This is a genomic window from Nitrospirota bacterium (genome assembly GCA_016194305.1).
Taxonomy (GTDB): domain Bacteria; phylum Nitrospirota; class Nitrospiria; order JACQBW01; family JACQBW01; genus JACQBW01.
The window spans coordinates 114,829-172,313 of sequence record JACQBW010000008.1; the positions used below are offsets into that span (position 1 = coordinate 114,829).

Consider the following 57,485-nt stretch of genomic DNA (forward strand, 5'->3'; position numbering starts at 1 on the left):
GTGAATGAATTCAGTCGAAATCTTTTTTTTCATCTGATTTAAGTGGTTCTCCCGGTACGATTCGAGAGGTCTCTGTTTACGACTACTCTTCATCCACAACTCTAAGACAGGGTTGATCCAGGCGACGGCCTCTTGTTCCGGGATTAAGCGGAAGCGTGAGAATAAAGGTCGTGCCGCATTGAGGAGACGAGGCCACCTCAATACTCCCTTCGTGAGCCTGGACTGCATTATGAACGATAGAGAGCCCCAGACCTGTTCCTTTATTCTTGGTCGTGAAAAAGGGGTCAAAAATCCGTGGCTGAACCACCTCGGAGATCCCGGAGCCGGTATCGCAGATACGGACGCGGACTTCGCCTTCTGAAGAGTCTGAAGTCATATCGCCAAAAATGGTCAACCGGCCGCCATCCGGCATCGCCTCCACGGCGTTTAAGATTAGGTTGAGAAAGACTTGCTTTAATAGAGATTCGTCACAAAGAAGCGGTTCAGTTACCTTTTCCAGCTGGATCTCAAGTTGAATCTGATTTTGAATCAGGAGCGGGAGAGAAAAGATCCTGGCCTCCTCGATGATTCGGCTTAACTCCTGTTTATTAAATGAGGGACTGGGTTTCCCTGTAAACAAGAGCAGATTGGTCAAGGCATAATCCATCGCCGAGACCGCTGACGAAATGTGGACGGCCCATTGCTCCTTTTCAGGATCATCTTTCAGATTATTCTTCAATAGCCCTGCAAAGAGCTCGATACTCCCGAGCGGATTTCTTAATTCATGAGCCATTCGGGCTGCCATTTCACCTGCCGCGGCCAGACGGACATTTCTTTCCGCCTTCTCCCGAAGAATCTGATTTTCATTTGAACTTTTCTCCAGCGCCATTTTTAACTGCTGGACCTGGGCCTCCATCGATTTATAGGAGCGCTCCAGTTCGAGCGATGCGGAACTGAAACGATGGAAGGCTTCATGAAGAAGTTCTATTTTTTCATTTTCGGTCGGCATCATTTTTTGGCCTCGATTTTGGAAGATGTTTTTTCAATGGATAATGTCTTGATTATCGGATCTGCCGCGGTTTTTCCGAGTTCGGCCAGGAGCTCTTTTTCTTTGTTCGTTTGACCCATAGCGGCATAGGACTTGGCAATGCGATATCGGATCCAATCAGACAATCGGGAATCTCCCTTTTCCCGGAGTCCGTTTTCATAAGCGGTAATCGCTTTCTTGTACTGTTTTAACTGAAAATAATTGTCGCCCAGTTTTTGATAAAGAACCGGCTTGAGATGAGGCTCTTTCTGAAGAAGCTGTTGATAAATTGGGATCGCTTCGCGGAACTGCTGATTTTTGTCATACGTGGAGGCCAGCTTCAGACTCATATTTCTCGCGTTCGGTGCGGCGGCATAAAGAGAAAGCCACAGTTTGAATTTCTCAATCGCCAGATCGTATTTCTTGGCTTTCAGCAAGATATTTCCGAGCGCTTCGATGACATCCGGCTTGCGCCGGCTCTCCGGATATTTTTTCAGAAAAAACTCCAGCTTTTTCCGGGCGGTCACGTATTCGCCGGTTTCAGTCAGGGTATTGGCGTAAAGGTAAAGTGCTTCATCCATTTGAGGAAGCGTAGTACTGTTCATCGAGGTTTCAAGGATGGGGAGAGCTTGGCTGTAAAATCCGTTTCGAATCAGACTGGAGGCGATTTTAAATCCGGTAGGGCCGAAAATTAGTTTTCCGGAGAAGATGTCCGCGGAACCGAAATAAATCTCGACGACCCCCAAATCATTTCCGGCCTGATACTCTTTGTCGACCGCTTCGACCGCAGATTTGTTCAGCGCAATGAGGACATCTCTCTGAAGCGGGGAGCCTTCGAGATACGGATAGAGCTTCTTATTAATTTCGAATGTCATGAGCGGTTTGCCGAGACGCAAGAACTGTTCCCCTTCCTGAAAGACAAATTGCTGTACCGTAATGGAGGGAGGGGGTTCCTGAAGAAGGCTGTCAATCATATCGCCGATGACTTTGGCTCCGTCGCGAGGCACTTTAACCTGTTTCGGATCGCCTTCGGTACACTTTTGAATGATAAAGGACTCCAGCCCATGTTTTCTCGATTTTTTCAGACACTCCTGGGTTTTGATTTCTTCGATTTCATTAATGAGATCGGTGATTTTCGTACCCAGAGGTCCGGGATAAAGACTTTGAATGATATCGACCATGTTGGTCGATGCTTTTCCATCTTCTTCGAGATAAAAGATATTGACCAGTCTCGATAAGACCATCAACGTCAGCGGATCCCTCGGAAAGATGTTATAGAATTTCAGGAAGATCTCTTTGGCCTCTTTCCTCCGGCCGGTTTGATAGGCCGAATCGCCGAAATGATAGAGGGTGAGAGGCTGTTGAGATAAATACGTTTCGTACGATTTCAAACCGGTACTGTAAATCATGTAGGCATGTGCAAAATCATTGGAGTAATAAAGCGTTTCCGCAAGTCCCAGGACCGCCAGCGGCCGATCCTCGGGTGCAAGAGAGGACGGGGAGATCTTGCTGTAGGCATCCAGGGCCTCTTTCCATCTTTCCCACACCTGGTAAGTATGAGCGATACCGAGAAGCGCTTTGGAAGCATATGGAGAGTCCGGAAACTTCAAGAGAATTCTTTTATAGCTTGCGATCGATTCATATTGAAGTCCGAGCCGAGAGGAGATGGCACCGATCTTCCAGAGTCCCCGCGCACTGTTTACAGACTCAGGAAAAGCGATGTTGGCCTCCCGAAACGAATCAATTGCCATCTGAAGAAAATCCGTATCTCCATCACCGGCAAGTTTTAAATAAATATCCCCCTTCAAAAAAAGGGCGACCTCTCTTTCAGTCTCTTTGGAAGCCGTTTCTAGAAGCTTTTTGGTTTCCTGAAGCGCGCTTTCGTATTCTCCCTTTTCATAAGGGTCCAGAGCGGGTTTCAACCATCGTTTCAACTGCTCTTTCCCTTTTTCCGGGATGAGCGGGAGATCATCCTCTTTCGCCATGATTTTAGCAGGAAGTGTGTTGTTCGATTCAGAAGCCGATGCATTAACGGCAGCGGGAGCCGATTCGACCGGGGGAAGCGTGCTGGCCAGAGCGATAGAGAAGATAAAAGCAGGAACGAATAAAATAGCGACACCTCGAACAAGAAAATGGATAAGGAGATTTCACAAACGATCTCAATCGGGGTATAAGCAATTAGTATGCCAGCGACTGTTTATGCGGCTTTAAGGGGAAAAACGGGGCGAAAGGCAGCTATTTTCGCAAAAAGAGGGGATTATTCTCTAAAATTTTTTTTTAATCAAGATCGACAGTCAAATGTTTGACGATCCCATTTTAGACTCTTGAAGAAGTTAAGGCGTGATCTCTTCCGTCTGTTTCGAATGTTTGTCGAGCCGTTTCAAACGTTCAACCAGGGTGGTCCGATTCAGCTGAAGGAGTTGTGCGGCCCTGTTTTTCACCCCTTTTGATTTGACAAGGGCCTGATTCAGCAGATGGACTTCAAACTCGGTGACCACCTTGGTGAAATTAATCCCTTCATCCGGAAACTGAAAAAGTGAAGAGCCGGATGCAGGCTCAATTCTTTTGTATTTATCGGGAATATCTTCCGGTGAAATGGCACCTTCGTGCCGTAAGGTAATCATTCTTTCCATCAGATTTTCCAGTTCGCGGATATTGCCGGGCCAGCTGTAAGCCATCAGAATCTTGAGCGCCTCAGGCGTCAAGCCTTGAATGGTTCTCCCTTTTTTCGAGTTGAATTTGGAGAGAAAGTGATCGATTAAAAGAGGAATATCTTCTTTATGTTCTCGCAGGGCGGGGACATAGATCGGAATGACGTTTAACCGGTAGAAAAGATCTTTACGGAATTTTTTTTCAACCACCGCTTCTTCAAGATCCTGATTGGTTGCGGCAATAATCCGGACATCGACGTGGATCGAACGGTTCCCTCCTACCCGTTCAAACTCCCGTTCTTGCAATACCCGGAGGAGCTTTACCTGCAAGGGAAGCGGGAGTTCGCTAATCTCATCGAGAAAAAGCGTTCCGCCATGGGCAAGCTCAAACCGGCCGAGTCTCGAAGAGACCGCGCCGGTAAAGGCCCCCTTTTCATGTCCAAAAAGTTCGCTTTCCAGAAGCGCTTCCGGAATCGCGCCGCAATTGATCGGAATCAGCGGCTTGTCCTTCCGGGGGGAGTTAAAATGAATGGTCTTGGCGATGACCTCCTTCCCTGTACCGCTCTCTCCCTGAAGGAGGACGGTGCTGTCGCTGTCCGATACCTTTTCAATCATTTCAAATACTTTTTGCATCGGGGGAGAGTTTCCGATGATATTTTCAAATCGGTATTTTTCCTGGACGCTCTTCTGGAGAATCAGGTTTTCATGTTTGAGGCGATAATATTCCAGCGCCTTCTTGACGAGCGCCAGAACGAGATCAATTTGGAAGGGCTTGGGGAGATAATCGTAAGCTCCCGCTTTTAACGCATCCACCGCTGATTCAATCGTTCCAAAAGCCGTCATCATGATGACCACCGCTTCAGAATCGATCTTTCGAATCTCCTTTAACAGGTCAATTCCGGTCATTCCGGGGAGATGGTGGTCGATCAGGTATAGATGGAAGGGGGTCCGTTTCGCCATTTTTAGCGCTTCTTCGCCTTCGGCTAGCGAGACGGTTTGAAATCCGGAAGTATTGAGAAGCATCTCGAGCATCTTGCGAACCGATGCGTCATCTTCGACAATCATGATTTGAGAAGTCGGCATGGGCGTCTCCTTCCAAGAGGTAAAACGGTTATTAGTCAAGAATTTGACAAAATAATTCTTTATCTTTCAATAACAAGCCGGAATAATAGACGAAGTGTCAATTCATTGCAGAATAGTTTATAAATAACACCTTTTCCGGGATTAGTCAAATTAAAGCGTCAATATCATGGCGTTCTTTTGCCTGATTTCGGGCCAAATTTCTTCGCTTGTTCAACGAAACCGATTCTACTACAATCGGGAATAAGAGATCTGGTCGGCCCGTACCACTCACAGGAAGTTTGACATCCATGAAAAAATATTTGACTCTTTTTAGAATCAACTGGCAGAACTCGCTTCAGTACAGGGCCTCGACGGTGATTTATATCGTCGGATACGGCCTCTATATCTCGGTCATTCTTTATCTCTGGATGTCCGTATACCAGGCGGGGAACAAAATGGGGGACTACACCCTGACCGATCTTTTAACCTATTATCTCCTGCAGTTGATTGTGAATATCCTGATCCTTTCTTATATCAGCTGGGAACTGATCGACCAGATCCGGGAAGGTTTCTTTTCAAATTTCCTGATCAAACCGCTGAATCTTCTCGTCTATTGGTTTACTGTCAATCTCTCCGGAAAACTCCTGGAGACGATCTATCTCAGCATGATTGGCGCGGTGCTCTATTTTTTCATGAGGGATTATTTCTGGCTTCCGCATCATTTCTCAACCTTTATATATTTTGGGGGTTCTTTATTTCTGGCCATGACGCTCGCCTTTCTGATGGATTTTTGCATCGCGCTGATCGCTTTCTGGTTGATTCAGGTGAGGGTGTTCAAGTTCATGCTCCTCTACCTGGTCTTCTTCTTTTCCGGAGCGATTCTTCCGCTCGACCTTTTCCCGCAATGGCTCCAGAAAGGGGTTCACCTCCTTCCCTTTCAGTATCTCGCCTATGTGCCGATCCGGATTTTTCTGGAGAAACAAGAGAACCTCTCCTCGGTCTTTACGATTGAATTGTTCTGGCTCCTCTTCTTTTTTGCGTTGGCGAGCTGGATGGTCTCACGCGGGGTGAAGAGATATGAAGCGGTGGGGGGCTGACAATGATTGAAGCGATTCGACGCCACTTGAAACTTTACATCGCCTTTCTTGGCCACAATTTGAAAAATGAAATGATGTATCGTGCAAACTTTATCATTCTTTCCGCGATGGATATCTTTTTCATGGGGGTTAATGTCGTTTTTTTTACGATTATCTTTAACAATGTCCAGACCGTTGCCGGGTGGAGTTACTATCAGATGCTGATCCTGATCGGAAGTGTGGGAATCGTACGCGAAATGGCCTACCTGACATTCCGACAGGGGTTTTTAAATATCGGCGACTATATCCGAACCGGAGAATTCGACCTCCTATTGGTAAAACCGCTCTCCCCCCAGCTGCATCTCGGATTCCGCCATATTTCCATGACCGAGAGCCTGGGTGAAGGGATCATGGGGATCATCCTGGCTGCGATCGGCTATTATCATCTTCCTCCGGGAAGTGTCATGGCGGTTCCGCTTTATATTATTTTTCTTTTTGTCTCGCTGATCATCTATTATTCCTTTTGTCTGATCGTCAACAGTGCCGTTTTCTGGATTATTAAATCACAGGAGTTAAATACGATTGTTTACTATTTTATGGAGACCGCGCGCTATCCGAGAGACATTTACCGGGGAATCGGAAAGGCGCTGTTTACTTTTGTCATTCCGATTTCGCTGATTGCGACGACGCCGGCCTCGATTCTGGCAGGGCGCGTCAGTTATTCCTTACTTTTTTTGTCGCTTTCCGTCGCCGGAGGATTGTTGTTGATCGGATCTTTAATCTGGCAGGTGAGTATTCGGCATTACTCGTCAGCAAGCAGTTAGTGAAAAGTTGATGAAAATGCTTCCGTTGTTGAAATTGGACCGAATGTGGCCTTGCTCCCGGTCGCTTCATTCGCTCTCCGCGTCTGCGGAAATAGGCGGGGGTATCCATGCCCCCTCCCCACTTGTCCTTACACGTCAAAGGCCAGTGGGGTTTCCCCCTGCCCATTTTCTCGTCGTGTTCGTTCGCTCAATTCGCGAATGTTCGCTCGCCCGCATCCGGTCCATTTTCAGCGAGAGTTTTTTTTACGGTTTTTTACTTGAAATAACCTGTCGTGTTATATCCTTAACGGAGACTCGGCGAAATTTGAAAATGCTTCATCCAATTGTTTAATCGAGATGAGCATGAATTTCGGCGCCGTCGGAGGGAAGAATGTAGCTCAACCGGTCATAAATATTGTTTCGCTAGTAGTTATTTCATTTTTTCCCAATTTAACAACTTAACAATTCAACAGGTTTCTTAATACTATGTCCATAATAGAAGTAAAGAATCTCACCAAGAGTTTTGACTATTTTAATAAAGAGCCCGGTCTTATCGGCTCGATCAAATCCCTTTTTTGGCGAGAGACCCTTTACAAGTACGCCGTCAAGGATGTCTCCTTTCAGATTGAAGAGGGAGAACTCGTCGGATTTCTCGGTCCGAACGGGGCGGGCAAAACCACGACGCTCAAAATCCTTGCCGGAATTCTGCTTCCGACCGGAGGGAGCGCCAAGGTGTTGGGTTTCGACCCCTGGAAAAGAGATAAAAAATACCAGCGGCAATTTTCCATCGTGATGGGACAAAAACATCAGCTCTGGTGGGATCTTCCGGCAATGGAATCCTTTGCCTTGAATCGCGATATTTATGAATTGGATGCGACGGAATATAAAAAGAACCTGAACTTGTTGGTGGAACTCATGGGATTGGAAGAACTCCTCAATGTCCAGGTCCGAAAACTTTCGCTAGGCGAGCGGATGAAATGCGAGCTGGTGGCCGCGCTATTGCATCAGCCCAAAGTCCTCTTTCTCGACGAACCGACAATTGGTCTCGATGTCGTCTCCCAGGAAAAGATCCGCCAATTTGTCGAAGAGTTCAATCAGAAGAATAAGACGACGATTATCCTGACCAGCCATTACATGCGGGATGTCGAGCGATTGTGTAAAAGAGTCCTGGTGATCAATAGCGGCGGGATTATCTACGACGGGTCGCTCGAAGAGCTGATGAACAAATATATCGACCATAAAATCATCACCGTACAGTTTCTCAAGGCGGTTCCCGAACGTGATCTGAATCGGTTCGGACAGGTCGTTGAAAAAGAAGGACTCCGTGTGGTATTAAAAACCGGAAAGAAAGAGGTCCCTCATGCAGTACAGCAGATGTTGACGGAGTTTCCGGTTGAAGATCTGACGATTGAAGAGGTGAAAGTCGAAGAGGTCATTCGGACCATTTTTGAAAAGACTAATGAAGCCCCTTAGGTTTTTTCATCATCAGCAAAACAGGTAGAATCAAAAGACAAATCCACCCCACCGTCCAGAACGTATCGACAAACGCCTTCATATTCGCCTGCTTGAGGAGTTGACCGTAAAGCGAAGCGGTCGCCATCCCCTTAGCGGTAATCCGGTCGATCCCTTGCGCAATCAGATTTTCAAAAATCGACTGGGTTCTCTCCCGCGTGACGGGATCATAAACGTCAATATGGGATCCCAGCGTCATTTGATGAAATTGTGCGCGCCGGGCCAAAATCGTCGTCACGAGTGCAATGCCCAAACTCCCCCCTAGATTTCGGGCTAAATTCATAATCCCGGTCCCGTTTCCGATCTGATCTTTAGGAAGATAGGAGAGCGAAACCACATTGATCGGGATAAAAAGAAAAGCGAGGCCAAATCCCTGGATAATCCTCGGCCAGGTAATCGACCAGAACCCAAGGTCGAGATTGAAATGGGACATCTGAAAGAGCGAAATCGCAGAGATGATCAGACCGGTCCCGACCATCAGTCTGGCATCGACGACTCCGACAAATCTTCCCACAAAAGGCATCATAATCAGAACGGAGATCCCGCCCGGTGTCAGGACCAACCCGCTTTCCATCGCCGTGTAGCCCATCAAAGTCTGAACATATATCGGTAGAAGGGCCAGCGAACTGTAAAGCACAAATCCGAGTGAAAACATAAGCAGGACTCCGGCGGTGAGGTTCAGGTCTTTAAAAAGCCTCAACTGCAATACCGGATTCTTGTTTTTGAGTTCCCAGACCAAAAAGACAATCAGTGCAATCATCATTAAAATAAAGAGATTGACGATAAAAGCGGATTCAAACCAATCCTCCCGCTGTCCTTTATCGAGAACAATCTGCAGGGAACCCAGACCCACGACGAGGAGCCCAAGTCCGATATAGTCGATATTCTTAAAACTACTTTTTTCAAAATCGGGGGGATCTTTGACAAAAGTCTGAACGAGGAAAAATGAGAGCAGACCGATTGGAATATTGATAAAAAAGATCCATCGCCAGGTAAAATTGTCGGTAATCCATCCTCCAAGAGTCGGACCGATAATCGGGGCAAAGACCACCCCCATACCGTATATCGCCATTCCGATTCCCTGTTTCTCCCTGGGGAAGGCGTCAAACAAAATGGCCTGAGAGACCGGCTGTAAAGCACCGCCCCCTAATCCCTGAAGAATTCTGAAAAACACCAAGAACGTCAGGCTCGGCGCTAGGCCGCAGAGTGCCGAACTGAACGCAAAGAGAAAAATGCAGATCAGAAAGAATTTTTTCCTCCCGATCAGCCTCGAAAGCCACCCGGAGACGGGTAAGATGATGGCATTCGAGACCAGATACGAGGTCAAAATCCAGGTGCTTTCGTCGATACCGGCCGATAAATTCCCCGCGATATGGGGGAGAGAGACGTTCGCCACTGTCGTGTCGAGAACTTCCATGAAGGTTCCCAGCATGACGGAGAGGGCAATGATAAAAGGATTGGTCTTATTCTGCTCCAGAGCCGGATTCATGGTGATCAGGAACCGCTGAGGGCAACTGTTGCGACGACATTCAAACCGGATCGGAGAATGACCTCCGGATGCGATTTGAGTTCGGATTCATCCAAGACGATTTTGACCGGAACCCGTTGGACGACTTTGACATAATTTCCGGTGGCGTTTTCCGGAGGGAGAAGAGAGAAGCGTGCACCTGTCCCTGCGGCAATGCTATCGATTCGTCCATGAAATAGAAGACCAGGGTAAGAATCGACCCGAACCTCCGCTTTCTGGCCCGGCCTCATGCGGCCGGTCTGCGTCTCCTTGAAATTGGCGACGACCCAGAGGTCTGTGAGTGGGACAATTGCCATCAAAGACTGACCCATTTGAACCCATTGGCCAGGCTGAACCGATTTCTTGGAGACCTTCCCGGATGCAGGGGAGGTGATATGGGTGTAAGATAATTCCAGTTCGGCGTTATTTAGAGCCGCTTCGGCTTCGACCACTTTGGCTTCACCCAGTTTAACCTGCGCCCGGGTGACGGCGATCTGCTGTTCCAGCGCCCGGAACTTTGACGCATTGGAAGAGGCCGCCCGTTCGGCCTCTTCCAGCTGTTGGTGCGATATTTCATCGTTTGCCGCCAGAAGTTTATATCGCCTGAGATCACTCAGCGATTTCTGATAATCGGCATTGGCGGCTTCACTCTGCGAAATAATCTGGCCGACCTGTGCCTGGGTCGAAAGGAGCGTTTCCCGAGCCGCCTGCCGCAAAGCAACCGCCTGTTCAACATGGATTTGGTAATCCTTGCTCTCGATATTCATCAGCGGATCGCCTTTACGTACTTCCTGATTATCCCGGACGAACACTTCGGACACATATCCCGAGACCTTGGGAATAATCGGGAAGAGATCTCCCTCAATCTGGGCATCGTCGGTCGAAATAAAATTCTGGGATCGCTGGTAGTAATAGAGCCCCCAAAAGAGGCCTCCGAGAAGCAATAGAACAATAAGAGTCAGTTTGATTTTTTTATTCAAGAGGATTCCTTCCTGTTTAAGGTAAACGAGAAAAAAACTCGTCCATCTGGCCTGTCACATAAAAATATCTTAAAATTCCGGCTTGGAGCTCAAATTGCGCCTCCACCAGCGCTTCTCGCGCTTCAGTCAAGGTCGTCTGCGATTTAATTAATTCGATATGGGTCCCCACGCCGCTCTTGAACCGGTGTTCTGAAAGACTCAGCTCTTTTTCGGCGAGGGCAAGTCTTTCATTAGCCAGATCGAGCTCTTTCTTGACGGCGTTAAAATCATTGTAAATCTGCCTGACCTCCAGTTCAACTTGCAGGGCGGCATCGGTGCTCCGCACTTTTTCCTGCTGGAGCTGGCTCATGAGGCTCTGTTCATGGGAATGTCGGACCTCTCCGTCATAAAGCGGCCAGTTGAGCATGATGCCGACAGTTTGAGTGGGGAAACTGTCAGAAATGCCATTCCCGGTTTCCCCATAATCTGCAAAAAGATTGATGGAAGGATATTTCTCTTTGGATGCCGCCTTCAGCTGAATCTCTTTGACCTTTTCCTTTTGGGATTGAAAGGCCAGCTCCTTCCGCCGGCTTAATGCGATCTGAAGACTCTCCTGGATATTTGGAAAAGAGGTCTCCGGTAGAGGCCGGTTGTCGAGCGTCAACATTTCACCCAGCGGAATACCCAACTGATTCTGCAGGGTCAGAAAAGCGTCCTCTTTCTGAGTGACCGCTGAGACCAGTTTTTGACGGTCTTCCGACAGTTTCACCATGGCCCGGGTGACGTCCAGAATGGTACTGACGCCGCTCTCTTTTTCATGTTCGGCGAACTTAAGGAGCTCCTCCGAGAGCTGGACATTGGCCTGATCCGCACTGAGGGAGGACTCGGCTTTTTTGGAATTCAGATAAAGAATGGCGGTTTGATAAAGAAGTTCTGACTCGGTCTGACTCAGTTCTATTTCAGATGCACGGCTCTCTTCGTCCGCGGCATAAAGCTGATTGAGAGAATTCAGATTCAGCAACGTTTCGTTAAAAGACAATCGTGCGTCAAACGTGCTGAATGGCCCGATCTTGTCGGGCGCCCCCGGAAAAGTGATCCCCTGTGCCTTGAGATTGGTCTCGCCCCGACGTTCCAAAAGATTGAAAGAGAGTTTCGGGAGAAAGGCAGATCGCTTTTCCAGACGAAGAGCCTGTTTTTCGATAATCTTCTGCTTTCCGATCGCCCTTTTGGAGCTGTTTTTCAAATTAAGCTCCAGAGCGGCTCTGAGCGTGAGCGTATCGCTGGCAAAAAGAATCTCGGTTTGAAACAAAGAGACCCAGACTAAAAGAGATATGAAAAATAAACGGAGACTCATCTTTTAGGGCGATCTCCTTGAACAAGGTGTTCCCACTCAGCGCTTTCAAATAGGAGTCTGACCTTTCGAAGCATAGAAGCGCTCAGGTTCAGCTCTTTTGCCGGAAGAGAAATCTTGAGACGGGAAAGAAGTTCATCTTCCTGACGACTCATTGCTTTAAGCAGATCCTGTCCTTTCTGGTTCAATTTGACAAGAGGAGAGCGTTTGTGGGCCGGATTGTCAATATAGGTGACATAACCCCCTTCATGGAGCTGACTGACGATCGTCTGAATGTATTGCCGGGAAACCGGCCGGATTCGGGCCATTTGCGGGACGGTCTGCGGTCCTAACCGTTCCAGATTTTTTAAAAGGCCCCGTTTGGGTCCGGAAGTTTCGCCCTGCTGATGAATCTGTTCGGCAACCACCCTCAATCGGTAAAATAGGGCTACCGTTTCATTGATTAACGATTCCAGAGGAGACTCCTTTGGAGGAGCTACTGGACCGGGACTTTTTCTTATGGGCGTTCTTACCATACGAGAAGTTTCCAACAGGAAACATCATCATGTCAAGAAAATTGTCATTATGACAACTTTATTGCCTTACAGGCACTTTTAAAGGAAACTGTTTCAATCTGTCGGCATTTATATTAAAATACTTTTCTTTTTCTGGAGCTTCGTGCCCAGCTATTTTTATTTGTCATTCCCGAATGATTTAATCTGGGATCTAGTAAGAACGAACGCCGCCGAGACGGAGAGGCGGCAGGGAGAACAGCACTTTTTTTTAAATTATCTCGGTTTAGGTTCGAGCAGTTTATATTTCTTCTTGCGAAGTGTTTTTGAAGCCGAAGTGGTGGAATTGGTAGACACGCTAGGTTCAGGGTCTAGTGGGGGTGACCCCGTGGGGGTTCGAGTCCCCCCTTCGGCACCATCTTCTTTTCAATAAAATCAATAAGTTATTCTAAATCTGGTTTCCTATAAATAATTCTTCTCTTTAATTTTTCCAAAACTTGAACACTAGCACAGGAGACGATTTAATTCGCAATCAGAAGGTCAGGGGTTTGTTCCCGCTCATTTCCTTTAATAATTTGAAATCCAGAAATCCAAAACCCATGGATATCATACTTATTTAGTTAGTTTTGTTTTGAACTTGGCCAGTATTTCTGGTGACAAAATCCGGGGAGAGGAAAAATTGAAGAACGTAAATTAAGTATGGTTTGGACGACATACCAATAATAGCAGCACTTCATGTTTTTATAATTCTTTTGATTTATTAATTGAGTTTAGATGTCCCCCGTAGCTACTGCTATCCGGTTCTAGTTCCAGTCGTCGATCTTGATGTCGTGAGGTTCGGGGGAGCCTTTCCCGGTTTCGAGAAGTGATTTCAGGCTCAACATAAAAACTCCCCACTTGGTACTGCAGTGGTACATCATTTCGCTCTGCTCCTTCCAGCCTTGGTGTTTGAAGAAGACGATAGTGTAGTCGCCCTCCTGTCTAAGTTGAAAGCTTATTTTCGTATCGATCCATTCTTTGGGTCCGTCGACTACTTGCCACACCACGCTCTTGGCGGGATGAAGCTCAATAACCTTCATGTCAAAACCGCCGACCTCAAAACGGAATTGGAGGACTCCACCGACTTTGCCACTTTCCCCCTTGGTGTTTTTCGTCCACCACGCTGCAAGACCTTCGTGCGTGGTCAACGCTTTATAAACGGCGTCCAGAGACGACGACTTGATTCCTACTTTATGTAAGATATCTCCCATAGGTAATGTCTCCTCTTAGTTGTTGACTCTTGTACATGTTTCTAATTCGACCAACTTTTTCTCGTTATTTCGTTTTGGCCCATTTTTCTAACATACTCATACAACCCTCCCAACCCTCTGTATGGCCCTTTTTGTCCTCTTCGTTTCGTAACCCCTCATGAGTGAGTGTTAAGTCGGTCACATTTTCTGAAACTTTTTTGAAAATCAAGGTCACGGTTGTTTCGTAATCGGCCTCCTGTTTAGGATGCCAGGTAAATACCAGCTTATTCGGACGATCGATGACTTTATATTGACCGTTAGTAGGACAGGATATCTCTGTACCCATCTTCATTTCCACCCGCCAGGCACCACCCACCCGCAAATCCGCCTCAGCGGCCGAGGTCGTCATTTTCTCACTGGCTCGAAACCACTGTTTCATCAGTTCCGGCTTGGTCCAGGCGTCAAAAAGCCGCTCTGCCGAAGCGTTGATTGTTCGTCGAACCATTAACACCATATTGTCTTGCTTCATTTTTTCTCCTCCTGTTTTTGATCTCTATTTGAAGCCATAAATTGCTCCAACTCATCCAATTGGTTGTTCCAGAACTGCCGGTATTTTTCCAACCAATCCACCGCCTTTCCCATCGTCTTCGGCCTCAAGGTTAGACGAAAAACTCGTCCATCCGCTTCATCTGTTTTACGTTCAATTAAATGACCCTTTTCCAACACTTTCAGGTGTTTGGAGATGGCCGGAAGCGTCAATTGGGATTTGCCCGCCAAGTCACCTACCTTGGCTTCCCCTTTGGAAAGGGTCATCAAAATCTCCCGCCGGGTTGGGTCCGAAAGGGCGTAAAAGACGTGGTCCAAAAGGGCTGTTGCGTTTTTTGATCTCATGTATCCTCCAATATAGTTAACTATATAGCAAACTAAATTGCCAATTGCAAGTTAATTTTTAAGATATAGAAAACTGAACTACTTTTGGTGGCATAAGCTTTTAAAGGCCTTTTTAAAGAATAAAATAATGATCCAAGAGTAAAAGAGGTTCGGATTGGGAATTACAACTTGTTACAACTTTGTACATAGACGAAAAGACTTTGAAAACAACTCCAGCTATAACTGAACTCGTAAGATTATAAATGGATAGGGAGGAGATCATGAGCTGTATGAAATGTGGGGGATTGATGGTTCATGAACATTTCCGGGACTACCTCGGAACTCAAACTCACTGCGAAGTGATCGGATGGCGCTGTGTGATCTGTGGGTTAAGGCATGATCGTCTCATTCAGATCCGGCAGACGGAAAGAAAGGAGGCCTTCGAGATTAAAAACCAAAGTATCTGATCGGGGTAACCGACCCATACTGTAAAAGCCTTTTAAGAAAACTTATCAATTATTACTTTATTAAGGAGAGTATTCAATGAAAATCATTTTCAAGAGTCTATTGTTTATGTTCACTACAATATTGTCCGCATCCCCTCTAGCCATGGCTGAACCGATGGATTATGCCGGAACGCATGAAGAGATGGGAAGCCATTCGATGATGCACCACGGGATGGAACATCATTCGATACACGGTGAAGATTGCAAAATAAATGGTCACTGGATGAAGCCTCATAATGCCGCGAACCATTTTCTGGCGATGAAAGAGGCTTTAAAATTAAACGAGAAGCAGGTCAGCGAATTGAAGGTTTTGAGAGATAATTATCGAGCTGAAAATACCGTCAATGAAGCGAAGCTGAAAGTTGCTGAAGAAGAACTTAAAGATCTTCTCGTCGAAGATTCGGTCAACGTTGAAAAAACGGAGGCCAAAGTTAAGGAGATCGAGGCCTTAAAGGGAGGCCTTTGGAACAGCTATATTAGACAAATTGCCAAAATCAAGACCCTTATTCCAAAGGAGCAGATGAAATCCCTGCATGAATCAGGTCCCAAGCATCACGGGATGGAAAGGGACTGACGCTGAACGTCGGAGGGATGATCGAATCCTGCCGAATTGGCAGGATTCACTCCGAACTTTGATGGAAGATCTCTTTGAAGTAGAGAAGTCAGAACGATCAGTTTATGGTAACATATCTGAAAATGTGGTTAAATTGGGCGTTTTTTGTTTGAATGCGATCCACGAATGGCGTAGAACCCGGGTATATAACAGGACGGAATGATGAAAACTTCTATTCTTATTATAGACGATGACCAGAAATTAAATAAACTGGTGGTCGAATTGCTTCATGATTTTGGATTCGAAACTGAAACGGCCATTCATCCCGAAGATGGGTTAAAAAAGCTGAGGGAAAAATCACCGGATTTGATTATTCTCGATGTGATGCTTCCGGGGATGAACGGATTTGAGGTCTGCAAGAAGATTCGGCAGACCAGCCCGGTCCCGATTATCATGTTGACCGCCCGGGGGGAGGTCACGGATAAAATCGTAGGCCTGGAGCTTGGTGCGGATGATTACTTGCCCAAACCGTTTGAGCCGAGGGAACTCATTGCCCGCATTCACACGATTCTCCGCAGAACCAACGGGAACGTTCAAACGAAGATCCGGCAGTTCGGCCGGTTGAAGGTTGATTTTGCCAAACGGGAGGCGAAGCTGGAAGATGAAGTTTTGGAATTAACCACCGTCGAATTTGCGACGCTGGTCTTTCTCATTAAAAATAAGGGGAAAGTGCTGAATCGCGATGAGATCCTGGAAGAGTTGAGAGGGATCGAATGTGAAGCGTTCAACCGATCCGTAGACATTACCATCAGCCGTCTTCGTCATAAACTTCGCGATGATCCGAAAAAACCTACTTTTATTAAAACAGTCTTTGGCACCGGATATCTGTTCATCGGGGGCGAGAACGAAATTGAAAAATAGCCCGATTCATCCCTTTTTTAATTCTATTTTCACCAAGCTCATTCTGATTTTTATTTTGTCAGGCCTCTGCGTATTTCTCCTCTTGAAGAGTTTTAACCGGTACATGTTCAGGAGTACGGAAGACACCGCCTTGCGAAAGAGTGTGGTTCATTACCTGACCTATCTGGTTCAGGATCTGGGGAGCCCCCCGGATCTGGATCGTGCAAAGGAGATTGCCGGGCAATCTTCCCTCAAGATTCGATATGAAAGTCCGGAATTGACCTGGTCCACGCCGGATTTTCCCGTTTTAGTTTCTCAACCCGAGTTTCATGTCTGGAAGGAGTATACGAATATTCGGGCGGGAAAGGGGCCCGGTTGTGTCCTTGTCGAATTGACCCAGGGAAATGGCAGATATCTCTTTGAGTTTACGCCAGCTTTTACCCGAGAAATCGGAAATATGGAGCCTCTGGTGGTCCTGACCATTCTTTTGATGCTGGTCCTTCTTGCGACCTATTTTACGATTCGCGGGATCCTGAATCCGGTCAAAGGACTCACAATCGGTGTCGAGGAAGTGACCCGGGGTAATCTGGACTATCGGGTTCCCATCAAACGGTCTGACGAGCTGGGTCAACTGGCCAAGGCGTTTAACGCCATGACCGGCCGGATTCGAACAATGCTTCGCGCGAAGGAACAATTAATGCTGGATGTCAGCCATGAACTTCGATCTCCGCTGACCCGGATCAAGCTTTCTCTTCGATTGATACCTGAAAGCCGTATGAAGGAAAATATCCAGGAGGATGTCCTGGAAATGGAGAAAATGGTGACACAGTCTTTGGATGCCGCGAAAGAGAGCTTTATGCCGGGACAACTCAATCTTCAGCCGGTCGATCTCGCAGAGCTGATTGATCAGGTCATACCGCTATTCAAGAACCGGCATCCCGGAATTCAATGGGTTGAACGGCGCGACAAAATAGTGCTTCGGATTGACCCGGACAGGATCAAAAGCGTGATCAAAAATCTATTGGATAATGCGATCAAATATTCCGTGGAAGGGGGATCACCGATCAAGGTGTCGATTGAAAAAAGGGACTCTCGGGTGATCGTTCGTATTCAGGATCACGGGATCGGAATTCCCGCAGATGAGATTCCGCTGATTTTTGAGCCTTTTTACCGGGTGGACAAATCCAGGTCCAAGGATACAGGTGGATTCGGATTGGGTCTGAGTCTTTGCAAATCGGTCATGGAAGCGCATCAGGGAGAAATCAAGATCGAAAGCGCTCACGAAATGGGGACCACCGTCTCCCTCCATTTTCCGGATATGAACGTCTGACAAGAGGGTCAGGAATTTTTATTGCGAGTTGGATTCTTTCGTAATGCGGCGGAGCCTGGCAATCATTTTTTCTGTGGGTATCCGGTCCCCTTGCTGGTTTCCAACGTCAATCCCTTTTTTAAGAATAGCAATCAACTCGTCTCTTTTCCCCAGTTTATTTAAAACCTGAGTCAGAAGATAATAAGAGGCGGTATGATCCGGATTCAACTTCAAACCTTTTTTCAGGGTTTGCTCCGCTTCAATATCAAACCCTTCCGTAAAATAAGCCTGTCCCAAACCAAAACAGGTTGTAGAATCCGTTGGATCGATGGCAAGAATGTTTTCAAATTTTATGATCCGGTCTGACTTTTCCATGAATTTGTTTTACAACTATTCTAAATGGGTCTGGACCCCAAAAGCCGTTACCTATAACATCCTCCTGAAATGGCATATCATGTATATCGTTGGATTACGATCTGAAGAACCAGGGCAACCCGGATAAAATGATACCAATAATCACCATCTCATAAATATTGGATACTAAAAAAGGAAAAACGTTCAGGGCGACGCCTACCCACAATGGTGTCATTTTTCCTTGTCTCTTGCCATAGATAAAATATCCGACCCCGATCGTTCCAAATATCATTGAAAAGATTAACGTGGTTCCAAAATCCATTTGGCTCACTATCTGATTTCGTTTGATGACAACTATTGGAAGTTAAATCAATGACTGTTTGAGTGGATTCTAAGTAAGTTTTGAGAAAAAGACAAGAATTGCCATTCTTTTTTTTTGACATTGCCTGAGCGATCAGTTCAAACTGAGAGAACCGCTCAGATCAATTTCAATCGGATAAGGAGAATCGGGTTTTGGAAAACTTGTTTCTGGGGAAGGAAGCGTTTGGTTATCCTGGTATTGCTCCCAAGTGGACCCGGAGTGAAAAAGAAGGGGTAGGAACCGCATATAACACCTCCAGCCGCATCTGGTTTACGCTCTCTCATGGCATTGTCAATGAAGTCTATTTTCCCACGCTGGATTCTCCTCAAATCCGGGACATGGAGTTTTTGATTACGGATGGAGAGACTTTTTTTCATGAAGAAAAAAGGGATTTGATTTCCCAATTGGAATATCTGGATCAGGAATCGTTAGGCTATCGGATTATCAATTCAGATCCGCACGGACGATACCAGATCGTCAAAGAAATCATTGCAGATCCCCATCTTCCTTCTCTTTTAATTCATACTCGCCTGGAAGGATCCGAACCGTTTTTAAAGAAGCTCCAACTATTTGTCTTAATGGCCCCCCATTTGGGTAAAGGGGGATGGGGAAACAACGCCGGAAAAATGGATGTCGCCGGGCAATCCCTTCTGGTCAGTTTTAGAATTCCTTATTTCCTTGCCCTCGGAACGACCCTTTCTTTCAAACGTTCATCCTGCGGATTTGTCGGGACCAGCGATGGATGGACGGATCTCCATGACAACTTTCAAATGGATTGGGAATTTGACTACGCCCGGGATGGCAATGTTGCGGTGATGGGAGAGGTCGATCTTTCCAAAGGGAGGGAGTTTACCGTGGGGCTCAGTTTCGGATTCGGCCTGCATGATGTGACAACCACTCTGTTGCAATCGTTAGGAATCCCTTTCCATGAACAGAAACAGCGTTTTCAGGAACAATGGGAGCGTATTTGCTGCAATATTCTCCCTCTGGGAAAGGTTTCAGGCGATGGCGGCCGGCTTTACAATATCAGTCATAGCCTGCTGTTGGCGCATGAAGATAAAACCTTTCCGGGGGCCATGATTGCGTCGATGAGTATTCCCTGGGGAGAGATTCATGGAGATGCCGAAGGATTGGGTGGCTACCACCTCGTCTGGACCCGGGATTTATGTCAAAGCGCCACAAGCCTTCTTGCAGCCGGCAATAAAGACACCCCTTTCAGAGCGCTGGTATACCTTGCTGCGTCACAGCTCCCCGATGGGGGATTTTATCAGAATTTCTGGATCAATGGAGAGCCTTACTGGCAGGGAATTCAGCTGGATGAGGTCGCTTTTCCCGTTATTCTTGCCTGGCGGCTAAAAGAATTTAAAGCATTGAAGGATTTTGATCCTTACCCCATGGTTCTTAAAGCGGTGCGTTATTTGATCTGTCAGGGACCGGTAACGCCTCAAGAGCGCTGGGAAGAGAGCAGTGGGTATTCCCCTTCGACACTTGCGGCGAATATTTCCGCGTTGATCTGTGCAGCCGATTTTTCGCGTCAGCGAAAAGACGAAACAACCGCACGCTTTCTGGAAGAATATGCGGACTTTCTGGAGTCGCATATCGAAGCCTGGACCGTGACAAACCAGGGAACGATTGTTCCGGGAATTGCCCGGCATTATATTCGGATTCACCCGGTGGAAACCGATCAATCGGAACCGGATGAAGACCCGAATGGAGGAATCCTTTTTATTCCTAATCATGCCGCCGGCCACCGGGCTTATTATCCTGCCCGGGAGATTGTCGATGCGGGGTTTTTGGAATTGGTTCGTTACGGCATTCGGAAGGCGGACGATCCCTTGATCGAAGACTCTTTAAAGGTGATCGATACCGTGCTCAAGGTGGATACGCCGGCGGGACCCTGCTGGAGAAGATACAACCACGATGGTTACGGACAACGGCCTGATGGAGGTCCCTTTGATGGATGGGGAAAGGGGCGCGCCTGGCCTATTTTGACCGGAGAAAGAGGACATTATGAATTGGCCGCCGGCCGGGAAGTTCGCGATTTTGTCAAAGCAATGGAGGGCTTTTCATCCAGAGGTGGCATGCTGCCGGAACAGATCTGGGACGAGCCAGACCTTTCTCAGGTGGGCCTTTTTCTGGGGCGTCCGACAGGATCCGCCATGCCCCTCATGTGGTCCCATGCGGAATACATCAAGTTGCTTCGGTCGGTCTATGATGGTGCTGTTTTTGAATTGATTGCGCCCGTTGCCGGTCGATATCTGAGTGGAAAAGGGCGAAAAGATCTCGAGGTGTGGAAATTGAACCGGAGAGTGCGGTCAATCGCGCCTGGCCGCACCTTGCGGATTCAGGCTTCATTTCCGTTTCGGCTTCACTACACGCTGAATGATTGGGTGACGAAGGGGGAATCCATAGCCCATTCCACATCAATCGATATCTTCTTTGCCGATCTCCCTGTTCCGGAGAGACAGAAAAAGTCGATTCACTTCACCTTCTATCGGACAGAAGAGGACCGATGGGAAGGAAAGGATTTTGTGGTCGAGATTCAACAGAATTCCATAGGGGATTTGAAATGATCCATAAAAAAGCCGAAACGAAGTATGCCATTCATCCCATCCTTGCCGAACGATGGAGCCCCAGGGTCTTTGATCCCGATCGCCCGGTGGAGGACGATAAGATCCAGGCTTTGATGGAGGCGGTCCGCTGGGCCCCTTCTTCGAATAATGAACAGCCCTGGTCGTTTATACTTTTCAGTGAGAAAACAGCCTCTCTTCTTGTCCAGGCCAGGGAATGCCTTGCGAGAGGAAATAGCTGGGCCAAACAAGCACCCCTGCTGATTCTTTCCGTGGCAAGCACCCATTTCTCGGAAAATGGAAAGGAGAATCGGCATGCTTTCCATGATGTCGGTCTTGCCACCGAAAATTTGTTGCTTCAATCGGTCGATCTGGGCCTGATTGCCCATCCCATGGCGGGATTTGACCTTCAAAAGGCGGTCAAGTTTTTTTCCATTCCGGAAAAGCATATTCCAGTCGCGATGATCGCCGTCGGTTACCCCGGCAACCTCGATAGCGTCCCGATCGAGTTGAGGGCAAGGGAACTCGCTCCCCGGAACAGGAAGGGTCCGGGCGAGTTTGTGTATAATGGCGCGTGGGGGAAATCAGAATGAAGCGTTTGATCTCATTTAACAGGAAAGGAAGGTGGCATGTCTAAACCGCTCGAAACTTACAGGGGAACGGTTCACCCGTCAGAAATTGACCATATGGGGCATATGAATATGAAATATTATGCCGAGAAATTTGACCGGGCCACCTGGAATATTTTGATCGCCATCGGTGTGAACAATGATTATATTCAAAAAACCGGGAAGGGATGTGCCATTCTCGAAACGATTACGAAGTATCTTCAGGAGTTGTTTGCGGACACTTCAATCTATATTGAAACGGTCATTCTGGAGGTGACACCTAAAAAACTTCGTGTTCTTCACAAGATGAAAAAAAGCGAAACAGGAGAAATTGTCGCCACAAGTGAAATACTCGGCATTCATTTTGATCTCAAACTTCGAAAAAGCTGTGAGATGCCTAAACAGATCTATGAGAGCGCCTTGTCCTATAAAGCGGCCTGAAATCTTGGACGGTCTCGGCCGGTCATTAGAAATTGCCTTGTAAAAATGACTTAACTTCGATATGAATAATCGATCGTGGCAAGAAGGATGAAGACCTAGATCAGTCGGTTCATGGGATTATAGATGGTCGGACAGTTTCGTGAGGTCAAACGGCATGCATTGTGGGTGAGGGTCTCTCACTGGTTCAATGTCGTCGCTCTTATTGTTCTGGTCATGAGCGGTTTCCAGATCTTTAATGCCCATCCTCATCTTTATTGGGGAGATCGATCCGACCGCGACAAGTCCTTTTTTTCAATCCAATCCAAAATAACCGATGAAAATAAGGTGACAGGGGAATTGGTCTTCCTGGGACATTCTTTTGATACGACGGGTTTTTTAGGTGTATCGGCGGGGAGGGATGGCGAGGTCATCCGGATCGCCTTTCCAGGCTGGGCCACGATTCCGGGTGTTCAGTGGCTGGCAATGGCTCGCCGATGGCACTTCTTTTTTGCCTGGTTTTTTGCCGTGAACGGATTATTATTTTTTGTTTATAGTCTTTTTTTCGGACATTTCTTAAGAGATCTCTTTCCCCGGTTCAAGGAACTGGGTCAAATCAAGAGAAGCCTGATTGACCATCTCCTGTTCCGACATCCAAAGGGAGAAGAGGCCGCCCGGTACAATATTCTGCAGAAAGCGGCCTACCTGGGTGTTCTGTTTATTCTGGCCCCCCTGATCCTCCTAACCGGAATGGCGATGTCACCCCGAATCGATGCGATCTTTCCCTGGTTGCCCGACTTTTTTGGGGGACGACAGTCCGCCCGCTCGTTTCATTTTATGAGCTGTTTTCTTTTTGTCGGCTTCTTTTTGATTCATATTTTTATGGTATTGACCACCGGAGTTTTAAATAACCTAAGATCCATGATTACGGGCCGGTATCGGATTCAGGTCAAATAGAATCCTTTTCGCCCCACGTCAAAAAGGAATGGAAATATGGCAGACCAAAATAACTGGAACCGTCGTCATTTCATCCGGGGCGCCCTTCTGGGAATCGCAGCGCTTACACTGTCCGGATGCGATTATTTGAGCAGGAATAAGACCTTTAAAAAAATGTTAGGGCAGGCCGAAATACTCAACCGCAAACTGCAAAAAGCAATCAGACCGAGAGCCGCGATGGCGAAAGAATTTTCTGAGGCGGACCTTACTCCGATTTTTCCCGTCAACGGGAACAGTAATCCTGAAAATGCGACCTATCAACAACATTTGAGGGAGGGATTTAAAAACTGGAAATTACCGGTGACCGGGTTGGTCGAAAATCCCCTGATGTTTTCGCTGAACGAAATAAAGGAAATGCCCTCCCGGGTTCAAATCACCCGGCATGATTGCGTGGAAGGATGGAGCGCTATCGGAAAATGGAAAGGGGTGAAATTGGGAGATTTATTGGAGAAAGTGAGTCTGAAACCTAATGCGCACTATGTCATTTTCCGTTGTGCCGATGCAGACGAGGACAACGTGGATTATTACGAAAGTATTGATCTCGAAGATGCTTTTCATCCTCAAACAATTCTTGCCTATGAATTGAATGATAAATCTCTCCCGGTTGCCAATGGCGCACCGATTCGTTTGAGGGTGGAGAGACAACTGGGTTATAAAATGGCTAAATTTATCATGGCCATTGAGGTGTCAGATCGTCTCGATTTGATCGGAGAGGGTCGTGGGGGTTACTGGGAAGATCAGGGATATGAATGGTACGCTGGAATCTAGTCCGGTTTGTGTCAGTGAATTCGTGACTTTCAACTAAACTATTTTACGGGGAGGAATACCCATGGCAAAAAGAATCGGATTAGTGTTGTCCGGGTGTGGTGCTAAAGACGGATCAGAAATTCATGAATCGGTCATTGCGCTGCTGGCCATTGACCGAGGTGGCGCCACCCCAATGTTCATGGCTCCAAATATTAACCAAACCAGTGTAATCAATCACCTGAACGGGGAGCTCTCTGAAGGAGAACAACGGAATATCCTTGTCGAATCCGCCCGGATCGCCCGGGGAAATATCGTTGATTTGAAAAATGTGCATGCGACAGATTTCGAGGCACTAATTCTGCCCGGAGGGTTTGGCGCCGCATCCAATCTTAGCGATTTTGGAATAAAAGGTGAAAATTGTCATGTTCAGCCGGAGGTTGCACGAATCATGAGGGAAACGCTTAAAGCTAAAAAACCGATTGGTGTCATTTGTATTGCTCCTTCGATCATGGCCAAGATGGCTCAGGAGGCGGGTATCAAAATTAAGTTAACCATCGGCAATGATCCCGGAACCGCTACGAAACTCAAGTTAATGGGGATTGAACACGTTGAATGCCCTGTGACGGAGATTGTGATTGATAGGGAGCATAAAATCGTTTCGACCCCGGCCTACATGTTGGCCAACCGGATTTCAGAAACTGCTGAGGGAATTGAAAAACTTGTTTCCGCGGTTATCGGCATGGCCTAACTTGCGACAAAAGGCTATAAATTTTCCTCATAGCGTATTTGACTTAGAGATTGGAGCTCAATTCTCGTTTTGGCTTTAAAAGCGGGCATCAAATCCAGCTTGCGTACCCATCTAGGTCCTCAAATCCCTTATTTTTCAATCCTCCAATCCTTAATTTAAATTAGAGAAATGCGCTTCGATCTTGAACTGGTGTATTTCGAAATCGGGGTTATACTTAAAGTGAAAAGGTCTCGTGTTATGGTCATCTGAGCTCATCTCAAAAATGATATTTCCTTTGATAGACCCGGCAAGCTATTTTTTTAACCCATATGCCCTTCCTCCGTTGTGTCTGGCGATCGTGATTCTCTCGTTAGGCCAGCTTTTTATTCTTTTTGAGTCCAGGAATCCCGTCAACATTTCGTTTTCTCTTTTTACCGCAAATATAGGGGTCTGGTTCTTTTGCTATGCGATGGTCTATTTCTCCGCCGTGGAATCGGCTGCCATCGGATGGGCGCGTATTGCAGCTCTTAGCGTCGCCTTCTTGCCGGTTACTGTTTATGGCTTTACTTTGCGGTTTCTTCACATCAAGGAAATGGGAAAGAAAACGGTCTTGTTGAGCTGGATCTTCTCTTCCATCTTCGGCTTCTCTGCGTTAAAAGGTCATTATCTCGTCGAAGGGGTCCATCGCTATTTCTGGGGATTTTACGCCATTTATGGCTGGATGGGAATTTTATTGATGTTCTATTTAACAGCTTACTTTATGCTCGGATTTTGGCATTTACAATCGGAATACAAAAGATCCGAATTCGGCATTCAAAAAACGCGAATCAAACTTGTGATCATGGCTGTTTCTGTAACTTCCCTTGGAATGGTCGACTTCATTGCAAAATTCAAAATCTCGTTCTATCCGTTTGGATATCTTCCTATATCGATTTCCCTTTTTATTTTCTATTGGCTCATTCGCCGCTATAATCTTGTCGATCTGTCACCTGAATTTGCAGCAAAGGAGATCCTGAAGACCATGCAGGGTGCCGTTCTCGTTCTGGATATGAAAGGGAATATCCGGGTTGTGAATCAGGCTGCGTGTGAAATGCTCGGTTATGACATTGATGAAGCAAGAGAATTGTCGATCTTATCAGTGGTGAATGCCCGTCAGATTGATCCTCTCTCCAATCAATTTACGGGAACCAAGAATCTGCGAATGGTCTGGATGAAAAAGGATGGTCAAAAAGTCGAAGTCAGCGTGTCGACATCCCTCATTGACGATCAGAAAGGATTTCCGCTCGGAATCGTCTGTGTCGCTCTGGAAATTACCGAATTGGTCTGCATCCAGGAGGCACTCCGGGTACTCGTTGAAGTCACGACCAAAGTCGCTGATTCTGAAAACAGGGACCTCCTCATTACCCGGTGTCTGGAAACCATATGCCGGCTCAAGAACCTGGACCTGGGACAGGCATGGATTCCTGACGAAACGTCTGAATTCCTTTCCTGCTCTCCGAAATCCTATTGTTCGACCTATGATATGACTTCATTCAGGAAAGAGAGTTTAGAAGTGAAGTTCAGAAGAGGGGAGGGAATCCCAGGTCTGATCTGGCATTCAAATTATCCCCGCGGTTTTAGCGACCTTGCAAAGAGCGAAAATAGCCCGCGTGGTATTCACAGTTTTGACGTTCAGTTCCGGTCTGCTTTTGGCTTCCCAATTGTGATACAAGATAGACTTCTGGCGGTTTTTGAATTTTTTTCAACCGATCTGTGGTGCCCGGATCATCATTTTGTGGAGGCCGTACAGAAATTAAGTACCCATCTGGCAGTGGTATTGGAACGGATTCAGATGCAGGATACCATTGAACAGCAGGCTATCCGGGACAGTCTGACGGATCTGTATAATCGAAGGTATTTCGATCTTCAATTTGAACACGAACTGGAAAGGTCTCGCCGTAGCGGTAATTCTTTCGCCTTGATCATCTGCGATGTCGATAATTTTAAAGTCGTGAATGATATTTGCGGCCATCAGGTCGGGGACGTTTTGTTAAAAGCGATTGGCAATTCTGTTCTTTTGGCGGCGCGCGGTTCCGACTTGAGTTTCCGCTGGAGAGGAGATGAGTTTGCTGTCATTGTTACCGGAGTCTCAAGGGAAGGGGCTAGAATAGTCGGAGAGCGAATCAGAACAAACCTCCTGGCCTTGAATGAAAGGGCAGAATTCGGGAACAATATTGATCTTAGCGTCGGAATCGCACTGTTTCCTGAACATGGCAATACCTGCGAATCATTGATTCAATCGGCCGATCGCGCACTTTATATCGCTAAAAAGAGCGAAGAGAAGATTCAGATCGGGCAGGATAAATACCGTCTCGATTCGGGAACCATCAAGATCGTCTTCCAGCGGATCATCTCCATTCCGGATGGAGGAATTATCGGTTATGAGGCGCTCAGTCGCGACCCTAACGAACAGTATAGTGTTCATAGCCTTTTTAAAAAATATCAGGCCATTGGAAAACTGATGGAACTCAAACGGATCTGTTTTATGGAACAGATCAAAAAGAGTGAGAAAATTGGACTTTCAAGAGTTTTTGTCAATATCGATTTTATCCTCCTCGATCAGATGGAACCATTTGCAGTTCCTCCTCATACCGAAGTCATTTTAGAAATTTCCGAGTTAGACGCGCTTCATGATATAGCACGACATCTTTTGATTGCAGAAAAATGGCGTGGACGTGGTTTCAAATTTGCGATTGACGATTTTGGGGCCGGATTCATCTCTTTGCCTTTTATGGCCAAATTGATGCCAGATTACATTAAACTGGATCGTTCGACGATGCTCCAGGCGGTCTCTAATCCCGCCTTTAGAATCTTTGCGACAGATCTTGTAAGAACCCTGAAACATTTTGTGGTGTCCGGCATTGTTGTGGAAGGGGTGGAAACACCAGAGGAACTCCAGGTGGTCAAAGAGATGGGAATCGATATTGTCCAAGGATTTCTTTTTGGAGAGCCTGCGGAATTGGAAGAGACCCATACCGAAAACCTCAATCGTCCAATTTCCATTACCCATCATTTCTTTCAATCCCCAAAATGACAGCGCCAGCACCTGCCATGATGAAAGAAAGTCGCTTATTATCCCATTGCCATTTTTGTTGAGTCAAGATAGGCTGGGTCTTAAGGGATCCCATCTAGGGCATCCATTTCACATATCACACAGGGATGATACGGGGAGGGGTAAATGACTTCGAACAACAAAAGAGATAAGATGGTTTGGGCGGGCCGGGTCGTCACGGTACTGGTCGCGCTTCCGTTCTTTCTGAGCGCGTTTATGAAGTTTTCGGGCAATCCCAAAATGGTTCAAGGCTGGAACCACCTCGGCTGGCCCGAGTCGATGGTGACGGTGATCGCTATTCTCGAGATTACTTCCGTTCTGCTTTACCTTGTCCCGCAAACCTCTACCCTGGGAGCCATCCTCATGACGGGCTATCTCGGCGGTGCGATCGCCACCCACTTGCGAATTGGCGAGCCGGTTTTCATGCAGGTGCTCTTTGGCGTCCTGATCTGGGGAGGTCTTTACCTTCGCGAATCCTCACTGCGTCAGATCTTACCGATCCGAAAACTTTCAGATTAGATAAACAAAAGGTTGTCTGGGTCAGGACAATTTGTGCTTGACATTTCCCATAAACATGTATATACATATAATGACATGCCAAAAGTATTCAAAAGCACCCAAAATCCGCGTTTTGTCTTACCCTGCGCTTGCGCCAATTTAAGAAGGGCGGCAAGAATTGTCACGAAGCTTTATGACAGAGCGTTTTCGGATACCGGGATTGAGGTGACACAATTTTCCATTTTGATGGCGCTTTCAAAATCCGGAGAGATTACCCAGGGGAGGTTAGGAGAACTTTTGTCTCTCGATTCGACCACTTTGACACGGACGCTGAAGCCGCTGATGAAGAGCGGATGGCTCCAGGTCCGGTCTGGAACGGACCGTCGGGAACGTTGGGTGGGTCTCACCCCGGCCGGTCAGAAAAAATATGATTCGGCAATACCCCGGTGGGAGGAGGCTCAACAGGCATTAAAAGGGAAGCTCTCGCCTCACAAATATGACGTCCTCATGGGCTTGCTGGTGGAACTGGCCTGAAAGAGACCATTTTTTTATCCATTTACATGTATATACATATAATATCAACGGCGAAAGAAGGAGTCATTTATGGCGCTGAGCGAACATCCCACCGTCAAGAAGTTCTATCATGGAAATGGAACCACGCCTGCGGAAACGGGATCCATTAAACTGAAAGCGGAAGCGTTGCGCCAGCTCTGTCTGGATGCAGGTGCGGGAGATATCGGATTTGTAGAAATAGGCCGCCCGGAGATTTCAAACCAGAAGGCTGAAATTCTCGCTGTTTTCCCTTCCACCCGATTCCTGATCAGTATCGTATGTAAAATGAATCGAGAGAACATTCGTACACCCGCCAGATCTGTGGCCAATCTCGAGTTTCACCATACCACGGACGAGGTGAACGAAGTGGCACGTCGAATCGTACAGAAACTGGAATCGGCCTGCATCCGGGCGATGAATGGAGGCGCCGCTGGATTTCCGATGGAAGCGGACCGTTGGGGCGCTAAAATGTGGCTCATTTCGCATAAACCGGTTGCCGTGGCGGCAGGTATGGGACAGATGGGGATTCATCGCAATGTGATTCATCCCCGGTTTGGCAATTTTATTCTCCTCGGTACGGTATTGGTCGATGCCGAACTCGATACCTTCTCCCAACCCCTTGATTACAATCCGTGCCTGAGCTGTAAATTATGTGTGGCGGCATGCCCAACGGGAGCGATTGGGGCGGACGGTCATTTTAATTTTTCCGCCTGCTACACACACAACTACCGGGAATTTATGGGTGGTTTCAACGATTGGGTAGGAAAGGTGGTCGAAAGCAAAACCACCCAGGATTATCGTCAAAAGGTCTCTGATGCCGAGACGGTTTCCATGTGGCAAAGTCTTTCATTTGGAGCAAATTACAAAGCCGCCTACTGTTTAGCGGTCTGTCCTGCGGGTGAGGATGTGATTGCACCTTTTCTCACAAGCCGGAAAGAGTTTGTGGAGTCTGTTTTGAAACCGCTTCAGGAAAAACCTGAAATCATTTACGTGGTTCCCGGGTCCGATGCGGAAGAGTATACCGGCAAACATTTTCCCAATAAGAAAGTGAAAAGAGTGGGAAATGGACTTTCGGGTCAAACATCGGTTGAGGAATTTTTACGCGGACTGCCGCTGGTATTTCAGCGGGGCCGGGCCCAAGGGATCGATGCGACTTACCACTGGACGTTCACCGGGAAAGAGGAGAGAAAAGCGACGGTAATTATCCGGCATCAGGAGTTTCAGGCCAAGGATGGCCATCAGGGTTTGGCCGATGTTCATGTGACTGTGGATAGTGCCACCTGGCTGAGGCTTCTTCGAAAAGAGAGTTCGATCATCTGGGCCGTGGTTCGAAGAAAAATCAGGATCCGGGGAAGGCTCAAGCTCCTTCTGGCATTCGGCCGTTGTTTTCCGTCTTAGTAAATTGGTCAATTCGACCACGATCCGGAGGAATCCATTATTTTGTTGACAAGAACAAAAAATAGAACTATTGTAGTTACAGTATGGCAGCCAATAGCAAATTTGCAGTCGCAACCCATATCCTTACAAGCCTGGCCTTGATATCTGAAGAGCCTGACGAGGCAGGCTTGATCAACAGCGCGTATATTGCGAGTAGTGTCAATACCAACGCAGTCGTTGTTCGAAGGATTGTATCGGAGCTGGTGAAGGCGGGACTGGTCATCAGCCATCAGGGAAAAGGAGGAGGGCTTGAACTCGGAAAATCCCCAGAAAAAATTACCCTTCTGGATGTCTATGAAGCGATGGGTGAGATGCCGTTATTTGCCTATAATCCGAATAAACCGAATCCAAAGTGCCCGGTGAGTGTAAAAATGGCTCAAATCTTGAAACCGGTCTTTTCGGAGGTTCAGAATGGGGTCAAAGAACGGCTTGAAGAGATCAAATTATCGGATCTGGTCCATAAAATAGCGTAGACATTTTTTTTGGCCAATACTGTAACTAAAAAGGTTACTAAAATCGGATTTAAATGATGTTTTTTCGGTCGTTTAAGGTGATGGAACAGGTTAATCTGGTCAGAAAGGAGAGTTTGCAATGAAAACGTTTAAAATGCCAGTTGCATTCATGAGCGATTTTGGACCGATGCCGGCAATTGAGAATGACGACTACACGATGGCCCTGGAAAGAGTCGGGAGGGATCTTCCGCGCCCCAGGGCGGTAGTGGTCATGTCAGGCCATTGGGCGGCGGGTGAGACGCTTTCGGTTACATCGGCCTTAAAGCCGGAGATGATCTATGATTTTTATGGTTTCCCGGAGAAGTTTTACCAGGTCCGGTATCGCTGCCAGGGAGATCCCGAAACCGCGGCCGAAGTGGTTCGCCTCCTGACGGCGGCAGGGTTCAGTGCCAACACGGATCCCGACCGGGGAATTGATCACGGAGCATGGGTACCACTTTCAAGGGTCTATCCAAGAGCCGATATTCCGATTGTTCAATTGACCGTACCAGCAGGTGAAGATCCGCGTAAGATTATGGCGATCGGCAGGGCGCTTAAACCCCTACGGGAGAAAAGGATACTCCTTGTCGGATCAGGAACGCTTGTTCACAATTTAAGGCTTGTGAGGTTTGGGAGCCTGAAAGCGGATGAATGGGCAGAGGCCTTCGATCGCTGGGTGGGCACACGGCTCGATAACGGATCAATAGATGAAATTGTCCATTACAAGACGCTGGCGCCATCGGCCAATCTGGCTGTGCCGACTTCGGAACATTTCGATCCGCTCTTCTTTGTACTGGGTGCCGCTGGACGGGAAGAGCCGGTCCATTTCTTTCGAGCCATCCGCCATGGGAGCGGATCACTTCGAATTATTGGCTTCGGAATGCGGAACGAGAACGACGAACCTGAATCGAATATCAATCATTAAGAGGAGGATATCATGAAGTTTCTTTTTCAGACAGAAGATCGCATTGCCAGTCTCATTATACGTGTGACACTCGGAATGGTCTTTTTTTTCCATGGGGCTCAGAAATTTCTGGGGTGGTACGGCGGCTTCGGGTTCACGGGAACCGTTGGATTTTTCACCTCGCAACTCCAGATTCCCTATCTGCTTGCGGTGTTGATTGTCTTCACGGAATTTTTCGGGAGTCTGGGTCTCATTGCAGGACTGCTCAGTCGAATTGCCGCGTTTGGAATCGCTTGTGTCATGGCGGGCGGGATCTGGATGATTCATTGGCAAAACGGTTTTTCCATGAATTGGTATGGAAAACAGGCGGGAGAAGGGATAGAGTTCAGTCTTCTCGTTCTTGGGATGAGTCTGGCCTTAATAATCTCCGGTTCAGGGAAATGGTCGCTCGATCGGATCATTTCGAATAAAATGGCGAAATAAAGAGAGGGCGTGGGGAATTTTATTCCGCGTTAATCATTTACAAATAACAAAAATGGAGGAAATACAATGGGAAAACCGGTGATTGCTCAAAAAAGTCCTTATGTCAAAGAGATGGGACCTGGAACTTATTACTGGTGTGCATGTGGGAAATCCGCGAATCAGCCTTTTTGTGACGGTTCCCACAAGGGGTCAGAATTTAGTCCGCTGGAAGTCAAGATTACCGAAAAGAAAACGGTCGCCTGGTGCGGGTGCAAAATGTCGGGAAATAAGCCATTCTGTGATGGCTCTCATAAGAAACTTCCGTAAGCTTTTCTAAATTAGAGTTCAAAACAAGGAGACTCCGATGAATCTCAAGGAAAAAAGATCCATAGACATCCGGAAAGGAGGAGAGCGATTCCGGACCCGGACCGACTGGCTGGATTCCCGGCACAGCTTTAGTTTCGGGAATCAATACGATCCGGATAACGTAGGCCATGGACTCCTCATCGTCAATAACGATGATATCGTTCTCCCTGGCACCGGTTTTATGACCCATCCCCACCGGAATATGGAGATTCTGACATGGGTTCTGGAAGGGGAACTGGAGCATCAGGATTCTGAAGGAAACCGGGGAGTCATTTATCCCGGACTTGCTCAGCGCATGAGCGCGGGGAGAGGCATCTGGCACTCCGAAATCAATCCCAGCAAAATAAAACCGGTCCGTTTTATTCAGATGTGGGTTCTTCCCGATACTGAGCGGATCGATCCCGGGTATGAGCAACTGGATGTGACGCCTCAGCTTGAAAAGGGGGGAATGGTTCTCATTGCTTCCGGGAAAGGAGATCAGGCCGCCATCTTTATTCGCCAGAAAGGGGCGGCACTATGGGGAGGAAAGCTGAAGCCGGGAGAGATATCTCGGATTCCAGACACGCCATTTGTACATCTCTATGTCACAAATGGCATGCTTGAACTTGAAAATTCCGGCGTGCTTCAGGCCGGGGATGCTGTCAGATTGACTTCCGCCGGATCGTTACGGATCACAGCCGATTCTAAAATGGGCGCCAATATCTTGATTTGGGAGACAATCCAGAATGTTACTTCATCTTAATCAAAGGAAATAACCGATGCGTCTATCTGGTCAAATGCCGGATGTCACTGCCGGTGGCATTGCGGGATAGAATCCCCGTGGAACCAGATTAAAAATCATCGTCCCAGAGGATCTTTCCCTCTTCACTGACTAACGCAACGCATACACGGTCTTTTTGTCGATCAAATCTGAAGTTCAGTAATTCCTTTTCTGTTGCATTATACATTGCATTGAAAGCCCGGGCAGCTTCCTTGCTTTTCCAGAATTCATACGTGTCAATCGTCTTTTTTACGAAAATCTTTTGAGGACAAATGGCAAATACATTGATCTTCTCATGGGTTCGTTGTAAGGCACGGGCAAGCGGACTTTCCCCCGGCAAGGAAGCCGGTAGTCCGAGCTGACGGCGGCTTTCCTGGGCATCTTTACGCAATTCGGCAAGTTCGTCATAGAGATAAATCATCTTAAACCCATTTCGCTCCAGAATGCCCTGGCGAACATCCATGACCCGGAAAATACGGGCAAGCACCGAGGTTAGATTGGGTTCCTCTTCAAAGTCAGAATTGAGCGGCAAGACAAACAGGAGGTCGCAATGATGTACCGCGGCAATCACACTCGGAAGATTATCAATCACTCCGCCATCTTCAAAATATTGACCCTTTCTTTTGAAATACGGAAAGAGCGGGGGCAGATCCATAGAGGTAAATACCGCCGCTTTTAATTCTTCCATAAATTTTGTGCTTTCTCCGGCAGGGTCGAGAATATCGTATTTTATTCCGGAAATAGGCACAGGCGCGGCTTCATTGGTGGCACACTCCAATTCTCCGGTCCTTACATTTGAACGGGTGAAAAAGAATTTGATCTCGGATGCTCGAATCGTATCGGATATTTTCTGATCCTTGCAAAACAGGGATTCAAAAACATTTTGCCAGGGTATTGAAGAGAGAAAGGCATTTCGGAAAAAGGGAATGTACCAGGAGGGTGCTGTAAGCGATTTTGCGTTGATCAATCCCCACCAACGTTCGTGAATACTCTTGCCCTGCCATTCCGGATAGGGCTGGATGAACCGGGCAAGCCAGAACAGGGCATTCCATGAACCAATCGAAGTTGCGGCAATTACCTTGACTTTTTCAAGTGCGCCCCTTTTTTCCAGGAAGCGATAGATGGCTTTCATTGATCCGGCCTGGAACGCCCCTTTCGCTCCTCCTCCCGCCAAAACGATACCGATCCGCTTTACATGATCAAATTCCTTTGAAGTGGTTACCGGCACGTTCATCGTACTTGGTATGCCGGAGGGATAATGTTGAGGTTTCCATTTTAGCCAGATGAGGATCCCATTGAGCAGGACAGACAGATTGTAGGCCACAATGAATCCTAGAACCAGGATAAGCATCAGAAAATTCGCCAAAAGGAATTCATTGAAATTATTGAGAAGGGGATTGGTCGAACCCGTGGGGAAGAACAGTGCCAATAAATCCCTGGTCCACCGGAATCCATAAAAAATCCAAAAAAGTGTCATGAAGAAAAAGGATATGGAGAAAGCCCACGGCAAACGAAATAGGATCCAGACCGGCAGGAAAGAGACCTGTTTCAGGATATTCATCATGGTATTATTCACAATCCCTCTATTTTTGTGCCGAGCTGATCTTAAATCAATCCAGAGCATACAGGCCAGATTTTGAATGGGTGACCTTTGGACGCTATGTCGAATTAGAGATTAGTCATCTCGCCACCACATTTCAAGACATTCCGACTTCTTAAGGGAATAGAGATCTCGTGCGGTTATTTTAATTTCACAAAATGTGTTGATATCTATCTTGGTCCTGATGCTAATATCATGTGAGTGCCAATGTATCAGTCGATCATTCTCAATTCAAGAAAGTTGAATGAATGTTCAAGGGCTGGCGCAATCGTGGAGCATATTAACGAGAGAGGAAGATATCATGATTAATTTCAATAAGGGGATTTCTAATCAATTTCATATTCTGAAAAGAATCGGCGTATTCATTATATCTATTTTTACTTTTGTCTCTTTGTCTGCGACCCATACGAAACCCGTTTTGGCTCTCGACAATGAAGCGATGAGAGGAAAAGAGATTTTCGCTAAGATGGTCTGCTCAGCCTGTCATCAGATACATGGAGAGGGGGCGCAAGTCGGTCCGGATCTATCCTACGTCGGGGACAAACGAGACCGAAAATGGCTGCTCGCTCACTTTAAAGATCCGAAAAGCCTTTCACCGAATTCCATGATGCCCCCGGTCGCCCTGCCAGAGTCTGATTTGGCCGCCTTAACGAATTATATGTTGAGCTTGAAAAAAGAGAACAAATGAAAATGGGTTTGGAATCGGAAACGGGATCTCAAATGAACGCAAGTTGAAACAATAGGAGCAAGTTATGGCGAAGATTGTCATTATCGGAGCGTCGATTGGAGGTCTCCCTGCGGCTTATGAATGCGCTGACCTTCTGGGCAAAAAACATGCGGTTTCGGTCATTTCCAATGTTGATTTCTTTCATTTTGTTCCATCGAATCCCTGGGTCAGCGTGGGATGGCGAACACGAGCGGACATATCTTTTCCCCTGGCGCCTATTCTTGAGAAGAAGGGGATTGAATTTATTCAGTGTCCGGCCGAACGAATTGACCCGAAATTATCACAAGTGATGACCGCCAAGGGGACGGTTTCCTATGATTATCTGATTATTGCAACAGGTCCGAAGCTCAATTTCCCGGCGATTCCCGGGCTTGGACCAAGTGGCTACAGCCAATCGATTTGCACGGTATCTCATGCCGAACAGGCGTGGGGAGCCTATCAGGGATTCCTGAAAGATCCTGGTCCGATTGTCGTCGGTGCGGCTCAAGGGGCTTCCTGTTTTGGCCCTGCTTACGAGATGGCTTTTATCTTATCTTCTGATCTTAGAAAGAAAAAAATCCGGCGAAAGGTTCCGATCACGTTTATTACTCCCGAACCTTATATTGGCCACATGGGACTTGCGGGCGTAGGAAAATCGAGACGGGCGATGGAGGATGAATTTGCGGACCAGGATATCAAATATGTTGTGAACGCCAGCATTAAGGAGGTCAAACCGGGTGCAATGGTGCTGGAAAGTGGACAGGAAGTTCCTTTCCGGTATTCGATGATTATCCCGTCGTTTACCGGCGTCGACGCGGTAGCGCAGACCGAAGGACTTTGCAATCCAAAAGGGTTTGTTAATATCGATAAATACCAGGCCAATCCGCTCTACAAGAATATCTATGCGGTCGGTGTCTGTGTGGCGATTCCGCCGGTGGAGGTTACTCAGGTTCCCACAGGAGCTCCAAAAACAGGATATATGATCGAGTCGATGGTCGCCGCCGCAGTTCACAATATCAAGGCGGATATTGAAAATAATCCGAAACGGGAGACTGCAACCTGGAATGCCATCTGTCTTGCAGATATGGGAGATACCGGAATTGCCTTTGTCGCGTTGCCGCAGATGGCCCCCCGGAATCTGAACTGGATGAAAAAGGGAAAATGGGTCCATCTGGCCAAAATCGGATTGGAAAAATATTTCCTGAATAAAATGAAAAAGGGGAAAACCGATCCCTTTTATGAAAAAGCCATTTTAAACCTGTTGGGGATCCCTAAATTGGAGAAATAGGAACGCCCGAGGCAACCTGCGGCTTCCTAAGATTCTGTCGATAGAATTTGTCCTTGCATTTTGTGGCGAAGAGGTGTAAATTAGTTCATATAAACGTTAACTAATTAAAATACATTTTAATGGATAATGAAATATGATCAGACCTAATCGACTTATTTATGAAATGCAGGCTGAAATTTGTTCCGCACTTGGCCATCCCTTGAGACTGGAGATTCTGGATCTCCTTTCGGACGGAGAAAAGAACAGTAGTCAACTACTCGAAACCTTGCATATTCCCAAGGCAAACCTTTCTCAACATCTTTCGGTTCTAAAGGATTCAGGATTAATCAAATCCCGCCGAGAGAGTCAATTCCAGTATTTCGAAGTCGCCATTCCCCAAATTAAAGATGCGTGCGAGATCGTAAAAAGAGTCTTGAATGAGAAAATGCACGGGCAGGAGCAAATTGCCGCCGAAGTAAAGCGGAAACTTAAATCAGGACAGCGCTAACGATCGTGAGTGATTTGAGATGATGACTCGTTTCGGACAACTGGCAAGGTTTTTGTTTCTGACGGTAGTCCTGAGTGTTTTGATTCCCTCAAACGCGAAGGGGGATCCGCCTCCGGTAGAATTGCCGTTCCTGGACGTTTGGTCTCTGGTTAAGGAAAATTCGATCTCTGAAAAGGCGGCGTTCCTTGAATTTGAGGCCATTCAGATTGAAAAAGAGAGAATCTCATACGAAAACGTTCCGCGAGTCTATTTGGATATGAGAGCTTTTTCAACGGATGACCCCGCTGTTTCATTTATGTCTATTCTGGGTCAAAGGGAGATTCGAACCGGCGATTTTGCACCGGAATCACTCAACTATCCTGGTTATCAGTTCTATCAGAAGGCTACTTTGGGAGCCGAGTGGAATCTGTATGATGGCGGATCGCGAAGTGCCAGACTTCGCTCACAGGATAAAGCGCTCCTGGCCAAGACCTACGGGACCCAGTATGACACGCTATACCTTTATCATGAGACGTTACTTCTTTTCGGGACATTCAAGATTTTTCAAAAAGAGTCCTCACAGCTCGAGAGTCTTTCAGACACGACCAGAGGTCTTTTGGAGAATTATCGAATCGGAGTTAAACGGAACCCGTTAGGGTATTCAGGCCTTCTGGGTCTTAAGAGTGTTGCAAACAGAATTAAGGAGGCAATCTCTGAGAACGACTCCCGAATCAGGCTGGTGAAAAATACGCTGGAAGAAAGAGGGGTCGGCCTCCCGAAACGATGGATCCCGGCAAAGGAGCCTGGTAAAGAGAGTATTCTGACTTTCGCCGATTACTTTCTTAAGCCAAATAAAAATTCCTTTGCCGAAAAAAAGTCCCCCCGGGCAGAAATGATGTTTGCGGAAGCCCAGGCTTCCGAACTTCAAATTGAAGGGGAGAAGGCCAAAACTCGCCCTCAGGTGGGTCTTTTTTCGGAAGGGTATCTTGCCGACGGGAACCGGGATGCCGCGGCTTCTTATGTGTTGGGACTCTATTTCCGATGGAATCTGCTCAGTTCAGAAACTTACCGCAAAACCGATCAGGCTAGAATCTCCGCCAGCGCCCTCAAAGCCCGCGCCGAGGATTTTCAACTTCAAGAAAAAATTGAGTTTGAAAATGCTTCTGTTTCCGCATCGGCGCTTCGGCAACGAATTGCTTTATTAGAGGAAAATACCGCTCTTCTGGAAGAGCAGTTGAAAACCTCGCAGAAACTTTTTGCGAGTGGATCGATAAACGTTCTTCAGTTAGTCGAGGTGATCAATCAAAAACTGGATCTAAACATTCGTCTGGGAAATGCCGAGGCAGAATATGTTCAGGCGAAAATAGTCCAGGCCAAAGGTTCAGGAGTTGAAATTCCGTTTTCAGGCAAGAGAGGCCCCTATGCCGAATAAAGGCGACAAGATGGGTGTGGCCGGACTTCTCTCTCATCTCTTTATTCAATCCAAACTTACACCCGTGGTGGTTATCGTCAGCCTTCTCCTGGGAATAGGTGCCGTTTGGCTGACTCCGAAAGAGGAAGAGCCGCAAATCACCCTTCCCATGGTCGATATTCAGACGGATGTGCCCGGATTTGAAGCGGCAGAGGTCGAAAGGCATGTGACCGAACCCATCGAGCGTGCGGTCTGGGGATTGAGCGGGGTGGAATATGTCTATTCATCCAGCAGTCCCCATTCGAGTCTGGTCACGGTCCGGTTTAAAGTCGGTGAGCCGTTGGAGCCGAGTCTGGTCAAAGTTCATCACAAACTGCTAAGCATCCGTAACGAACTTCCATCTGTGGCTCTCGCTTCGGAAGTAAAATCATTTTCAATTGATGACGTTCCTTTTTTGGCACTTACATTCAGATCCAGGACGCGGGACGATTTTTCATTGCGTACGCTGGTTGCTCCGCTTGCACGGGAACTTTCGAGTACACCCGATTTGAGCCGGGTCGAAATGCTCGGTGGACAAAAGAGAGCCGTTCGGGTGATTGCGGATCCGAAACTACTTGCTTCTCGGGGGGTCTCCCTGGTGGCCGTTGCAGATGCACTTCGGGCCAACGATGCTTTTGCACCGGCGGGGAAGACGTGGGACCGGAAAGCAATTTATGATGTCGAAATTGGAAAACGGCCGACCCGGGCTGAAGATATTGAAAGCATTGCCATCGGTCAAAGAGGCGGCAAGATCGTTCATATCAAGGATGTGGCAACCGTTGTCGATGGGCCGGAGGAGCAGACCCGGGCTTCCATTCTCTTCGACAAAGCAGAGGAAGGGTTTCCACAAAAAGCGGTCACGATTGTTTTTGCCAAACGGAAGGGCACGAATGTGGTTGTTCTTGCAAAGCAGCTTTTGGATCGGGCGGCGACATTTTCGAAAGCGCTTCCTCCGGATATCCGGATGACGGCTGTCCGAAACTACGGATCCACTGCTGCTGACAAGTCCAACGAATTGATCAAACACCTTCTTCTGGCCACGCTATCGGTGACAGTTCTTATTGCGATCATGATGGGGATCCGGGCATCGCTCATTGTCGCGATCGCCATCCCGGTCACTCTGTCGATTACGCTGATCATTTATTATTTTCTAGGATATACGCTTAATCGCGTAACTCTCTTTGCTCTGATCTTTTCGATCGGCATTCTGGTAGACGATGCGATTGTCGTCGTCGAAAATATCGAACGGCATCTGAGATCCGGAACGACGGGCGGTCTCACGCGAACGGTCATTCGTGCGGTTTCCGAAGTGGGGAATCCGACCATCCTGGCGACCTTTGCGGTGATTGCCGCAGTCCTGCCGATGGCGTTTGTCAGAGGGATGATGGGCCCCTATATGAAACCGATTCCCATTGGTGCAAGCCTCGCCATGATCTGTTCTCTTCTTGTTGCCTTTGTGATCACGCCGTGGGCGGCTATTCGATTTCTTCGCGTCCATCCGGAATCGAACCCGGTAAAAGGGCAGGAAAGTCTCCAAAAGAACGGATGTTTCGATCAAACCTACCGAACTGTGACCGGACGTCTCCTCTTTAATCCGCTATTGGCTTTAGGATCGGGTCTCCTCATCATGGCCCTGCTTGCCGTAAGCGGAAGCCTTATTTATTTGAAAATGGTCAAGGTGAAAATGCTTCCGTTCGACAATAAGAATGAGTTTCAGCTTTTAATCGATTATCCGCCGACAACCTCCCTGTCCGAAAGCTTACGGTGGTCGTCCGAATTGGCAGGACGATTGATCAAGAATCATGAAATCAAAGCGGTCCAGGTGTATGCGGGCGAACCTGCGCCCTTTTCTTTTTCCGGCATGGTCAAACATACCTATCTTCGCCGCCTCGATGCCGACAATGATCTCCAGGTCGTTTTGACCGACAAGAATGAACGAAAATTATCGAGTCATCAGATCATTGAAAGTCTCAGACCGGAAATTCTGGCATTCGGAAAGTCAAAAAATGCGGTAATCAAAGTCCTTGAAATACCTCCCGGACCTCCGGTTTTGGCTACGATGGTGGCAGAAATTTACGGTCCGACTGATGAAGTCAGAAAAACAGTTGCACGGGATGTCTATCGTGTCTTTCGGGAGGAACCAAGCGTCGTTGATCTCGATTATTCATGGCGTTTGGGAAGGCCCAGGGAGATTTATATGTACGACCAGGCCAAGGGCGGCCTGTTCGGAACGCACTCAAAACAGACCCTTGAGACGGGAAAATACCTTTTTTCTGAAACGCCACTCCTTTATCTCGATAATTTTTCCAGTCCTGAGGAAGTATCGATCGACCTGTCCATTGATCCAAAAATAAGATCAGGCAAAAAGCCTTTCAGTGGAGAAAATATCGCTTCTTATGAATCCGGGACCGTCTCCATGAGCCAGGTCATCCAGTCCCCCATCGTCAGGAACAATGAAACCATCTTTCGTAAGAATCTGAAGCCCGTCTCCTACGTGATGAGCGAACTCTCCGGATCAGAAGAAGCGCCCGTTTACGGCATTTTAAAAATGGCCCCGAAATTGCCCTATCCCACACAGACTGCGGAGATTCCATGGAACACAGCATCTCCAATCGTTAAGTGGGACGGGGAATGGTTTATCACGTATGAAGTCTTCAGGGATCTCGGCATCTCTTTCGCCTGCGTCATGCTCCTGATCTATATTTTGATGGTCGGGTGGTTTCGCAGTTTTGCCGTTCCGCTGGTAATCATGGTACCGATCCCGGTCAGCCTGATTGGAATTCTTCCCGGGCATCTGATAGTGGGTGCATTTTTTACGGCGACTTCCATGATTGGTTTTATTGCCGGAGCCGGAATTATTGTGAGAAATTCCATTATTCTGGTCGATTTTATCGACCGGCAGATCGAATCGGGTATGCCATTAAAAGAAGCGGTCATCCGTTCCGGGATTTTGAGGTTTAGGCCGATTCTGATGACCGGTGGCGCGGTCGTTGTCGGAAGTTCTGTCATGCTCTTTGACCCCATCTTTCAGGGCCTGGCAGTCAGCTTGATATTCGGGGAAATTGCGGCAACGATTTTAACCCCATTTACGTATCCAAGATTTTAAAAATGAAATTGAACTATAAGAGAAAGGAGAAAACGATGTCTATTGAAAACCAGATACGTGCCATCGTGGGCACATTGATTCTTGCAAGTATTGGATTGACGATTTATCAGTCGCCGTACTGGTTCTTTTTGACCGGGTTTGTCGGACTCAATTTGTTGCAGTCGAGTTTTACACAATTCTGTCCGCTTGAGATGATGCTTAAAAAAATAGAAGGAAAGAAGGAGTCATTCGGTTATCGCCCGGGCCGGAGAAACGGGTGAATCGAACATGATCAGAAAGGAAAGACAATGAGTGCTAATCAAGTTAGTCAGGAAAAAGAGTTGATGGTTATTTCCCCCGGAGAAGGGGTGGAACTGGAAATACGATATCGGAATCACAGCGTGATTGTGGACCAACCTCTTGATGCGGGAGGAAAAAATCGTGGAATGACGCCCGTTGAATTGTTCGTCGGGTCGCTTGGTGCGTGTATCGGTTATTATGCGGTCCGTTTCTGCTTGAGACACCAGTTGAAGACAGAAGGTCTTCAAGTATCCATAGGCTGGGCGTTTGAGGAGACCCCTCATCGGATTGGATCCATAACGGTACAGGTAAGTCTCCCAAAAGATTGGAATACTGATTTGAACCAACGTTTCCAGAAGGTGCTGGAAGGCTGTCCCGTTCATCAATCCATCAAATTTGAGCCAAAAATTCTGATTGCCCTGAAAAAATGATCAGAGCGGCGAACATTTCACTTTATTTCAAGAAATGTTCCCGGCACTACTTTGAATTGTGAGAGAGCTACCGGGTCAGATTACGGAAAAGTGTTGATATTTCCATTCAGGCAGAGGCCTAATAACCTTTTAGGCATACCTGTTTTCAGGAGGGATTGGATGACATGTGGGTTTTTAAGGTGTTCGGAATGTTGGTGATCTTGCTAGAAGGAGTACTTTTGCTGGCTTTTTGGGGAGGAGCTGTCTGGATAGGAGGTTGGAAAGGCGGCATGATTCTTCTTTCGGCAGTTTTGATGATTCTTATTCTCCCCTGGATAGGTCATCTTGAGGTTGAATTTGACCTGATCAAGGGATCAGCTAATATCAAGCTGGGGTGGTTTGCTCGAATTATAGTAGGAGACGGACCCGACCGGGAATCCCGATTCCGGTTTCTATTTTTTAGATGGCGTAGGCACACTGAATCAAGAAAAAGATCGAAAATCGGGAAGGTAAAAAATAAATCCGTATTAAATTTAAATCCGGAATCTTTAAGCCGGGGCGTTCTCGCTCTATTGCAAGGCATGAACGAATTGATTTGGGAGGCAGATGAAATATCCCTAAAGATTCAAGCGCCGACTCAGATCGATTTGGTCGACCAGGTCCTGGCCAGGGTTTTTGGAAAGCGCTTGTACGGTCCTCTTTTTCTAAGTGTTTCTGATGAAGGAGAAAGGGAGATTCTTATTCGATTCAGGATTGGACTCTTAAAAGGTTTCTTAATCGGCTTATATGCTTTGATACAGGGCCGTCCGCGACAAATGTGGCGGTCGGTCAAGGTTTGAGCAAGAAATAGAGTGGTCACAGAAAAGATATTACCCACACGCAAATAGAAGGATGGGAAGAAATGGCTGGATTCGATACCAACGAAATATTGGGAACCCTGATGACCGGAATTGCCAAAGTGGCAGAAACGGTTCAAATTATCCGGGAACCGATTGAGACGAACGGAAAGATGATCATCCCCGCCATAGTGGCCAAAGTGGCACTGGGGGCAGGCGGAGGTAGCGGGAAACGTATGGGTGGCGGAGGGGAAGAGGGAATGGGAAACGGCGGCGGAGGGGGTATGACTTTAACACCCGTTTTTCTGGTCATCGATGAAAAGGGAGAACGGCTCGTGACCGTTCCCGATGCTCTCAGTGCGGCTTCAGGACAGGTCATTCATAAAATCAAGGAAATGGCAGAAAGTTTTTTTTCGGGAAAGAGTCAACAGAAGGAAGAGAAGACCTAACGCTGTGTCAAGAAATTGGAATCGTGCTTGATGACGTCTGGGCCATTGAATCGAATTGACAGCCCCCTGTCGGCTAACTATACTGAGCCGGAATCCTGACAAACATTTTAAATGGTTCAATAATCAGTAGAATTAAATCGAGAAGGCCATATGAATAGAAAAAAAATGGAGTATTCGGGTATTTCTATCTTTTATTTTATTGTGATGATGGTTTTCTTTATTGTTAGTCCGAATGCGAAAGGAGAAGATTATCCCGAAAACTCGAAAGAGCAGTTCGGAAAGGGTCTCCTTTTCGGTGTTCCCGATATCAATGTTGAGTGGCATGGATTTATCAGCGTGGAATATTTTGACAATCAGGCCGATGCTGAAAATCCCATTCCTTCGTTTGATTCCCATAATTTTTATCTTTCGGCGAGAGCAGAAATTGGCACGGAACTGGTTCTTTTCGGAGAAGTTGAACATGAACATGGCGCAACTGTTAAAATTGATCGCGCATTCATGGATTGGCAAATTGAGCCCTATCTGACTTTTCGAATCGGCCGGTTTTACGTTCCTTTCAGTTACGAAAGGGTCAATTATTGGGCTCCTGCCAGACCGATGGCAAGCAGACCGTTTCTGGTTGATATTCCATTTCATGAGTGGTCGGACTCCGGGATTGAAATATTGGGGCGCACGGGAATGATCGGGTACGATTTCTCGATTGTAAACGGTCCAACGGCATTAACCGAGAATGGCATTGCAATTACGGATGATCGAGACAATAACCGAAACAAGGCGGTTGTCGGACGACTGAACTTTTTCCCGCTCCCTCTTTTACAGGCAGGAGTTGCCTATGCCCAGGGGATCTATAATATTGCCGGGGACAAGGCTTATCAGCTTTATGAAGTTGACGCCAGGTGGCGACCTGGGAAATTTGATATCTGGTTTGAATATGATAAGCGGACAGGGGACGACGAAGGTTGTTCCGCGAATAGCCCCCCCTGTGACCCTGCCTTTACGGGGGATGTTGCCAATAAAGAGGGATATTATGTTCTCGCTTCTTATAACCTGATTGAAGATCGGAAACGGATTCATTATCTCAAGCCGATCTTGCGTTTTGATACGATCAAAAGCAGTGATGCAGGATCGGGGTATCGGAGAGAAACAGTCGGCCTTAACTGGTCTCCCTTTGCTCATTTTTTATTGAGATCTGAATATGGCTACACTCAGGAAATCGACCAACCGAATCTTGCAAATGACGGTTATATGTTATCCGCCGTAATTGATTTCTAAAAGGGTCAATGGCTCCGTTGCGATACTTGAAAACGATCTTTTTTATTGCTATTTTTCTGTTGGGAGACTTGCCATTAATTGGGGGTCAATCTTACCGGGATGAAACGCCCAATTCCTTTAAGATTTACAAAGATCTTCTGGATAGAATTTCGAAGGAAGATACACCGATTAATTCCGAACAGATGGAGAAATATCTCTTTCTTATGGATCCGCTGATCACAGGATTGGGGCAAAAGACACATATTGTCATAAAAGAATCGTTTAAAGAGTCGATTGCCGATAATAACCGTAAATTAATCCGCACACAGGTCATAAGGTTGATCTTGTTGGATACGCAGGATTTGATCGACTTAATCGGGCAAGAAAACGGAAATTGGAAAAATGCAAAAAGATTTGCCTTGCGGGCCGCTTTAAATTATCAGTTGATCATGGAATTTCTTCAAAAGAAACATCCAGCACTCGATGAAAAAATAAAAACCGGATTCAAGAACCTGGAATTCACCTTTTCAAACCTTGATTTAACCTCTTCCCCAAATAAACCTGATCAGGACAAAAAATTCCTCATCGAAAATTTGTCGATGATGAGAGAGGCGATCGAAAAAGAATAGAGCAGTTTATCCTAGCTTGCGAAGAGCTTTTTGACGAATCCGAATACTCCTTTGCTTTTGGAAGAATCATTTTCCGAGGGAAGTTCCGGGAGAGCAAGACATTCGTAGATGAGGGGGGTAATTTCTTCAAAACTGCGAAATCGTTTGGCCGGATCAATTTCGATCATTTTGGATATCAGCAATTTTAAATCTGTCGGATGTTTTGCGATTTCGTCATGAAACACAAGCCGGTCATTTTTTCGTTCGGGCAATGCTCCGGCCAGCATTTCATAGAGGATCGTGCCGGCCGCAAAGATATCCGCTTGTGGTGACTTGTTTTCATTCGGAACACCATACCAGTTGACAATATTCTCCTCTTTCGAATAGTGTTCTTCAAATCCGAAGTCGGACACCCGAATCTCTCCGGCGTCTGAAAAGAGGATATTGGTCGGCCGAAGATCGCCGTGAATCACCCGGTTCTTATGGGCAAAGGAAAGACCTTCGCAGACTTCCAGGATCACTTTAAGGGAATCTCTCCATGGGAGAGGTCTGACCAGGCGTTCTTTAAGATTGCCACCCTTCAAATAGCCTTCGACGATAATGTAAACCTGCGGATTTTCTGAGACGCCGAATATATCGACGATATTCTTATGGCGCAGGGTTGACAGGAGTCTTGCTTCATTGATTCCTCCCTTTGTTCTCCTGCTTTTCTTGACCACTAATAAATCTTTTGTCTCCCTTTTCTGAAAAAGATAGACTGCACCGTATGGTGTCTCCCGAATGATGTCTAGAAGGACAAAAAGGCTTTCGAGCGAAGTAATCCCCTGGAGGGCTTCCTGCTTCTGCTCGGCCTGGAGATGACCTCCCTGCGCCAGGTCCAGAAGTTTTTCCTTAAGTTCATCGATCGATTTATGGCGGTTTTCCGGTTCAGGCTCGATGCACCTGACGATGATTTCATCGAGTTTTTTTGAAATGGATGGATTGATTTCGATCGGACGTTTAAAGTCGCCCGCGGGCTTCACTCCCGTAAACATATAGAAAAGAATGACCCCGACGGAATAAAGGTCGCTTAAAACGGTCACATGTTTGGATCCTTTTTTTTGTTCCGGGGACATATAAGCCGGTGTTCCGACGATAATTCCGTTCTGGGAACTGTCAGTTGTGGTTGTCGTTTCGTCATAGAGCATCGCGACGCCAAAATCGGACACCAGGACATTTTCGACATGATCGATGAGAATATTGGACGGTTTAATATCGCGATGAATCACCCCGTTGTTGTGGGCGTAGGAAAGGGCTTTGCAAATCTGGATGACGATATTTAATTTTTTATTGGTGTCATTGGCATAGAGACCTTTCTTGATGGCATGGTCGAGTGTAAATCCATCGACATAATTCATGACAAAGTAAGGCAAACCTTCATCCGTCGTACCCCGGTCTATGACATTGATGATATTGGGATGGGAAAGCCGGGCAATAATGAGCGATTCCCGGTTAAAGTGTTCGAAAGCCTCCTTATTGGTTGTAAGCTTGGTGGCGAGCACTTTGATGGCGACAGGTCTTTCCAAAGAGGTCTGCAGACCCTTGAAGACAGTCGCCATACCTCCTTGTCCGATTTCCTCTAAAACATTGTAATTTCCAAGTTTCATCATGGTTCAAGAAAAAATCGAGTGGTCGGTCCGCATAGGACGAATCGCAGTTTTTTATTTGGGCATGCAAATTAAAATTTAACACCTTTTTTGAATTCTGTCTATCTGGCGGAAAGAGGCTAAACGATCTCGAAAGATTCTTCAGTGACCACATTCTGAGGAATTTTGAAGAGTCTCATCTGGGGTTGGGCGTGCATCAGGGTGACAATGAGGTAATAACTTTCGGGGTAATAGGCGAGCCGGATATCGGTGGCCGAAGGATAGGCGGGGGTATGCGTATGGGAATGATAAATGGCCAGTAGTTCAAGCTGATTCTGTCTCATGTTGCCAAACGCCCAGAACTGTTCCCGGGGGTCCATGAAGTAGGTGGTCGGGCTTTGATCGGAGTTTTTAATCTGATAGTGGTGTGTTACGAGATTTCCGATTCCGGCGAGGAGGCCGCAGCACTCTATTGGCTTTTCGCGCTGGGCATGAAGGTAAAGGGCTTCTTGAATCGCTTTCGGAATCTTCAGCACTGTGGCTACGGGGTGAACAGAGTCATAATCAGATCGTGCAAGACTGTTCATAGTCGATCAGTTTGGTGATTTTCGGATTCGGGCCACAAAGGACACATTTTGGGTCTTTCTTGGTTCTGACTTCCCTGAAATCCATGTCCAGAGCATCGTAAATCAGGAGTCGTTTTGACAGCGATTCACCTATTCCGATGATCTCTTTAATGGCTTCGGTTGCTTGCAGAACCCCAATTGTTCCGGCCAGTACACCTAATACACCGGCTTCCTGACAGCTTGGTATCATTCCGGCAGGAGGAGGTTCGGGATAGAGACAGCGATAACAGGGATTATCGGCGGTAGGCTTAATGGTGGTCAACTGTCCTTCAAATCGGAAGATGCTTCCGGAAATCAGGGTCTTCTTTAATAGAAAACAGGCATCGTTTACCAAAAACCGCGTTGGAAAATTATCAGAACCATCCAATACGATATCGTAATCCTTGATCAAATCCAGGATATTTTCTGAAGAGATTCGTCCCTTGATCGGACGAATGGTAATATCCGGATTGAGAGCGGACAGGGTCGCCTTCGCCGAATCGACTTTATGAACATCAATCGTTTTTGTGGAATGGAGAATCTGTCTCTGAAGATTGGAAAGGTCGACGGTGTCGTTGTCAATTATCCCGATGGTGCCGACACCGGCCGCCGCGAGATAAAGCGCTACCGGAGATCCCAGTCCTCCCGCACCGATACAAAACACCTTTGCATTGAGAAGTTTTTCTTGTCCCTTCCCTCCGATTTCCTGAAGGATGATGTTACGGCTATATCTCTCCACCTGCTGATCTGTCATGGTCATGGCATTCCTCTATTCGATGATATCTCTTTCTATCGGATCGACGGTAATTCCGGTTTTCTTCATAAAGATGACCGCCTTTTCAATTTCGTCAATTTCGCCCTGGAGTTCCAAATCCATCCAACCTGTTTTTTCACTGACATCTGCCCGCCGGATGTTCGGGATGACCGAAAATTCTTTTCCGATCAGATAAATAACCGGTTCCTTGATCTTCTGTTCCGGAAAGGTAATGTGAAATTTGAGGCTTTTTTGCGATCCCCCCGCAATTGCCGGAACGATGGAAACCTCATCGCCGTCTTTCAAGTCAGTCTCTTTTCCCTTGATAAACCGGATATCTTCTTGGTTCACATAAATATTTACGAACCGCCTCAATTCCCCATTTTCGTCGCAAATCCGGTCTTTAATTCCCGGGTAGGTTTTTTCCAGAAGATTGATCATTTCCAGGATATTATTTCCTGATATTTCTATTTCACCGGCTCCCTGCGTTATCTTCCTAAGCGGAGTGGGGATTTTTACCGTAATTGCCATGTCGTGTGCCTTTATTTTTTTGATTTAAATCGTTTTTCGAAAGCCGATAAAGAGGGTTCGATTTCAACCGGATGACCGACGGAATCGGCAACCGCTTCCTGGGTCTTTAGCCCGTTTCCTGTAATATAAGCTACTGTGACTTCATTCTTTTTAATCGTCCCCTGTTTCACCAGTTTAGAGAGAACGGCGATCGTTACACCGCCGGCGGTTTCTGCAAAGACTCCTTCTGTCCTGGCGAGGAGGTGGATTCCCTCCACGATCTCTTTATCATTGACCATCTCAATCTCTCCTTCTGTTTCAAGGGCAGTTCTGAGAGCATAGTAGCCGTCCGCGGGATTCCCAATAGCGAGCGACTTGGCAATGGTTTTCGGTTTGATCGGCTTGATGAAGTCGCTTTTTGCCTTAAATGCGGTTGCAACCGGTGAACACCCTTCAGCCTGGGCTCCATTGATCCGGGTTTTCACATTCCCGACAAGTCCCATTTTTTCAAATTCTTTCAAACCCTTAAAGATCTTGGTTAAGAGCGATCCGGAGGCAATCGGGACGACCACCTGATCGGGAGCATTCCACCCGAGCTGTTCAACGGTTTCGAAGGCTAATGTTTTGGAACCTTCGGCGTAATAGGGACGAATATTGATGTTGACAAACGCCCAGGGGTATTCGCTGGCAATTTCACTGCAGAGACGGTTGACATCGTCATAGGTTCCCTTTACGGCAATGACGGTCGGTGCATAAATCAGGTTGCCCAGTATCTTTGCAGCTTCCAGGTCATAGGGAATAAAGACATATCCCTTGAATCTCCCTTCTGCGGCATGTGCGGAAACCGAATTGGCAAGATTGCCGGTAGAAGCACAAGCGACCGTTTCGAATCCTAACTCCTTGGCCCGCGTCAGAGCAACGGCCACCACACGGTCTTTAAAGGAAAGAGTGGGGTGGTTAACCGTATCATTCTTAATATAGAGATGGTCCAGGCCGAGATGTGCCCCGAGATTTTTCGCTTCAATTAACGGAGTCATTCCGGCATGGCGTCCGATCGTGGCTTCACCTTCCACGGGAAGGAGATCAATATAACGCCAGAGGCTGAGCGGACCGGACTGGATCTTTTCTTTAGAAATTTGCTTTTTTATCCAGTCGTAATTGTAATCCACCTCGAGCGGGCCGAAGCAAAATTCACAAACATGAATTGCTTTAGCCGGATATTGTTTGCCGCATTCCCGGCATTTTAGACCTTTAATTTTCATGAAGTTTGACACACTCGCTGTTCGGATTCGGTCAGAGTGGTAATTTCCGGTTTTTCGCCGCAGAGCGGACATCGTGGATTTTTAGGGACCCGGATTTTTCTGAATTTCATCAGCAGGGCATCATGTGTCAGCAGCTGATCGGTTAAGAGGTTTCCCGCTTTCAGGATGATTTTAAACACTTCGGTGGCCTGCAAGGTACCGATAATTCCAGCCACCCCTCCAAGCACTCCCGCTTCCTGGCACGAAGGGACCAGTCCGTCGGGCGGCGGCTCTTTAAAGAGGCATCGATAACAGGCCGTCTTTCCCGGAAGGATGGTCATCATCTGCCCCGTGAAACGGAGGATTCCGCCATGAATCATCGGTTTTTTGGTGAAAAACGCGGCGTCATTGATGAGGAATTTACTGCTGAAGTTATCGGTTCCGTCGAGAATGATGTCATACTGCTTAAAAATTTCGATTGCATTCTTGGCCGTTAACCGTTCCTGGTAGGTGATCACTTTCACATCGGGGTTGATCTCTTCAATTTTTTTCTTTGCAGAAAGTACCTTTGGTGTATTGACGTCTGTGGTATGGTGGATCACCTGTCGCTGAAGGTTGCTAAGGTCGACCAGGTCCCCGTCGATTATTCCGAGTGTCCCCACTCCGCCAGCGCCAAGATAAAGGCCGGCCGGAGAACCAAGGCCTCCCGCACCGACAATAAGCACTTTAGCCTCTGAAATTCGGATCTGTCCCTTTCCTCCCACTTCCGGAAGGAGGATATGCCGGCTGTATCGTTTAATTTGGTCTTCGGTAAATTCAAACATAGTTCTCTTTCTGTCTGCCGTGGCTTAGAGCTGATTTAGAGACCTCTTGAAGCCAAACTTCCTCAGGCAGCATCAATAATTTCAATTAACCTCGTTAAATATTGAAATATTTCTCCATGCTGATATATCGTTCTCCGGTGTCGCAAAGAATCGTCACGATGTTCTTGTTCGGTCCGATCTCTCTTGCGACCTGAAGGGCCGCAAAGGTATTGGCGCCGGCAGAAATACCGACCATCATTCCTTCTTCCTTCGCAAGGCGTTTGGAAGTTCTGTAGGCGTCGTCGTCCGTGACGGTGATCACCCTGTCGAGAATTTTCCGGTTTAATACAGGAGGAATAAATCCCGCTCCAATTCCCTGAATCTTGTGAGGACCAGGCATTCCTCCCGAGAGAACCGGAGAAGTGGCCGGCTCGACGGCGATTACCTGGATCTTCGGATTGCGTGACTTAAGGACTTCTCCCACACCGGTTATCGTTCCACCTGTCCCCACACCTGCTACGAAAGCATCGATCTTTCCATCCAGATCGTTCCAGATTTCCACGGCTGTTGTCTTTCGATGAATTTCCGGGTTGGCACTATTTGTAAACTGGTTGGGCATGAAATAGTCCGGGTGTTTTGCCAGGATCTCCTTTGATTCTTTGATCGACCCCTGCATCCCTTCATAGGCGGGGGTCAGAACCAGTTCTACGCCATACGAGTTTAGTAAACTGACCCTTTCCTGACTCATACTTTCCGGCATGACGAGAATCATTTTATATCCTCGAATGGAGGCAATGAGCGCCAATCCAATTCCCGTATTTCCACTGGTTGCTTCCAGAATCGTTCCACCTGGTTTTAGAAGACCACTTTTTTCCGCTTCATTGATCATATTCAAACAGATACGGTCTTTGACACTTCCCCCCGGATTCATATATTCCGCTTTTCCGTAAACAATGCCAAACCCTTTTTCGCTTAATCGGTTGAGCTGGATCAAGGGTGTATTCCCGATGGCATGGGTCGCATCCTGGTAGTATGAAGATTTCATTTTCCTCCTCCCATATAAAATAAAAATTCAACTACATCGCCTTCCTTTAAGGAAGAGGATTCGAATTCATTTCGGTCCAATATTTTTGAATTTAATTCAACGGAAACCATCCGGGGTTCTATTTTTTTGGAAACAAGGAGGTCATGTATGGTCTCTTTTTCAAATTCTTCAAATTTTCCGTTTACTTTAAGGCGCATGCCGTCTACTCCAAGATAAAAAAAAATGGCCTTTTGAGGGCCGTCATCATCCGCTAAACCATTGATCAAAGGTACCTTTTAAGGTATCAAACTGAGTTTTACTTTGTCAAGATTTTTCAAGGTTTGGACAGTTCAGGTTGCCACTTTTCCACATCGATTGTGGAAAAATTGTTTATAATTTGACAATTTTTTAATCCGGTTCGTGGACTGAAGCGTGATAGAGCGCTCTGCCTAAATTTTGAGCCTGATATTGTCCTATAAATCAAAAAGTTAGGATTTTTAGTCCGGTTGGGGGTTTCTTAACGAAAACAGGCTGACTTGGAATTTATATTCACAACCTATTGTGTTTAAGTCATAGTAATCTACCATATATAGGTGATATTCGAGTGAGATACCCCGGGTCATTCGATGACAACAAGTGAGGTCCCGGTTTGACAAAATCGCCGATCCATGTAACATTTAATTAAATAACCTTTTGAAATTTCATGAGATTCAAGTTTTCAATCACCCAAAAACTCTTTCTAAGTTATACCATTCTGATCTTGCTCAGTCTCTTGATCGGAACTTATGCCATGTCGCGGCTCAATGCGCTCAAGGTCATGAGCAACCAGATTATCCATAACGGCATTCCCCAAATTTATATCAGCGAGAAAATGATCGAATGTATCCTTGCGCAGCAGGTCGTGCAGAAGCGGTATTTCGTTTTGAGAAGCAAGGTAAATCAGGAGCAGTTCGATCTCAGAGGCGAGGAATTCAACAAATACCTCGAAGAGATGAGAGGCAAAGGTATTGATGAAGAGCTTGGGCGAATCAGCAAGGGATACGGCGAATATCTGGTGCTCTTTACCCAGGCGGTTACGGAATCGAATGTCAACTATACCCAGTTGGTGCAAGATCAGAAAGAGCTTGAAAAACGATCCGATTTCTTAATCAAAAGAATACAGTTTTTAAAAAACAGCCTGATGGACCGGGAAAAAGAGAAACTTGTTTCATTCGACCTGTTCAATCAGCGATCGTTCTATCTTTTGGTCGTTCTTTCGGGAATGACCCTTTTCTTTGGATTTTCGTTTGTATTTTTTGTAACCTCCTATTTTTCCAAAACAATTCAAAAAATAAAACAGACCACGCAAATGATTTCAAAGGGGAAGTACGACAATTTCCCCATCTTATCTACAGAAGATGAAGTAGGGGAACTCGCGGAGTCCTTTAAAGCGATGGGGGAAAGACTCAAGGAGCTCGAAGCGATTAATCTTGACGCGAATCCACTGACCCGGCTTCCGGGGAACCTCGCAATTGAGAAGGAACTTCTCAAAAAAATTCAGAGCCGGGGCCCCCTGGCCTTCTGCCTTCTGGATCTGGACAATTTCAAAGCCTATGGCGATACTTACGGTTACGCTAAGGGGAGCGAGGTCTTAACGGTCGTCGCAGGCATTCTCCGTCAGGTGATTGAGTCAATTGGCCGGAAAGATGATTTTATCGGCCACATTGGGGGGGATGATTTCGTTCTGATTACGGACCCGGCCAGGGTCCACACGCTCTGTCAAAGAATTATCACTGAATTTGATCAGACCATTCCTTTCTATTACGATGAATCGGACAGAGCGAATGGATTTATCGTGGCCAAGGACCGAAAAGAGGTTGAACAAAAGTTTCCTTTAATGACGATTTCAATAGCCGTGGTGACCAATGAGAAGAGAAAATTTCACTCCGCTGACAAGATTGCAGAGCAGGCAGCTCAGTTGAAGCATTATGCGAAAACCTTTCCAAAAAGTATTTATGTGATCGACCAGAGGAGGATTTAACCCCGTTGCGGCTGACCCATTACTGTGCCATGGGAACATTTTTCCTCATGGTGTCTTGCGCTTCCGTTCATCCTGCCTTACCCGAATCGTCTGCTTCTGACTTACATCTGAGAAGCGAGGTTCAGACCTCCTTGGGAAAACCAAAGTCACTTTTCCAACAGGGGAAATTCAGTGAAGCTATCGTACAATACCGTAAACTGACGAGGAATAAAGACAAGTCCGTCGCAGAAACAGCTCAATATCAGTTGGCATATACCTTTGCCTATTATAAAAATATGGGAAGGGACTATCAGGAAGCGTTGAATGAATTTCAACTCTTTTTGAAAAAATATCCGGAAAGCAGTCTCAAAGAAGAGGCAGCGAACTGGGTTTCACTCCTCAATCAAGCGGTCATGAAGCAGTCCGAGAACGAACTATTACGAGATAATATTAAAAGGTTAGTTGATATAGATATTGAAGGGGAACAAAAACAGCGCCCTTCGAGATAATCGAGAAGTTATTTAATTCCCAGGTGTATCGCGACGATCCCGCCCGTTAAATTCCGGTAACTTGCTTTTTGAAATCCTTCCCTGACCATCAACTCTTTAAATGCTTCCTGGTCCGGAAATTTTCGAATGGAATCGGGAAGATACTGATATACCCCGGTTTGATCTTTTGAAATCCATTGGCCGATTCTTGGCAAAAAGATAAAAGAATAAAAATCATAAAGTTTACGCCAGAACCAGTGCTGGGGTTTTGAAAATTCGAGGCAGATAAACTGTCCCCCCGGTTTCAGAACTCGATATATCTCACGTAGTCCGGCTTGAAGATTATTGAAATTCCTGACCCCAAATCCTACCGTTACCAGATCGAAAACATTATCTTTAAATTGCATTTTTTCGGCATTTCCCTGCACCGGCGAGATTCTCTTAGACAGGCCTTTTTTCCGAATCTTGACAGTACCGACTTTGAGCATTTCCAAATTCAGATCGGAAGAAACCACTTGAGGGCCGATCTTGCTTTTTCGGGCAAGTTGAATTGCGATATCTCCCGTTCCGGACGCGAGGTCAAGTATGAACCCTTTCACCGGGATCCGGGCCGCCTGCACCACCCGCATTTTCCAGAAATAGTGGATGCCGAGACTTAACAGGGTGTTATTTAAGTCATACTTTCCCGCAATGGAAGAGAACATTTCCTGAACGTTTTTTTCTTTATTATCGAGCGAGTATTTCATCTGCATGGGGAATAGGGGTAACATTTAACTTCAAGGTGAGTCAAGCGGAAAGTCGAAGAAGAAGTAGACCGGATAATCGCCTTCATGTTACCATCATCTTTCATTTTAATTTTCATAGGATTGGAATGCAATCGAGATATATTAGTGTTAAAGGAGCCCGGGAACACAATCTCAAGAATATCGACGTCGATATTCCCCGGGACCAGCTGGTCGTCATCACAGGGCTTTCCGGATCCGGAAAATCGTCGCTGGCATTCGACACGATCTACGCGGAGGGTCAGCGCCGTTATGTCGAGTCACTTTCAGCGTATGCCCGGCAATTTCTGGAGCAGATGAGCAAACCGGATGTCGATTCGATCGAAGGCCTTTCCCCCGCTATCTCGATTGAACAGAAGACAACCAGTCGAAATCCCCGATCCACCGTCGGAACGGTTACCGAAATTTACGATTATTTCCGCCTTTTATTTGCCCGGGTGGGTCATCCGCATTGTTATCAATGCGGGAAAGAGATTGCCGCGCAAACTGTGACCCAGATGGTCGATTCCATTATGGATTTTCCAGAAGGATCCAAGATTCAAATTATGGCACCTATCATTCAAGGAAGAAAAGGGGAGTACAGGAAAGAACTGCTACAAATTAAAAAAAGCGGATTTGTACGAGTCAGAATCGATGGAAAAATTATAGAACTTTCTGAAATACCGCTTCTGGATAAAAAGAAAAAACATTCTATCGAAGTCGTAGTGGATCGAATGATTTTGAAACCGGGCATTGAAAAGCGCCTGGCGGATTCTCTCGAAACAGCGCTCGGCCTCGCCGCAGGATTAGTGATCATTTCCTATGACGCCCAGAAAGAGGTTTTATACAGTGAAAAAATGGCTTGCGTTACATGCGGAGTCAGCTATCCCGAGATGGCACCCAGAATGTTTTCGTTTAATAGTCCGCAGGGTGCTTGCATCGCCTGTGACGGACTTGGAACCACTCGAAATCTCGATCCTGATTTGATTGTGCCGGATCCTTCCCTTTCGTTGAGGGAAGGAGCGGTCAAACCATGGGAAAAACGGAGTGCCGGATTTTATTTTCAGATGATGGAGTCCCTCTCGACCCATTTTAAATTCGAATTGACGACTCCCTACGAGAAGTTGAAACCTGAATTTCAAAAGATCATCCTGTATGGGACCGAATCCGAAGCGGTGACTTTTTATTACGAACGGGAAGGGAGACGGGACTACTATAAAAAACCTTTTGAAGGGGTGATCGCAAACCTGGCGAGAAGATACCGGGACACCGATTCGGCTTATATACGTGAAGAAATTGAGAGATATATGAGCATTCAACCGTGTCCGCTCTGCAAGGGGGAACGTCTCAAAAAGGAGAGCCTGGCTGTAAAGGTTGCCAATCGGTCGATTGCGGAGGTGAGCCGGTTATCGATAAGAGAAGCAGGACGTTTTTTCGATGAGCTGCAACTGAGCGAAAAAGAAAAAGCGATTGCGCATCGGATATTAAAGGAAATCCGGGAACGGCTTGGATTCCTGGTCAGCGTTGGCGTCGACTATTTGACTCTCGATCGAGCTGCGGGAACGCTATCGGGAGGAGAAGGTCAGCGAATACGCCTGGCGACACAAATCGGTTCAAGCCTGGTTGGGGTTCTATATATTCTTGATGAACCCAGTATTGGATTGCATCAAAGAGATAATGAACGCCTTCTCAATACCCTGAAAAGATTACGCGATCTCGGAAATACGGTGCTGGTAGTAGAACATGACGACGAGACCATCCTTGAAGCGGATTATGTTATCGATATGGGACCGGGAGCAGGTCTTTTGGGTGGGAATATCATTTCACAAGGGACCCCGGAGCACATTAAGAAAGACCCTCAATCCTTGACAGGCAGGTATCTTTCCGGAGATCTGTCAATATCAATTCCCCGGCGACACCGCACCGTTCGTAAATTTTTAAAAATTAGAGGAGCCACTGAAAATAATCTCCAGAAGATAGATGTCTCGTTTCCGCTTGGCCTGCTCAGCTGTGTGACGGGAGTGTCGGGTTCAGGCAAAAGCACGCTTGTGATAGACGTTCTTTACAAAAACCTTGCCCAGCATTTTTATCGATCGACCG

At 46.8% G+C, this 57,485-nt stretch carries 58 protein-coding genes and 1 tRNA gene (1 of these 59 running past the window's edge); 37 read left to right on the forward strand and 22 right to left on the reverse strand.

Annotation, left to right across the window (positions count from 1 at the left end; translation table 11 throughout):
* Nucleotides 1-82 precede the first annotated feature (82 nt).
* The 3 genes from HY200_03900 to HY200_03910 form a co-directional block, all read right to left on the reverse strand.
* A complete protein-coding gene (locus HY200_03900; protein MBI3594077.1) occupies nt 83-991 on the reverse strand; it encodes a hypothetical protein in 909 nt (302 codons plus the stop codon).
* Nucleotides 988-2,991, reverse strand: a complete 2,004-nt coding sequence (locus HY200_03905; GenBank protein ID MBI3594078.1) for a tetratricopeptide repeat protein — start codon at nt 2,989-2,991, stop codon at nt 988-990. Before HY200_03905 ends, HY200_03900 begins: the two co-directional genes overlap by 4 nt.
* Before the next feature lie 348 nt (nt 2,992-3,339).
* Nucleotides 3,340-4,740, reverse strand: coding sequence for a sigma-54-dependent Fis family transcriptional regulator (locus HY200_03910; GenBank protein MBI3594079.1), 1,401 nt, complete (start codon nt 4,738-4,740; stop codon nt 3,340-3,342).
* A 287-nt stretch (nt 4,741-5,027) separates the two neighbouring features.
* On the opposite strand from HY200_03910, the gene HY200_03915 reads away from it, so the two are divergent.
* From HY200_03915 to HY200_03925, 3 genes are all read left to right on the forward strand, one after another.
* Nucleotides 5,028-5,816: an ABC-2 family transporter protein gene (locus HY200_03915; GenBank protein MBI3594080.1), complete on the forward strand. Its 789-nt coding sequence runs from the start codon at nt 5,028-5,030 to the stop codon at nt 5,814-5,816.
* A gap of 2 nt (nt 5,817-5,818) precedes the next feature.
* Nucleotides 5,819-6,619 carry an ABC-2 family transporter protein gene (locus tag HY200_03920; GenBank protein ID MBI3594081.1) on the forward strand — a complete coding sequence of 267 codons (801 nt, stop codon included), beginning with the start codon at nt 5,819-5,821 and terminating at the stop codon, nt 6,617-6,619.
* Nucleotides 6,620-7,084: 465 nt separating this feature from the next.
* Complete coding sequence (locus HY200_03925) at nt 7,085-8,071, forward strand: ABC transporter ATP-binding protein (GenBank protein MBI3594082.1); 987 nt, start codon at nt 7,085-7,087, stop codon at nt 8,069-8,071.
* On the opposite strand, the gene HY200_03930 is transcribed toward HY200_03925, so the two are convergent.
* The 4 genes from HY200_03930 to HY200_03945 form a co-directional block, all read right to left on the reverse strand.
* On the reverse strand, nt 8,055-9,542 hold the full coding sequence (locus HY200_03930; protein MBI3594083.1) for a DHA2 family efflux MFS transporter permease subunit: 1,488 nt from the start codon (nt 9,540-9,542) through the stop codon (nt 8,055-8,057). The genes HY200_03925 and HY200_03930 overlap by 17 nt on opposite strands.
* A gap of 62 nt (nt 9,543-9,604) precedes the next feature.
* Complete coding sequence (locus HY200_03935; protein MBI3594084.1) at nt 9,605-10,597, reverse strand: HlyD family secretion protein; 993 nt, start codon at nt 10,595-10,597, stop codon at nt 9,605-9,607.
* Between the two features lie 16 nt (nt 10,598-10,613).
* A complete protein-coding gene (locus HY200_03940; protein MBI3594085.1) occupies nt 10,614-11,930 on the reverse strand; it encodes a TolC family protein in 1,317 nt (438 codons plus the stop codon).
* Complete coding sequence (locus HY200_03945; GenBank protein MBI3594086.1) at nt 11,927-12,442, reverse strand: MarR family transcriptional regulator; 516 nt, start codon at nt 12,440-12,442, stop codon at nt 11,927-11,929. Before HY200_03945 ends, HY200_03940 begins: the two co-directional genes overlap by 4 nt.
* A gap of 307 nt (nt 12,443-12,749) precedes the next feature.
* On the opposite strand from HY200_03945, the gene HY200_03950 reads away from it, so the two are divergent.
* A tRNA-Leu gene (locus HY200_03950) sits at nt 12,750-12,836 on the forward strand.
* A gap of 385 nt (nt 12,837-13,221) precedes the next feature.
* Here HY200_03950 and HY200_03955 read toward each other — a convergent pair.
* From HY200_03955 to HY200_03965, 3 genes are all read right to left on the reverse strand, one after another.
* Entirely contained in the window at nt 13,222-13,668 is a 447-nt protein-coding gene (locus HY200_03955) for an SRPBCC domain-containing protein (protein ID MBI3594087.1), read from the reverse strand.
* A gap of 64 nt (nt 13,669-13,732) precedes the next feature.
* A complete protein-coding gene (locus HY200_03960) occupies nt 13,733-14,176 on the reverse strand; it encodes an SRPBCC domain-containing protein (GenBank protein ID MBI3594088.1) in 444 nt (147 codons plus the stop codon).
* Nucleotides 14,173-14,538, reverse strand: a complete 366-nt coding sequence (locus HY200_03965; protein ID MBI3594089.1) for a winged helix-turn-helix transcriptional regulator — start codon at nt 14,536-14,538, stop codon at nt 14,173-14,175. Before HY200_03965 ends, HY200_03960 begins: the two co-directional genes overlap by 4 nt.
* Before the next feature lie 260 nt (nt 14,539-14,798).
* Here HY200_03965 and HY200_03970 point away from each other — a divergent pair, with 260 nt between their 5' ends.
* From HY200_03970 to HY200_03985, 4 genes are all read left to right on the forward strand, one after another.
* Nucleotides 14,799-14,984 carry a hypothetical protein gene (locus tag HY200_03970; GenBank protein ID MBI3594090.1) on the forward strand — a complete coding sequence of 62 codons (186 nt, stop codon included), beginning with the start codon at nt 14,799-14,801 and terminating at the stop codon, nt 14,982-14,984.
* A gap of 76 nt (nt 14,985-15,060) precedes the next feature.
* Complete coding sequence (locus HY200_03975) at nt 15,061-15,597, forward strand: hypothetical protein (GenBank protein ID MBI3594091.1); 537 nt, start codon at nt 15,061-15,063, stop codon at nt 15,595-15,597.
* A 201-nt stretch (nt 15,598-15,798) separates the two neighbouring features.
* Nucleotides 15,799-16,497, forward strand: a complete 699-nt coding sequence (locus tag HY200_03980; protein ID MBI3594092.1) for a response regulator transcription factor — start codon at nt 15,799-15,801, stop codon at nt 16,495-16,497.
* Nucleotides 16,487-17,806 (forward strand): HAMP domain-containing histidine kinase, encoded by a 1,320-nt coding sequence (locus HY200_03985; GenBank protein ID MBI3594093.1) that lies wholly within the window; start codon nt 16,487-16,489, stop codon nt 17,804-17,806. The genes HY200_03980 and HY200_03985 overlap by 11 nt, the downstream gene beginning before the upstream one ends.
* Nucleotides 17,807-17,824: 18 nt before the next feature.
* On the opposite strand, the gene HY200_03990 is transcribed toward HY200_03985, so the two are convergent.
* Nucleotides 17,825-18,160, reverse strand: coding sequence for a hypothetical protein (locus HY200_03990; GenBank protein ID MBI3594094.1), 336 nt, complete (start codon nt 18,158-18,160; stop codon nt 17,825-17,827).
* A gap of 94 nt (nt 18,161-18,254) precedes the next feature.
* On the reverse strand, nt 18,255-18,461 hold the full coding sequence (locus HY200_03995; GenBank protein MBI3594095.1) for a hypothetical protein: 207 nt from the start codon (nt 18,459-18,461) through the stop codon (nt 18,255-18,257).
* A 191-nt stretch (nt 18,462-18,652) separates the two neighbouring features.
* Here HY200_03995 and HY200_04000 point away from each other — a divergent pair, with 191 nt between their 5' ends.
* From HY200_04000 to HY200_04070, 15 genes are all read left to right on the forward strand, one after another.
* Nucleotides 18,653-21,073: a glucan 1,4-alpha-glucosidase gene (locus tag HY200_04000; protein ID MBI3594096.1), complete on the forward strand. Its 2,421-nt coding sequence runs from the start codon at nt 18,653-18,655 to the stop codon at nt 21,071-21,073.
* Nucleotides 21,073-21,663, forward strand: a complete 591-nt coding sequence (locus HY200_04005) for a nitroreductase family protein (GenBank protein MBI3594097.1) — start codon at nt 21,073-21,075, stop codon at nt 21,661-21,663. Before HY200_04000 ends, HY200_04005 begins: the two co-directional genes overlap by 1 nt.
* Before the next feature lie 36 nt (nt 21,664-21,699).
* On the forward strand, nt 21,700-22,119 hold the full coding sequence (locus HY200_04010; GenBank protein MBI3594098.1) for a thioesterase family protein: 420 nt from the start codon (nt 21,700-21,702) through the stop codon (nt 22,117-22,119).
* A 123-nt stretch (nt 22,120-22,242) separates the two neighbouring features.
* Nucleotides 22,243-23,052 (forward strand): cytochrome b/b6 domain-containing protein, encoded by an 810-nt coding sequence (locus HY200_04015; GenBank protein ID MBI3594099.1) that lies wholly within the window; start codon nt 22,243-22,245, stop codon nt 23,050-23,052.
* Nucleotides 23,053-23,088: 36 nt separating this feature from the next.
* Nucleotides 23,089-23,859, forward strand: a complete 771-nt coding sequence (locus HY200_04020) for a molybdopterin-dependent oxidoreductase (GenBank protein MBI3594100.1) — start codon at nt 23,089-23,091, stop codon at nt 23,857-23,859.
* A 61-nt stretch (nt 23,860-23,920) separates the two neighbouring features.
* Nucleotides 23,921-24,586: an isoprenoid biosynthesis glyoxalase ElbB gene (gene elbB / locus HY200_04025; protein ID MBI3594101.1), complete on the forward strand. Its 666-nt coding sequence runs from the start codon at nt 23,921-23,923 to the stop codon at nt 24,584-24,586.
* 262 nt (nt 24,587-24,848) lie between these two features.
* The gene (locus HY200_04030; GenBank protein ID MBI3594102.1) at nt 24,849-27,638 is read left to right on the forward strand and encodes a diguanylate cyclase; all 2,790 of its coding nucleotides are present in this window, start codon (nt 24,849-24,851) and stop codon (nt 27,636-27,638) included.
* 144 nt (nt 27,639-27,782) lie between these two features.
* Nucleotides 27,783-28,175 carry a DoxX family protein gene (locus HY200_04035; protein ID MBI3594103.1) on the forward strand — a complete coding sequence of 131 codons (393 nt, stop codon included), beginning with the start codon at nt 27,783-27,785 and terminating at the stop codon, nt 28,173-28,175.
* A gap of 75 nt (nt 28,176-28,250) precedes the next feature.
* Nucleotides 28,251-28,688, forward strand: a complete 438-nt coding sequence (locus tag HY200_04040) for a MarR family transcriptional regulator (GenBank protein ID MBI3594104.1) — start codon at nt 28,251-28,253, stop codon at nt 28,686-28,688.
* 69 nt (nt 28,689-28,757) lie between these two features.
* On the forward strand, nt 28,758-30,104 hold the full coding sequence (locus HY200_04045) for an SCP2 sterol-binding domain-containing protein (GenBank protein MBI3594105.1): 1,347 nt from the start codon (nt 28,758-28,760) through the stop codon (nt 30,102-30,104).
* Between the two features lie 83 nt (nt 30,105-30,187).
* Nucleotides 30,188-30,616, forward strand: a complete 429-nt coding sequence (locus tag HY200_04050) for an Rrf2 family transcriptional regulator (protein ID MBI3594106.1) — start codon at nt 30,188-30,190, stop codon at nt 30,614-30,616.
* A 118-nt stretch (nt 30,617-30,734) separates the two neighbouring features.
* The gene (locus HY200_04055; protein MBI3594107.1) at nt 30,735-31,559 is read left to right on the forward strand and encodes a dioxygenase; all 825 of its coding nucleotides are present in this window, start codon (nt 30,735-30,737) and stop codon (nt 31,557-31,559) included.
* A 12-nt stretch (nt 31,560-31,571) separates the two neighbouring features.
* The gene (locus HY200_04060; GenBank protein ID MBI3594108.1) at nt 31,572-32,021 is read left to right on the forward strand and encodes a DoxX family protein; all 450 of its coding nucleotides are present in this window, start codon (nt 31,572-31,574) and stop codon (nt 32,019-32,021) included.
* 66 nt (nt 32,022-32,087) lie between these two features.
* Complete coding sequence (locus HY200_04065; GenBank protein ID MBI3594109.1) at nt 32,088-32,327, forward strand: CDGSH iron-sulfur domain-containing protein; 240 nt, start codon at nt 32,088-32,090, stop codon at nt 32,325-32,327.
* Between the two features lie 37 nt (nt 32,328-32,364).
* Nucleotides 32,365-33,108: a pirin family protein gene (locus HY200_04070; protein MBI3594110.1), complete on the forward strand. Its 744-nt coding sequence runs from the start codon at nt 32,365-32,367 to the stop codon at nt 33,106-33,108.
* 88 nt (nt 33,109-33,196) lie between these two features.
* Here HY200_04070 and HY200_04075 read toward each other — a convergent pair whose 3' ends face one another.
* Nucleotides 33,197-34,690 carry a patatin-like phospholipase family protein gene (locus tag HY200_04075; GenBank protein ID MBI3594111.1) on the reverse strand — a complete coding sequence of 498 codons (1,494 nt, stop codon included), beginning with the start codon at nt 34,688-34,690 and terminating at the stop codon, nt 33,197-33,199.
* 337 nt (nt 34,691-35,027) lie between these two features.
* On the opposite strand from HY200_04075, the gene HY200_04080 reads away from it, so the two are divergent.
* From HY200_04080 to HY200_04130, 11 genes are all read left to right on the forward strand, one after another.
* A complete protein-coding gene (locus tag HY200_04080) occupies nt 35,028-35,414 on the forward strand; it encodes a cytochrome c (protein MBI3594112.1) in 387 nt (128 codons plus the stop codon).
* Between the two features lie 64 nt (nt 35,415-35,478).
* Nucleotides 35,479-36,720 carry an NAD(P)/FAD-dependent oxidoreductase gene (locus HY200_04085; protein MBI3594113.1) on the forward strand — a complete coding sequence of 414 codons (1,242 nt, stop codon included), beginning with the start codon at nt 35,479-35,481 and terminating at the stop codon, nt 36,718-36,720.
* Nucleotides 36,721-36,853: 133 nt separating this feature from the next.
* Complete coding sequence (locus HY200_04090; GenBank protein ID MBI3594114.1) at nt 36,854-37,207, forward strand: winged helix-turn-helix transcriptional regulator; 354 nt, start codon at nt 36,854-36,856, stop codon at nt 37,205-37,207.
* 19 nt (nt 37,208-37,226) lie between these two features.
* Entirely contained in the window at nt 37,227-38,618 is a 1,392-nt protein-coding gene (locus tag HY200_04095) for a TolC family protein (GenBank protein ID MBI3594115.1), read from the forward strand.
* Entirely contained in the window at nt 38,608-41,742 is a 3,135-nt protein-coding gene (locus HY200_04100; GenBank protein ID MBI3594116.1) for an efflux RND transporter permease subunit, read from the forward strand. The genes HY200_04095 and HY200_04100 overlap by 11 nt, the downstream gene beginning before the upstream one ends.
* Before the next feature lie 35 nt (nt 41,743-41,777).
* Nucleotides 41,778-42,002: a DUF2892 domain-containing protein gene (locus HY200_04105; protein ID MBI3594117.1), complete on the forward strand. Its 225-nt coding sequence runs from the start codon at nt 41,778-41,780 to the stop codon at nt 42,000-42,002.
* A 27-nt stretch (nt 42,003-42,029) separates the two neighbouring features.
* Complete coding sequence (locus HY200_04110) at nt 42,030-42,452, forward strand: OsmC family protein (protein ID MBI3594118.1); 423 nt, start codon at nt 42,030-42,032, stop codon at nt 42,450-42,452.
* A gap of 164 nt (nt 42,453-42,616) precedes the next feature.
* Nucleotides 42,617-43,270 (forward strand): hypothetical protein, encoded by a 654-nt coding sequence (locus tag HY200_04115; protein MBI3594119.1) that lies wholly within the window; start codon nt 42,617-42,619, stop codon nt 43,268-43,270.
* Nucleotides 43,271-43,332: 62 nt separating this feature from the next.
* On the forward strand, nt 43,333-43,716 hold the full coding sequence (locus HY200_04120; protein MBI3594120.1) for a hypothetical protein: 384 nt from the start codon (nt 43,333-43,335) through the stop codon (nt 43,714-43,716).
* A gap of 150 nt (nt 43,717-43,866) precedes the next feature.
* Nucleotides 43,867-44,988: a hypothetical protein gene (locus HY200_04125; protein MBI3594121.1), complete on the forward strand. Its 1,122-nt coding sequence runs from the start codon at nt 43,867-43,869 to the stop codon at nt 44,986-44,988.
* 68 nt (nt 44,989-45,056) lie between these two features.
* Nucleotides 45,057-45,596, forward strand: coding sequence for a hypothetical protein (locus HY200_04130; GenBank protein MBI3594122.1), 540 nt, complete (start codon nt 45,057-45,059; stop codon nt 45,594-45,596).
* Nucleotides 45,597-45,607: 11 nt separating this feature from the next.
* On the opposite strand, the gene HY200_04135 is transcribed toward HY200_04130, so the two are convergent.
* The 8 genes from HY200_04135 to thiS all read right to left on the reverse strand — a co-directional run bounded on the left by HY200_04135 (nt 45,608) and on the right by thiS (nt 52,355).
* Nucleotides 45,608-47,173, reverse strand: a complete 1,566-nt coding sequence (locus HY200_04135; GenBank protein MBI3594123.1) for a protein kinase — start codon at nt 47,171-47,173, stop codon at nt 45,608-45,610.
* Between the two features lie 167 nt (nt 47,174-47,340).
* Nucleotides 47,341-47,787: a M67 family metallopeptidase gene (locus HY200_04140; protein MBI3594124.1), complete on the reverse strand. Its 447-nt coding sequence runs from the start codon at nt 47,785-47,787 to the stop codon at nt 47,341-47,343.
* The gene (gene moeB, locus HY200_04145) at nt 47,765-48,565 is read right to left on the reverse strand and encodes a molybdopterin-synthase adenylyltransferase MoeB (protein MBI3594125.1); all 801 of its coding nucleotides are present in this window, start codon (nt 48,563-48,565) and stop codon (nt 47,765-47,767) included. Before moeB (HY200_04145) ends, HY200_04140 begins: the two co-directional genes overlap by 23 nt.
* A gap of 9 nt (nt 48,566-48,574) precedes the next feature.
* On the reverse strand, nt 48,575-49,090 hold the full coding sequence (locus HY200_04150; protein MBI3594126.1) for a MoaD family protein: 516 nt from the start codon (nt 49,088-49,090) through the stop codon (nt 48,575-48,577).
* A gap of 11 nt (nt 49,091-49,101) precedes the next feature.
* Nucleotides 49,102-50,403, reverse strand: a complete 1,302-nt coding sequence (locus HY200_04155) for a threonine synthase (GenBank protein MBI3594127.1) — start codon at nt 50,401-50,403, stop codon at nt 49,102-49,104.
* Nucleotides 50,328-51,134 (reverse strand): molybdopterin-synthase adenylyltransferase MoeB, encoded by an 807-nt coding sequence (moeB, locus tag HY200_04160; protein ID MBI3594128.1) that lies wholly within the window; start codon nt 51,132-51,134, stop codon nt 50,328-50,330. Before moeB (HY200_04160) ends, HY200_04155 begins: the two co-directional genes overlap by 76 nt.
* Nucleotides 51,135-51,228: 94 nt before the next feature.
* Complete coding sequence (cysK, locus tag HY200_04165; GenBank protein ID MBI3594129.1) at nt 51,229-52,158, reverse strand: cysteine synthase A; 930 nt, start codon at nt 52,156-52,158, stop codon at nt 51,229-51,231.
* On the reverse strand, nt 52,155-52,355 hold the full coding sequence (gene thiS, locus HY200_04170; GenBank protein ID MBI3594130.1) for a sulfur carrier protein ThiS: 201 nt from the start codon (nt 52,353-52,355) through the stop codon (nt 52,155-52,157). The genes cysK and thiS overlap by 4 nt, the downstream gene beginning before the upstream one ends.
* A gap of 485 nt (nt 52,356-52,840) precedes the next feature.
* Between thiS and HY200_04175 the strand changes: the two genes are divergently transcribed.
* On the forward strand, nt 52,841-54,157 hold the full coding sequence (locus HY200_04175) for a GGDEF domain-containing protein (GenBank protein ID MBI3594131.1): 1,317 nt from the start codon (nt 52,841-52,843) through the stop codon (nt 54,155-54,157).
* 5 nt (nt 54,158-54,162) lie between these two features.
* A complete protein-coding gene (locus HY200_04180; protein MBI3594132.1) occupies nt 54,163-54,645 on the forward strand; it encodes a hypothetical protein in 483 nt (160 codons plus the stop codon).
* An 8-nt stretch (nt 54,646-54,653) separates the two neighbouring features.
* On the opposite strand, the gene ubiE is transcribed toward HY200_04180, so the two are convergent.
* Nucleotides 54,654-55,394, reverse strand: coding sequence for a bifunctional demethylmenaquinone methyltransferase/2-methoxy-6-polyprenyl-1,4-benzoquinol methylase UbiE (ubiE, locus tag HY200_04185; protein MBI3594133.1), 741 nt, complete (start codon nt 55,392-55,394; stop codon nt 54,654-54,656).
* 101 nt (nt 55,395-55,495) lie between these two features.
* On the opposite strand from ubiE, the gene uvrA reads away from it, so the two are divergent.
* Nucleotides 55,496-57,485, forward strand: partial view of an excinuclease ABC subunit UvrA gene (uvrA, locus tag HY200_04190; GenBank protein MBI3594134.1) — the 5' portion only. 827 nt of this gene lie beyond the right edge of the window; only the first 1,990 of its 2,817 coding nucleotides appear in the window; it begins with the start codon at nt 55,496-55,498; the stop codon falls past the right edge of the window.

What these genes read in the sequence shown, in the direction of transcription:
- HY200_04175 (MBI3594131.1), top strand. Translation starts at nt 52,841, where the DNA reads ATGAGATTCAAGTTTTCAATCACCCAAAAACTCTTTCTAAGTTATACC.
- HY200_04020 (MBI3594100.1), top strand. Translation starts at nt 23,089, where the DNA reads ATGGCAGACCAAAATAACTGGAACCGTCGTCATTTCATCCGGGGCGCC.
- HY200_04095 (MBI3594115.1), top strand. Translation starts at nt 37,227, where the DNA reads ATGATGACTCGTTTCGGACAACTGGCAAGGTTTTTGTTTCTGACGGTA.
- HY200_04115 (MBI3594119.1), top strand. Translation starts at nt 42,617, where the DNA reads ATGTGGGTTTTTAAGGTGTTCGGAATGTTGGTGATCTTGCTAGAAGGA.
- HY200_04150 (MBI3594126.1), bottom strand. Translation starts at nt 49,090, where the DNA reads ATGGCAATTACGGTAAAAATCCCCACTCCGCTTAGGAAGATAACGCAG.
- HY200_04090 (MBI3594114.1), top strand. Translation starts at nt 36,854, where the DNA reads ATGATCAGACCTAATCGACTTATTTATGAAATGCAGGCTGAAATTTGT.
- HY200_04070 (MBI3594110.1), top strand. Translation starts at nt 32,365, where the DNA reads ATGAATCTCAAGGAAAAAAGATCCATAGACATCCGGAAAGGAGGAGAG.
- ubiE (MBI3594133.1), bottom strand. Translation starts at nt 55,394, where the DNA reads ATGTTACCCCTATTCCCCATGCAGATGAAATACTCGCTCGATAATAAA.
- HY200_04140 (MBI3594124.1), bottom strand. Translation starts at nt 47,787, where the DNA reads ATGAACAGTCTTGCACGATCTGATTATGACTCTGTTCACCCCGTAGCC.
- HY200_04060 (MBI3594108.1), top strand. Translation starts at nt 31,572, where the DNA reads ATGAAGTTTCTTTTTCAGACAGAAGATCGCATTGCCAGTCTCATTATA.
- thiS (MBI3594130.1), bottom strand. Translation starts at nt 52,355, where the DNA reads ATGCGCCTTAAAGTAAACGGAAAATTTGAAGAATTTGAAAAAGAGACC.
- HY200_03930 (MBI3594083.1), bottom strand. Translation starts at nt 9,542, where the DNA reads ATGCTGGGAACCTTCATGGAAGTTCTCGACACGACAGTGGCGAACGTC.
- elbB (MBI3594101.1), top strand. Translation starts at nt 23,921, where the DNA reads ATGGCAAAAAGAATCGGATTAGTGTTGTCCGGGTGTGGTGCTAAAGAC.
- HY200_04105 (MBI3594117.1), top strand. Translation starts at nt 41,778, where the DNA reads ATGTCTATTGAAAACCAGATACGTGCCATCGTGGGCACATTGATTCTT.
- HY200_03945 (MBI3594086.1), bottom strand. Translation starts at nt 12,442, where the DNA reads ATGGTAAGAACGCCCATAAGAAAAAGTCCCGGTCCAGTAGCTCCTCCA.
- HY200_04110 (MBI3594118.1), top strand. Translation starts at nt 42,030, where the DNA reads ATGAGTGCTAATCAAGTTAGTCAGGAAAAAGAGTTGATGGTTATTTCC.
- HY200_04035 (MBI3594103.1), top strand. Translation starts at nt 27,783, where the DNA reads ATGACTTCGAACAACAAAAGAGATAAGATGGTTTGGGCGGGCCGGGTC.
- HY200_04155 (MBI3594127.1), bottom strand. Translation starts at nt 50,403, where the DNA reads ATGTCCGCTCTGCGGCGAAAAACCGGAAATTACCACTCTGACCGAATC.
- HY200_04100 (MBI3594116.1), top strand. Translation starts at nt 38,608, where the DNA reads ATGCCGAATAAAGGCGACAAGATGGGTGTGGCCGGACTTCTCTCTCAT.
- HY200_04050 (MBI3594106.1), top strand. Translation starts at nt 30,188, where the DNA reads ATGGCAGCCAATAGCAAATTTGCAGTCGCAACCCATATCCTTACAAGC.
- HY200_03990 (MBI3594094.1), bottom strand. Translation starts at nt 18,160, where the DNA reads ATGGAAAAGTCAGACCGGATCATAAAATTTGAAAACATTCTTGCCATC.
- HY200_03965 (MBI3594089.1), bottom strand. Translation starts at nt 14,538, where the DNA reads ATGAGATCAAAAAACGCAACAGCCCTTTTGGACCACGTCTTTTACGCC.
- HY200_04040 (MBI3594104.1), top strand. Translation starts at nt 28,251, where the DNA reads ATGCCAAAAGTATTCAAAAGCACCCAAAATCCGCGTTTTGTCTTACCC.
- HY200_04135 (MBI3594123.1), bottom strand. Translation starts at nt 47,173, where the DNA reads ATGGCGACTGTCTTCAAGGGTCTGCAGACCTCTTTGGAAAGACCTGTC.
- HY200_04085 (MBI3594113.1), top strand. Translation starts at nt 35,479, where the DNA reads ATGGCGAAGATTGTCATTATCGGAGCGTCGATTGGAGGTCTCCCTGCG.
- moeB (MBI3594125.1), bottom strand. Translation starts at nt 48,565, where the DNA reads ATGACCATGACAGATCAGCAGGTGGAGAGATATAGCCGTAACATCATC.
- cysK (MBI3594129.1), bottom strand. Translation starts at nt 52,158, where the DNA reads ATGAAATCTTCATACTACCAGGATGCGACCCATGCCATCGGGAATACA.
- HY200_03940 (MBI3594085.1), bottom strand. Translation starts at nt 11,930, where the DNA reads ATGAGTCTCCGTTTATTTTTCATATCTCTTTTAGTCTGGGTCTCTTTG.
- HY200_04075 (MBI3594111.1), bottom strand. Translation starts at nt 34,690, where the DNA reads ATGATGAATATCCTGAAACAGGTCTCTTTCCTGCCGGTCTGGATCCTA.
- HY200_04080 (MBI3594112.1), top strand. Translation starts at nt 35,028, where the DNA reads ATGATTAATTTCAATAAGGGGATTTCTAATCAATTTCATATTCTGAAA.
- HY200_03955 (MBI3594087.1), bottom strand. Translation starts at nt 13,668, where the DNA reads ATGGGAGATATCTTACATAAAGTAGGAATCAAGTCGTCGTCTCTGGAC.
- HY200_03975 (MBI3594091.1), top strand. Translation starts at nt 15,061, where the DNA reads ATGAAAATCATTTTCAAGAGTCTATTGTTTATGTTCACTACAATATTG.
- HY200_03960 (MBI3594088.1), bottom strand. Translation starts at nt 14,176, where the DNA reads ATGAAGCAAGACAATATGGTGTTAATGGTTCGACGAACAATCAACGCT.
- HY200_04065 (MBI3594109.1), top strand. Translation starts at nt 32,088, where the DNA reads ATGGGAAAACCGGTGATTGCTCAAAAAAGTCCTTATGTCAAAGAGATG.
- HY200_03905 (MBI3594078.1), bottom strand. Translation starts at nt 2,991, where the DNA reads ATGGCGAAAGAGGATGATCTCCCGCTCATCCCGGAAAAAGGGAAAGAG.
- HY200_03995 (MBI3594095.1), bottom strand. Translation starts at nt 18,461, where the DNA reads ATGGATTTTGGAACCACGTTAATCTTTTCAATGATATTTGGAACGATC.
- HY200_04055 (MBI3594107.1), top strand. Translation starts at nt 30,735, where the DNA reads ATGAAAACGTTTAAAATGCCAGTTGCATTCATGAGCGATTTTGGACCG.
- HY200_03915 (MBI3594080.1), top strand. Translation starts at nt 5,028, where the DNA reads ATGAAAAAATATTTGACTCTTTTTAGAATCAACTGGCAGAACTCGCTT.
- HY200_04125 (MBI3594121.1), top strand. Translation starts at nt 43,867, where the DNA reads ATGAATAGAAAAAAAATGGAGTATTCGGGTATTTCTATCTTTTATTTT.
- HY200_03970 (MBI3594090.1), top strand. Translation starts at nt 14,799, where the DNA reads ATGAGCTGTATGAAATGTGGGGGATTGATGGTTCATGAACATTTCCGG.
- HY200_03910 (MBI3594079.1), bottom strand. Translation starts at nt 4,740, where the DNA reads ATGCCGACTTCTCAAATCATGATTGTCGAAGATGACGCATCGGTTCGC.
- HY200_04010 (MBI3594098.1), top strand. Translation starts at nt 21,700, where the DNA reads ATGTCTAAACCGCTCGAAACTTACAGGGGAACGGTTCACCCGTCAGAA.
- HY200_03980 (MBI3594092.1), top strand. Translation starts at nt 15,799, where the DNA reads ATGAAAACTTCTATTCTTATTATAGACGATGACCAGAAATTAAATAAA.
- HY200_03925 (MBI3594082.1), top strand. Translation starts at nt 7,085, where the DNA reads ATGTCCATAATAGAAGTAAAGAATCTCACCAAGAGTTTTGACTATTTT.
- HY200_04030 (MBI3594102.1), top strand. Translation starts at nt 24,849, where the DNA reads ATGATATTTCCTTTGATAGACCCGGCAAGCTATTTTTTTAACCCATAT.
- moeB (MBI3594128.1), bottom strand. Translation starts at nt 51,134, where the DNA reads ATGTTTGAATTTACCGAAGACCAAATTAAACGATACAGCCGGCATATC.
- HY200_04120 (MBI3594120.1), top strand. Translation starts at nt 43,333, where the DNA reads ATGGCTGGATTCGATACCAACGAAATATTGGGAACCCTGATGACCGGA.
- HY200_03920 (MBI3594081.1), top strand. Translation starts at nt 5,819, where the DNA reads ATGATTGAAGCGATTCGACGCCACTTGAAACTTTACATCGCCTTTCTT.
- HY200_03900 (MBI3594077.1), bottom strand. Translation starts at nt 991, where the DNA reads ATGATGCCGACCGAAAATGAAAAAATAGAACTTCTTCATGAAGCCTTC.
- HY200_04045 (MBI3594105.1), top strand. Translation starts at nt 28,758, where the DNA reads ATGGCGCTGAGCGAACATCCCACCGTCAAGAAGTTCTATCATGGAAAT.
- HY200_04015 (MBI3594099.1), top strand. Translation starts at nt 22,243, where the DNA reads ATGGTCGGACAGTTTCGTGAGGTCAAACGGCATGCATTGTGGGTGAGG.